Origin of the sequence: Maribacter litoralis (assembly GCF_003075045.1) — a bacterium.
Classification (GTDB): Bacteria; Bacteroidota; Bacteroidia; order Flavobacteriales; family Flavobacteriaceae; genus Maribacter; species Maribacter litoralis.
In genome coordinates this window covers 115,344-173,014 of record NZ_QCZD01000005.1, presented here as the reverse complement: position 1 = coordinate 173,014, position 57,671 = coordinate 115,344, and the positions used below count along the sequence as shown (strand labels likewise).

At 35.2% G+C, this 57,671-nt stretch carries 32 protein-coding genes and 1 tRNA gene (2 of these 33 cut by a window edge); 17 read left to right on the top strand and 16 right to left on the bottom strand.

All coding sequences use genetic code 11. The features are described from left to right. The 3 genes in view from DCS95_RS17565 to DCS95_RS17555 are tightly spaced (at most 49 nt apart) and all read left to right on the top strand, a layout consistent with a single transcriptional unit that may run on beyond the window. Positions 1–2,125, top strand: partial view of a polyketide synthase gene (locus tag DCS95_RS17565; protein ID WP_116772101.1) — the 3' end only. The gene continues 4,535 nt to the left of window position 1, outside the view; only the last 2,125 of its 6,660 coding nucleotides appear in the window; its start codon lies beyond the left edge, outside the window; it ends in the stop codon at positions 2,123–2,125. A 49-nt stretch (positions 2,126–2,174) separates the two neighbouring features. Then, complete coding sequence (locus DCS95_RS17560) at positions 2,175–9,458, top strand: non-ribosomal peptide synthetase (RefSeq protein WP_116772100.1); 7,284 nt, start codon at positions 2,175–2,177, stop codon at positions 9,456–9,458. Continuing rightward, entirely contained in the window at positions 9,451–10,194 is a 744-nt protein-coding gene (locus DCS95_RS17555; RefSeq protein WP_116772099.1) for a 4'-phosphopantetheinyl transferase family protein, read from the top strand. Before DCS95_RS17560 ends, DCS95_RS17555 begins: the two co-directional genes overlap by 8 nt. A gap of 123 nt (positions 10,195–10,317) precedes the next feature. Here the strand turns inward: DCS95_RS17555 and DCS95_RS17550 are convergent, their stop codons facing one another. Beyond that, a complete protein-coding gene (locus tag DCS95_RS17550; protein WP_116772098.1) occupies positions 10,318–11,109 on the bottom strand; it encodes a glycosyltransferase family 32 protein in 792 nt (263 codons plus the stop codon). 585 nt (positions 11,110–11,694) lie between these two features. Then, on the bottom strand, positions 11,695–17,418 hold the full coding sequence (locus DCS95_RS17545) for a PKD domain-containing protein (protein WP_116772097.1): 5,724 nt from the start codon (positions 17,416–17,418) through the stop codon (positions 11,695–11,697). Between the two features lie 212 nt (positions 17,419–17,630). Between DCS95_RS17545 and DCS95_RS20320 the strand changes: the two genes are divergently transcribed. From DCS95_RS20320 to DCS95_RS17530, 4 genes are all read left to right on the top strand, one after another. Further along, positions 17,631–17,720: transfer RNA gene (locus tag DCS95_RS20320), tRNA-His, on the top strand. 166 nt (positions 17,721–17,886) lie between these two features. Continuing rightward, positions 17,887–19,428: an FAD/NAD(P)-binding protein gene (locus DCS95_RS17540; protein WP_116772096.1), complete on the top strand. Its 1,542-nt coding sequence runs from the start codon at positions 17,887–17,889 to the stop codon at positions 19,426–19,428. Positions 19,429–19,524: 96 nt separating this feature from the next. Continuing rightward, positions 19,525–22,998, top strand: coding sequence for a PQQ-dependent sugar dehydrogenase (locus DCS95_RS17535; protein ID WP_116772095.1), 3,474 nt, complete (start codon positions 19,525–19,527; stop codon positions 22,996–22,998). Continuing rightward, a complete protein-coding gene (locus DCS95_RS17530; protein WP_116772094.1) occupies positions 22,995–23,672 on the top strand; it encodes a fibronectin type III domain-containing protein in 678 nt (225 codons plus the stop codon). The genes DCS95_RS17535 and DCS95_RS17530 overlap by 4 nt, the downstream gene beginning before the upstream one ends. Positions 23,673–23,762: 90 nt before the next feature. Here the strand turns inward: DCS95_RS17530 and DCS95_RS17525 are convergent, their stop codons facing one another. The 9 genes from DCS95_RS17525 to DCS95_RS17485 all read right to left on the bottom strand — a co-directional run bounded on the left by DCS95_RS17525 (position 23,763) and on the right by DCS95_RS17485 (position 34,638). After that, positions 23,763–24,944, bottom strand: coding sequence for an OmpA family protein (locus tag DCS95_RS17525; protein WP_116772093.1), 1,182 nt, complete (start codon positions 24,942–24,944; stop codon positions 23,763–23,765). Positions 24,945–25,062: 118 nt separating this feature from the next. Next, a complete protein-coding gene (locus tag DCS95_RS17520) occupies positions 25,063–25,539 on the bottom strand; it encodes a hypothetical protein (protein WP_116772092.1) in 477 nt (158 codons plus the stop codon). Next, positions 25,502–26,641 (bottom strand): N-acetyl-alpha-D-glucosaminyl L-malate synthase BshA, encoded by a 1,140-nt coding sequence (gene bshA / locus DCS95_RS17515; protein WP_116772091.1) that lies wholly within the window; start codon positions 26,639–26,641, stop codon positions 25,502–25,504. Before bshA ends, DCS95_RS17520 begins: the two co-directional genes overlap by 38 nt. Before the next feature lie 19 nt (positions 26,642–26,660). After that, positions 26,661–29,570, bottom strand: a complete 2,910-nt coding sequence (locus tag DCS95_RS17510; protein WP_116772090.1) for a serine hydrolase domain-containing protein — start codon at positions 29,568–29,570, stop codon at positions 26,661–26,663. Positions 29,571–29,664: 94 nt separating this feature from the next. Further along, positions 29,665–30,147 (bottom strand): ABC transporter ATPase, encoded by a 483-nt coding sequence (locus DCS95_RS17505; protein WP_116772089.1) that lies wholly within the window; start codon positions 30,145–30,147, stop codon positions 29,665–29,667. A 17-nt stretch (positions 30,148–30,164) separates the two neighbouring features. Beyond that, the gene (locus tag DCS95_RS17500) at positions 30,165–30,956 is read right to left on the bottom strand and encodes a (Fe-S)-binding protein (protein WP_116772088.1); all 792 of its coding nucleotides are present in this window, start codon (positions 30,954–30,956) and stop codon (positions 30,165–30,167) included. An 8-nt stretch (positions 30,957–30,964) separates the two neighbouring features. Further along, complete coding sequence (locus DCS95_RS17495; RefSeq protein ID WP_116772087.1) at positions 30,965–32,290, bottom strand: 4Fe-4S dicluster domain-containing protein; 1,326 nt, start codon at positions 32,288–32,290, stop codon at positions 30,965–30,967. 15 nt (positions 32,291–32,305) lie between these two features. After that, positions 32,306–33,271: an MlaD family protein gene (locus tag DCS95_RS17490; protein ID WP_116772086.1), complete on the bottom strand. Its 966-nt coding sequence runs from the start codon at positions 33,269–33,271 to the stop codon at positions 32,306–32,308. Between the two features lie 47 nt (positions 33,272–33,318). Continuing rightward, complete coding sequence (locus DCS95_RS17485; RefSeq protein ID WP_116772085.1) at positions 33,319–34,638, bottom strand: N-acetylmuramoyl-L-alanine amidase family protein; 1,320 nt, start codon at positions 34,636–34,638, stop codon at positions 33,319–33,321. A gap of 179 nt (positions 34,639–34,817) precedes the next feature. On the opposite strand from DCS95_RS17485, the gene DCS95_RS17475 reads away from it, so the two are divergent. Continuing rightward, the gene (locus DCS95_RS17475; protein WP_116772083.1) at positions 34,818–37,508 is read left to right on the top strand and encodes a putative LPS assembly protein LptD; all 2,691 of its coding nucleotides are present in this window, start codon (positions 34,818–34,820) and stop codon (positions 37,506–37,508) included. A gap of 19 nt (positions 37,509–37,527) precedes the next feature. Next, entirely contained in the window at positions 37,528–37,908 is a 381-nt protein-coding gene (locus tag DCS95_RS17470; protein WP_116772082.1) for a RidA family protein, read from the top strand. A gap of 4 nt (positions 37,909–37,912) precedes the next feature. Here the strand turns inward: DCS95_RS17470 and DCS95_RS17465 are convergent, their stop codons facing one another. The 4 genes from DCS95_RS17465 to DCS95_RS17450 form a co-directional block, all read right to left on the bottom strand. Then, the gene (locus DCS95_RS17465; RefSeq protein WP_058103289.1) at positions 37,913–38,764 is read right to left on the bottom strand and encodes an N-acetylglucosamine kinase; all 852 of its coding nucleotides are present in this window, start codon (positions 38,762–38,764) and stop codon (positions 37,913–37,915) included. An 88-nt stretch (positions 38,765–38,852) separates the two neighbouring features. Further along, positions 38,853–39,854: a type I glyceraldehyde-3-phosphate dehydrogenase gene (gap, locus tag DCS95_RS17460; protein ID WP_116772081.1), complete on the bottom strand. Its 1,002-nt coding sequence runs from the start codon at positions 39,852–39,854 to the stop codon at positions 38,853–38,855. A gap of 24 nt (positions 39,855–39,878) precedes the next feature. Beyond that, on the bottom strand, positions 39,879–40,865 hold the full coding sequence (pfkA, locus tag DCS95_RS17455) for a 6-phosphofructokinase (protein ID WP_116772080.1): 987 nt from the start codon (positions 40,863–40,865) through the stop codon (positions 39,879–39,881). 158 nt (positions 40,866–41,023) lie between these two features. Further along, positions 41,024–45,475 carry a translocation/assembly module TamB domain-containing protein gene (locus DCS95_RS17450; RefSeq protein ID WP_244178487.1) on the bottom strand — a complete coding sequence of 1,484 codons (4,452 nt, stop codon included), beginning with the start codon at positions 45,473–45,475 and terminating at the stop codon, positions 41,024–41,026. Positions 45,476–45,540: 65 nt separating this feature from the next. On the opposite strand from DCS95_RS17450, the gene tsaD reads away from it, so the two are divergent. Both tsaD and DCS95_RS17440 read left to right on the top strand, forming a co-directional pair. After that, positions 45,541–46,569, top strand: a complete 1,029-nt coding sequence (gene tsaD, locus DCS95_RS17445; RefSeq protein WP_116772078.1) for a tRNA (adenosine(37)-N6)-threonylcarbamoyltransferase complex transferase subunit TsaD — start codon at positions 45,541–45,543, stop codon at positions 46,567–46,569. Between the two features lie 17 nt (positions 46,570–46,586). Beyond that, entirely contained in the window at positions 46,587–47,294 is a 708-nt protein-coding gene (locus tag DCS95_RS17440; protein WP_116772077.1) for a 16S rRNA (uracil(1498)-N(3))-methyltransferase, read from the top strand. A gap of 2 nt (positions 47,295–47,296) precedes the next feature. Here the strand turns inward: DCS95_RS17440 and DCS95_RS17435 are convergent, their stop codons facing one another. Then, positions 47,297–48,088, bottom strand: a complete 792-nt coding sequence (locus tag DCS95_RS17435; RefSeq protein ID WP_116772076.1) for a DUF1223 domain-containing protein — start codon at positions 48,086–48,088, stop codon at positions 47,297–47,299. A 34-nt stretch (positions 48,089–48,122) separates the two neighbouring features. On the opposite strand from DCS95_RS17435, the gene DCS95_RS17430 reads away from it, so the two are divergent. From DCS95_RS17430 to DCS95_RS17405, 6 genes are all read left to right on the top strand, one after another. Then, entirely contained in the window at positions 48,123–48,773 is a 651-nt protein-coding gene (locus DCS95_RS17430; protein ID WP_116772075.1) for a DUF4159 domain-containing protein, read from the top strand. A gap of 3 nt (positions 48,774–48,776) precedes the next feature. Next, positions 48,777–49,874, top strand: a complete 1,098-nt coding sequence (locus DCS95_RS17425) for an AI-2E family transporter (RefSeq protein WP_116772074.1) — start codon at positions 48,777–48,779, stop codon at positions 49,872–49,874. A 6-nt stretch (positions 49,875–49,880) separates the two neighbouring features. Then, entirely contained in the window at positions 49,881–51,068 is a 1,188-nt protein-coding gene (locus DCS95_RS17420) for a THUMP-like domain-containing protein (protein WP_116772073.1), read from the top strand. Positions 51,069–51,459: 391 nt separating this feature from the next. Beyond that, positions 51,460–54,672: a SusC/RagA family TonB-linked outer membrane protein gene (locus DCS95_RS17415; RefSeq protein ID WP_244178486.1), complete on the top strand. Its 3,213-nt coding sequence runs from the start codon at positions 51,460–51,462 to the stop codon at positions 54,670–54,672. Positions 54,673–54,676: 4 nt separating this feature from the next. Continuing rightward, positions 54,677–56,419 carry a RagB/SusD family nutrient uptake outer membrane protein gene (locus DCS95_RS17410; protein ID WP_116772072.1) on the top strand — a complete coding sequence of 581 codons (1,743 nt, stop codon included), beginning with the start codon at positions 54,677–54,679 and terminating at the stop codon, positions 56,417–56,419. A 158-nt stretch (positions 56,420–56,577) separates the two neighbouring features. Further along, positions 56,578–57,671, top strand: the 5' portion of a protein-coding gene (locus DCS95_RS17405) for a VCBS repeat-containing protein (RefSeq protein ID WP_116772071.1). Its footprint extends 2,239 nt past the window's final position; 1,094 of the gene's 3,333 nt are visible here — the first part of the coding sequence; the start codon lies at positions 56,578–56,580; its stop codon lies off the right edge, out of view.

The following is a 57,671-nucleotide window of genomic DNA, read 5'->3' as shown; positions in this document are numbered from 1 at the left end:
TATGAGAAAGCCCGTAATTCTAAAGAAAATATCAGAAATCGTAGAAAATAATTCTGGAATTGAAATTGAACCTAGTGAATTTAAATTAAGCTTTTTAGAACTTGGACTAGACTCTCTCGTCTTAACCCAAATGGCTATAAATTTAAAAAACGAATTTAATACCCCTATTACTTTCAGACAATTAAATGATGATCTTGAATCACCAGATTTGTTAGCTGAACATTTAGATAAAACTTTACCTAAAGAGCTTCTGGCACCAGCACCACTAGCAGAACCAACAACTGAGCATGTACAAGCTACCGCCAACCACACAACATCGTTTAATGCTGCTCCTCAGAATTTGAATACGATAGCAGCACCAAATCAAAATACTGCATTAGGTCTTATTGCGCAGCAAATACAACTTTTAGGTCAACAAATACAGTTAATTCAGACTAGTGGCAATGCTGGTAACCAAGTTACAGCAGATCAAGCAAATACCGCTACAGAAAAAAATACTCCCCCCACATCCCCCACCCCGCGCTCTACCGCTGATGATACGCTATCTGATGATGAAAAAAAAGAACACCAAAAACCATTTGGAGCTACACCCAGAATAGAAAAACAATCAGACAACCTTAGTAGTTCCCAAAAAGATTTTTTGGAAAACTTAATTATCAGCTATAACAAAAAAACGGAGAGCAGCAAAGCCTATTCCCAAAAGCATCGCCACCACATGTCTGATCCTAGAGTGGTTTCGGGTTTTAAACCACTCACCAAAGAATTGGTCTACCCTATTGTTGTAAATAAGTCTCTTGGCAGCCGTCTTTGGGATATTGATGGCAACGAATACCTTGATGTATTAAATAGTTTTGGTGCATGCCTTTTTGGTCATCAACCCAATTTTATAAAAGAAGCAATCCATAAGCAAGTTGAACTAGGGTTTGAAGTTGGACCTCAACATCCTTTAGCCGGGGAAGTTTGTGAATTGCTTTGTGAATTTACCGGGCAAGATCGTGCCGCTCTTTGTAACACGGGTTCTGAAGCCGTATTAGGGGCTATGCGAATTGCGAGAACCGTGACAGGGCGTTCATTAATAGTCGCATTTACCACCTCTTACCATGGTATTAATGATGAAGTTATTGTTAGAGGTTCTAAAAAATTAAAATCTTTTCCTGCCGCATCTGGTATTTTACCAGAAGCAGTACAAAATATGTTGATATTGGATTATGGAACAGATGAAAGTTTGGCCATTATTAAAGAACGTGCACATGAGATTGCTGCAGTTCTGGTGGAGCCGGTACAAAGCCGTAGACCAGACTTTAGACCTATAGAGTTCTTGAAAGAAGTAAGAAAAATTACTACGGCATCTGAGTCCGTTTTAATTTTCGATGAAATTATTACAGGTTTTAGAACGCATCCTGGTGGTGCTCAGTCACTTTTTGGAATTAAGGCAGATATAGGCACATACGGAAAAGTAATTGGGGGAGGTATTTCTATTGGGGCAATAATAGGAAACAAAAGATGTATGGATGCGCTTGATGGAGGCCATTGGCAGTATGGTGATGACTCATTCCCAGAAGCAGGAGTCACCTATTTTGCAGGCACATTTGTACGCCATCCACTTGCTTTAGCTACATGCAAAGCTTCATTATTACATATGAAAGAAAAAGGGGAAGCCCTACAAGATGAATTGGCAAGAAAGACCGAACATTTTGCCCATGAAATCAATTCATATTTTGAATTGAAAAATCTTCCCATGAAAATAATGTTCTATCGTTCTTTATGGAAATTAAAATTAGAAGAAGAAATACCATATGCGGAATTGTTCTTTGTATTGATGCGTGAAAAAGGCATCCACATTTGGGATGGTTTTCCATGTTATATGACTGAAGCGTACAAAGAAGAAGATTTGCTGCATTTAATAAAAACCAGTAAAGAATGTATCAATGAACTTATATCCGCAGGATTTTTAAAATCTGAACCAAGCCATCGTTCTAATGAAAAAAATCAAAAATCGCTTACAAAAGAATTGAATCAACCACCAGTGCCAGGTGCTCGGTTAGGTATGGATGAATCAGGCAATCCTGCTTGGTTTATTGAAGATAAAGATAAGATCGGGCAATATGTTCAAATTGATTTGTAAAATATATTACAGCATCCATTTTTAAGGAAAATCTTATAAGATTAATGAAATGATCAAGAGCATAACTAAACAAAACCGAGCAGTGACTTATAATCCATTTTCAGGACCAACTATTGAAAAAGTCATACATACTACCGCTTCGCAGGCAGAAATATGGATTGGTTGTACTTTAGGCGGAGCAGATGCAAATAGAGGGTATAACGAATCTGTTTCGCTTATTTTAAAAGGTATATTAAATAAAAATGCCTTAGAACAAGCTATTCAACACTTAATTAAAAGGCACGAAGCACTTCGATCAACTTTTAGTACGGATGGTCTGTTTATGATTATCTTCAATAAGATTCAAATAGTACCGGTTTATGAAGATTTTTCTAGCTTTTCAACTATAACAAAGAAAAATAAGGTTTCTAATTATTTATCGGCAGATGCAAATCACATATTTAACCTAGCAGAAGGTCCCTTAATTAAAGTTGGTATACTAAAGTTATCTGAATTAGAACATCAGCTTATCATTACCGCACATCATATTATTTGTGATGGCTGGTCTATGGGTATTATTCTTCAAGATATTGGAGGTTTTTATTCTGCGACCATTACCAACACCCCCCATACGCTCCCAACAGCAAATGATTTTAGTTCGTATGCCGATCAGCAACAAGAATTTATTGATAGTGAAGATTTTATAACGACCCAAAAATATTGGCTAGACCACTATAAAAGTTCAGTTCCAAAAGTTACTTTACCTACTGATTTTCCACGACCAAAGATCAGAACTTTCAAAAGTAATCGTTTAGATTTTCCAATAAATTATGACTTAGTCAATGATTTAAAAAAAGTTGGAATACAATCTAGAGCAAGTTTTGTGGCTACACTTATGACCGCCTTTGAGGTTTTTCTGTATTATCAGACAGGTCAAAACGATTTGGTTATAGGTTTATCTGCCGCCGGGCAATCTTTAAGTGGCAAAAATCAGTTGGTAGGCCATTGTGTTAGCTTACTTCCATTACGTAGTAAAATAACACCAGAAACTCCGTTTAACACGTATTTAAAGCAAAGAAAAGATGAAATATTTGATGCGTATGAACATCAACAATTTAGCTTTGGTCAATTACTTGAAAAACTAAATGTTCAACGAGATCTCTCACGAGTACCACTGGTACCCGTTACTTTCAATATTGATATGGGTATGGCCAATGATGTAATCTTTGAGGGATTAACGTATAGGCTAAAAAGCAACCCAAGAGCCTTTGAAACATTTGAACTTTTTTTAAATGCTACCGGAACAGAAGAAGAACTCATCTTAGAATGGTCTTATAATGCTTCTCTTTTTAAACCTAAAACAATAGAGCAAATGATGCTCTTGTTTAAAGAGATACTTCATAGTATAATAGAAAACCCAGCTAAGGAGATTGGCGCTATTTTAAACCTTGATAAAACAAATTTTATACAGCAGAACGGTATAGACCTATCTTCTGCAAAGGAAACGGTTGAAAAAACGAACGCTTCGACAAGTACAAGTTTTACTGATTCAACAGAAAATGAAACCGTTGTAGAGGCATTCTTAGCACAGGTAAAACAATCACCTAACGATACGGCAATAGTATTTGGATCTAAAAAAATTACATACCAAGAATTAGATACGTTATCTAACCAGTTTTCAAATTACATTGTCAACACCCATAATGTCATGGTCAATGATATCGTTGGCATTATGCTAGAGCAAAGCGAATGGGTAATTGTATGTGTTTTAGGTATATTAAAATCTGGAGCGGCATACGTACCTATAGCCCCCAATTATCCTGAAAAAAGGAAAAATTATATCATCAGTGATAGTCAATGTAAAATTACAATTAACGCTGATTTTTTAACCAATTTTATAAAAGTAATAGATCATATTACGCCTAATTTAAACCCTTCTATTAAGATTCTTCCACAGAGTCTATGTTATGTGATATATACCTCTGGCACCACAGGTAATCCCAAAGGTGTAATGAATGAACATAGAAGTTTGTTCAACTATTTAATAAGCAGCTTAAATTATATTGATAAAAACTCAAATACATCTGGGTGTTTTGCACATCTATCCTTATCGTTTGATGCTAGCATAACAGAAATTTTTCTACCGTTAATAAGCGGTAAACGTTTGGTTATCACTACTGGTAATGGATTAGATGTTTTTGAAGATAGTAATCTTTTTAAATATGCTCCCTATGATTTTATTAAGTTGACACCTTCACATATCTCCATATTTACTGCTGTATTAAAGAATATTTCCGATAAGAATATAGCTACTAAATATATTATAGGAGGTGAAGCTCTTTACGATCATCATATCAATAATTTTAAAACCTTGGGTATAGATGCTTTAATTGTCAATGAATATGGCCCTACAGAAGCTACAGTGGGTTGTTGTATTAAAGAAATTCATACTTCATATTCCTCAGACTCAAATGAAAGTATCTCTATAGGTTTACCGATATCCAATACTCAAATGTATATATTGGATGAAAACCTAGAGGAATTGCCCATAGGCGATATTGGTGAACTCTATATTGCCGGGAAAGGTCTTGCTAGAGGGTATTTAAATCGTCCAGAATTAACAAAAGAACGATTTGTTACCGATGTGTTCAACAAAGTTGAGCGTATGTATCGTTCAGGAGATCGTGCAAAATGGCTCCCAAATGGAGAAATTGCCTTTATTGGGCGCGTTGACGACCAAGTAAAGGTCAGAGGATATCGAATTGAACTAAGCGAAATTGAAAGTGTATTAAATTCTTTACCAGGCATAAAACAATCCGTGGTAGTGACCAGTAAACACCTTGCCGGTGATATAAGTTTAGTTGCTTATTTACTACCAACCAAAGATAAATTTGACTCAAATACGGTAAGAAATCAGCTTAAGAAAATAATGCCAGAGTTTCAAATTCCCTCAACCATGATGTGGGTAGAGCAATTTTCTTTAACCACTAATGGAAAAATAGACAAAACAAACCTACCGCGTCCAGAATATGTGCGTTCAGATGCTAGTACAGCCTTTAAAACCCCACAAACAACACTTGAAAAAAATATAGCCAATGTTTGGAGTGAAATGCTTCAAGTACCTGATATTGCTATTAACGATAATTTTTTTGAAATGGGGGGATCCTCATTAATGGCTCAAAGAGTAATAGGTTTATTGAGAAAAAAAATAAACAAAGAAATACCATTAATTAAAATATTTCAACATCCTACAATTGCTCAGCTTGCTGAATTTCTAGGTGATGATACAAAGGTAGATCATGAAAATGAAACCATTTCTAAACTAGAAAAATCAACTGTTACAGCGGCCATACGAAATTTTAACGATCAAGAGCCACGCACTACTGATAATCTAAATAAGACCACAAAATTAGAAATCCAAACCACAAAAGCACAATCTGAAATATTGACCGACAGTTTTTTTGGAGGTGATGATGCAAAAAAAGCGTATAATATTTCGCTCTCTTTTAAATTTGTTGGCACATTGAAGTATGATGCTGTAGAGCAGGCCATAGTATCTTTAATCGAACGCCACGAATCATTAAGATCATCATTTAGTGAAGACCTTAATTTGATGCATATTTATACAGATATACATGTAGATATTTTATTTTATGACATTACAGATCAGTCAGAAACCGAGCAGCAAAAGACTAGGTTATCTTTAATTAACAAGGATGTTAATTATCTTTTCGATTTGGTCAATGGTCCTTTATTAAAATTTAGTTTAATTAAAATAAATGAACATGAACATGAATTGATACTTTTAGTAAATCATGCTGTTTGCGATGGTTTAAGTATTAACATTATACTAGAAGAACTAAGTGAGCTCTATACTGCTTTTGCTCAAGGTAAAGAATTAAATTTAAACGAACCCGACGCTTTCAGTGTATTCGCTACTAAAGAAAATGAATATGCAGAAAGCGACGCTTATAATCGTTCGGTAAATTTTTGGTTAAATATGTATAAGGATTCTATTCCAAAACTTGAATTACCCATAGATTTTCCAAGACCAGAATTACGAACCTATAACAATCACCATTTAGATTTTCAATTAGATAATAGCATTTTAAATGCATTAAAACTAATTGGCAATAGTAGTGACTCTAGTATGTTCACTAGTGTAGTTACTACATTAATAGCCGCATTTGAAGTCTTTTTATACCAACAAACAGGTCAAAATGATTTGGTTTTAGGTCTTACAAGTTCTAGGCGGGCCAATTACGATATGATGCAAATGATTGGTCATTCTGTCAATTTATTACCGCTTCGTAGTAAACTTGACCCAAAAATAAATTTCAAAACGTATTTAAAACAGCGAAATACGCAGTTATTTGATGCATACGAAAACCAATCAATTAGTTTTGGTCATCTTCTAAGAAAACTCTCTGTACCAAGAGATGCCACAAGGGTTCCTTTGGTTCCTGTAATTATAAATATTCAGTTAGATGATGATTTGGAAAGTAAACATTCATTTTACGATTTAAAAACGGATATAATTTATAATGAAAATACGTATAGGACCTTTGAAATTGAATTACAGGTTTTTATGTCTAACGAAAGGCCATGTTTTCGTTGGAGGTACAATACAACACTCTTTAAACCAGAAACTATAGAACGGATGATGACTTCTTTTAAAGAAGTTTTAAATGCTATAATTGCTAATCCAAATTTAGAAATAGGGAGTATTATACAAATAGATACTGCTGCTTATTTAGAACTAAACGATACCGCTGCAATTTATCCGCAATTACCGTTACATGAGTTAATTGCACAACAATGTAAAATAGTCCCTTCAAAAAAAGCGATTAAATTTGGAGAATCTGACATTTCGTACGGGGATCTTGAAAAACAAATTCACCAAATAGCTCATTTTTTAAAACAACAAGGTGTACAACCTGGAGATTTTGTAGCGGTATCTTTACCACGCTCTATTGAATTGATTACAATTCTACTTGCCATAATGGAAAGTGGAGCAGCGTATCTTCCATTAGACCCTAACTATCCTAGTAAAAGACTGGAGTTTATGTTAGAAGATTCTGGATCTAAATACTTGATTACAACAGATACCTCTTCTTTACCTATAAATGCTAACATAACACGTTTATTGGTCTCCTCTATTTTTTCAGATTTGTCAACATATTCGTGTACACCAGTAAATACTAAAATTAGTATTAACCAAATAGCGTATATTTTATACACCTCTGGTTCAACAGGTAAACCAAAAGGGGTTACAGTTACACATAAAAATTTGGTAAATCTATTATACAGTATTTTAGAAAAACCTGGTGTTCAAAATACGGATAAAGTAATTTCAATAACCTCTATATCTTTTGATATTGCCGGTTTTGAACTTTATGCTTCCTTACTCAAAGGAGCACAATTGATTTTAACAGACGAAGAAACATCTAAGGACCCCAGATTATTACTAGAAGTACTAGAAACTGAAGAAATCACCTTGATGGAGGCAACACCTGCAACTTGGCAAATGTTAATAGACGTAGGTTGGAAAAATCATTTACCGCTAAAAGCTTTTTGTACAGGTGAAGCTTTACCTATGGCTTTAGCAAAAAACATTTTGAGTAAGGTCAATGAGTTATGGAATCTTTATGGACCTACAGAAACAACCATTTGGTCTTCCATAAAAAAGATCAATAACACAGATGATGTGGTAACTATTGGAAAGCCCATAGCCAACACACAATTGTACATAATGAACCAGCAGGAGCTATTGGTAGCACCTGGGAGAATAGGAGAATTATGTATTGCAGGAGATGGCGTTGCCCAAGGATATTGGAAACGACAAGAACTCACGAATGAAAAATTCATAAAAAACCCTTTTGAAACGGAAATAGGTCCTGTGCTATACCGTACAGGAGATTTGGCTAAATTACTGCCATCTGGTGAAGTACAATGTCTTGGTCGTATAGATCACCAGATAAAAATAAGAGGACAACGGGTAGAACTAGGTGAAATAGAAGAATCATTAGATGCTTTAGACGGTGTTCAATCTTCCGTGGTTTTACTACATGAAGATCGACTGATCGCCTACCTAATGGTACCAGCTCCGCTAATTGATCATAACAACAAAATTAATGAATGGAAAGAAACGCTACGAGAGCAACTTCCACCACATATGGTACCCCATTTATTTCATATCGTTAAAGATTTCCCCATTACCCTTAATGGTAAAATAGATCGAAAAAGCTTACTAAAACTTTTACCCAGGGAAACCGCATCTAAACCATTTACTACACCTACTACACCATCTGAGAAAGTTATAGTTGCCATTTGGCAAAAATGTCTGGGATTAGAGAAAATAGACATCAATAGCGATTTTTTTGAACTTGGCGGACATTCCGTTATTGCTGTTAGGGTAATGAAACTCTTAGAAGATGAGACAGGTTATAGGTTACCCCTTGTTGCTTTACTAAAACATCCAACAATTAGAAAGCTAGCTACTTATATGGATAATGAGTTTGTGACCTGGAACTCATTAGTACCACTACAACCAAATGGAAATAAACCTCCATTGTACATTGTTCATGGAGCACATCATAATGTACTTATATTTAATGAACTAGCCAAAAACATGGATAAAGAACAGCCTGTTTATGGATTACAGGCCAGAGGTTTGGATGGTATTTCTGAACCGCATGAATCTATGCACGATATGGCAAGAGATTATATAAAAGAAATTCTAATTACCAATCCAGATGGTCCGTTCTGTTTAGCAGGATTTTCCCTAGGTGGTACTATTGCTTTTGAAATGGCCAGGCAACTCAGAGCACAAAATAAAAAAGTGAAGGTTGTTGCGGAGTTTGATACCTATGTTTTTCCTGATTATTATTTTAAAAATCCCCTAAAAAAGAAAATTGTAGGTATAGGTTACGACCTTACGAAAGTAGGCTTTGTATTACTGAATATGTTTACTAGTAAAAAGAATTTTAAGCGTAGAACTGGCTTATTCAAGCTTCGTATTAAGGGTATATTTTTACGTTTAAAATATGGCAAAGAAAAGCAACATGAAATGCAGTTTCATAGAAATATAAAAATGGAACAAAACCATTTAAAGGCTACGGGAAATTATCATATTCAACCTCAAGATATTGTTATTGATTTATTTAAGGCAGAGGAAGAAATTAACTTAGTACATGATAGAAAATATTTAGGATGGAAGAAAATCGCCACAAAAGGAATAAGAAGACATATGGTTCCAGGCAATCACATTGATATGTTTGACAAAGGTAATGTTGAAGTATTTGCCGCAAAATTGCAATACGTATTAGATAATCATAACTTAGAAGGTGAATAGCAAACTATTTTGTGGATCTGTAAAAATTACGTGTGTACATACCAAATCATATATTCACGAGCATTCTGCCGTGAAAATTTATAAAATACACCTGCCATCTAACTATACTAATATTTCAATTTTAAAAAAACACCTTACTATTGCTGAGCTTAAAAGAAGCGAACGTTATCATTTTCAACAAGATAGAGACAGGTTTATAATCTGTAGAGCATTCCTAAAGTTGTTATTATCAGATCATTTAGATTTAGATTCAAATAAAATAGTTATAGCCACGGATGAAAACAAAAAGCCGTTTTTACCATCACATCCAAAAGTATTTTTTAATGTTTCCCATACCTTAGAATATGGTTTAATAGCTATTTCCCAATATCCTGTTGGTATTGACGTTGAATATATAGATAGAAAAATGAACCATTTAGAGACTGCATCCCTTCTTTTTAAAACTAATGATCTAAATATATTAGATAGTTCAAACGATAAAATACGCTTATTTTTTACTTATTGGACTCGTAAAGAGTCTATTGTAAAAGCCACTGGGAGAGGTATTGATGATAATCTTATAAATATTCCTGTTAGGGACGGCAAGCATTTAATAAATGCTAACTTAATAAAAAATGGTACTGCTCTATCAGTGTATAGTTTTGAGGTAGATGATCATCATATTGGCTCTATTGCAATGAAATTTACAGAAGAGGCTATTCAACAATTATTTTTCTTACCACTTCCTTCAGTCTGAAATTAATATTTCAAATAAAGTTCCAATAACCGTTTAACTTCATTAGTTTATATCACAAACTTTAAAATAGAAATAGAAATAGAAATAGAAATAGAACATATAAATTATATTCTAAATTGCCTATTACTTATTATCCAATTTAGCTTCTATTTTTTTTAAATATCCTAAAAAACTACTTACAACTTTAATTTTAAGTAAGTTATTGATGGTGTTTACGCCAAGCATCAATTTTACTTTTCTACGAACTATAGAAAAAGCGGGCAACCAAGAGCCACTAAAATGATGAATGGTGTAGGTATTCTCAGTCTTATGAATTTGACCGGATTCCACATCTTTTGGACTAAAGTAGTCAAATGGAAATAAGAAAAACTTACTCTCATCCTTAATTAAATTCTCCACTTCATTTACTTGTGAAGAACTCATTAACACTATCTCTCTTACCGTATTCAATTGTAACTTTAGAATTGTGGGTAAAATTTTAAGGTCATAACTGCCATCTTCTTTTATAAAAGATTTGTTGTCATAATATTTTAAACAAGTTGCAATCCAACCTGAATTTTTCTCAACCCCAATAATTGCCGATTCCATAATTCCAGTATGTTCTAAACCTGCAAAATATGGTAAATGTAATAAATCATCGAATTTTTTAAGAATCTGAACATCTGTATCTAAATAAATACCCCCATAAGTATACATGGCATACAACCTAGCGACATCTGAAGTAAAAGCATATTTTTTCTTTTCAAAAGCCTCCTTTGCAAAAGGCCATTCTTCTAAATTAAAACTACTATTATCCCAAAGCATAAATTCATAATCAGGAAGCATAGTTTTCCACGAAGCAATATTTCTTTTTAATTCTTTTGGTAGACCTTTACCGTTACTAAACCAACAATAATGAATAATTTTAGGTATCATAAAACATTGCTATTACTTAAAAAATTACTAATTACGAACTTAACATAAAACAATTTAACTTTTCAATTTAATCGATAAAATTATATTTAATATAGATAATTTAATTACTCTATTTTAATAATATCGAAGATCATCTTTTTTAATTAACCCGATATAATTAAGAATCTCCTTAAAAGTAGAATAGCTAAAAAATTACCTGTAATTGGTCTCAAAAAATCGGTTGATATATTATTCAATAATACATAGAAATTATAATAAAAATAAAAGCTAAATAGCATACAATTAATAACTTAAAAAGTTAGCCAAATAAATTATTTTGCTATTAACATCAACTTTATTAGAGGAAATAAATGACTGAATTCACAAAAGTATTTAAGAAGGAATAAAAACGCATAATCCAATCAATTAAAGAATATTATAATTGAACCTTTAATAGCCTTTACACTTACTTATTTAATTCGACTCAACTAATTATAAAATATTTATATAAAAACAAAAAGCTAAACAATATTGCTATTGTTCAGCTCAAATGTTAAAAAAAACTATTTAATAATCTATGTCAAAATTAATTAACTGATTATAGTACTACTGAATTATTAAACGTTTAGAAACCGGTTCATTATTGTTGAACATTAACGTAATAACATAAACTTCATTTCTATAAGAATTAGTAGGTATTCTTAGTTTACCATCTTGTAAGACCTCTGTTACCATGAATTGCCTAATTAACCTACCTGCACTATCATGCATCATAACCCCTATGATTTCATCCACATTAAAATTCTCCTTCATAATAACCTCAACGTAATCAATTGAAGGATTGGGAGCTAATATAAAATCAAAAGAAGGCTGTTCCAAAACAATATTTTCTTCTGTAACAGTAATAGTTATGGTCGTCGAGTTCGTAAGACCATCGGTATCCGTTACCGTTAATTCCACTTCATAGGTTCCAACACTGTCAAAGGTATGGACAGGATTCGCATCGGAGGATACTGTTCCATCCTTGAAATCCCACAAGTAATCCACGATACCGACATCATCGGTAGACTGGTCTCCCGTAAAGCTTACTTCTAAAGGAACTTCACCTTCCGCAATATCCGAGGTCGCTACCGCTACAGGTGCTCCGTTTACCGGGCTAACAGTAATAGTTATGGTCGTCGAGTTCGTAAGACCATCGGCATCCGTTACCGTTAATTCCACTTCATAGGTTCCAACACTGTCAAAGGTATGGACAGGATTCGCATCGGAGGATACTGTTCCATCCTTGAAATCCCACAAGTAATCCACGATACCGACATCATCGGTAGACTGGTCTCCCGTAAAGCTTACTTCTAAAGGAACTTCACCTTCCGCAATATCCGAGGTCGCTACCGCTACAGGTGCTCCGTTTACCGGGCTAACAGTAATAGTTATGGTCGTCGAGTTCGTAAGACCATCGGCATCCGTTACCGTTAATTCCACTTCATAGGTTCCAACACTGTCAAAGGTATGGACAGGATTCGCATCGGAGGATACTGTTCCATCCTTGAAATCCCACAAGTAATCCACGATACCGACATCATCGGTAGACTGGTCTCCCGTAAAGCTTACTTCTAAAGGAACTTCACCTTCCGTAATATCCGAGGTCGCTACCGCTACAGGTGCTCCGTTTACGATAATCTCTATTTCCTCACTTCTATCTTGAAAACCATCTCCATCAGTTACTGTTAAACTAACATTATAAACACCCCCCACTAGAAATTCATAATTTGGATTGACATCAGTAGTTGTATCGCCATTGCCAAAATCCCAAAGGTATGCTACAATATCATTTTTGTCATCTGTAGATGTATTACCTGTAAACTGAATTTCTAAAGGTGCATTTCCTGAATTAATATCAGCAGAAGCAATAGCTTCTGGTGGAAAACCAGTAGGCAAAAATTGCCATTTAAAGAAATCTGTATCTCCATTTATATCGGCAATCAGATTTCCATCAGGTTCAACTGTCAAATAATTAGACGTTGAAAGAGCACTAATTATAGAATATGAACCATCACCTAAAGAAGCAATTTCAAAATGTTGAGCTATGTTTGTATTACCATTATTCGCAATATATGACCATATATTTGTACCTGGATCAGTACTTCCATATTGATTATCTAAATATAAATCTCGCCCCATAGCATCTTGTTGTGTAAGTCTTATACTATAAAGTCCATTTCCTTCAGCTATCAATTCAAAATGTTGATACTCTGAAGCATCATAAGTATCGGTTAGCATATTTACTTGCCAAGATATATCTCCTGCATCTGGCATAATATTTTTTTGATTACCCACATTACGTATCTGATAAATTCCTGGTAAAGGAGCACTATTGGCGCCTTCATCATTATCATAATTAAGACCAGACACGCTATCCCCTAAGCCTGAACTATATAAAGGGTCATTAAAAGGTGCAGCCACTACAGCCTCTATGGTAAAATCTTGAATACCATCAATAGCGTCATCATTTTCTCCTGTTACGGTAACAATTTGTGGAACATTCCACGTTGCATCCGTAAAAACAAGTTGGTTTTTATCTAAACTTACTTCACCAACTCCCTCTATAATTTGTAAATCAATAGTAACAGTAGCCGTAGGTTGTGTTTTTAGCTCAACCGTAAAGGTATCAGATAAACCATCTTCACTTGTAATTATAAGATCTTGACTAACTGCAATACCCGTATTACCTAATGCAGTAATATCTTCAAAACGCCATTTATATTTATCGCTGCCATTATCCACATCTACCAACATGTTTCCGGTATCATCAATACCCAAATAATACCCGGCCAATTCACTTACAATGTGATAGGTATTTTCACCCGCATCCTCAATCGCCCACAGTTGAGGCGTAGAGCCGTCAAAAGTAAATTGCCAAACATTAGTACCTGGATTGGCAATACCTAACTCTACGTCCATAACTTTACCACTATGAACCGCTTCAATTGAATAAAGGCCATTTTCCCTATATACCAATTCAAATTGTTGGTATTCATCGCCTTGATAGAGACCTTGAGCTATGTTCACCCGATTATCTGTACCGGCATCAACGACCTGTGCTGATAAGTTACTATTTACATTTATTATTCTATAAATACCTGGTGCAGGAGGAGCTCCGATACCACCATCATTATCTTCATTATAGCCCATTAAATTTTCAATAAAGCCAGCATAAGCAGTATCACTTCGTGTATTATCTATTGCTATTTCTATATTATAAAACTGAACTCCATCAACGTCATCATCATTTAAACCTGTTACCGTTACCATTTGTGGTGTTTGCCAATTAGTTGTAGTAAAGGTAAATTCTGTTTCTGAAAGAGAAACTTCATTTACAGCATCTACTTCAATAAGTACTACCACATCAGCAGCAGGTGCAGATTTTAAAGCTATGCTAAAATCATCGGTTGTACCATCTTCTGAAGTTATCATTTGGTCCCCTTGCACGTCTATCCCTATTTCAAATGGTGCATAGGTGGGTAAAAATTTCCATTTATACTTATCGCTACCATCATCCGTACCTACAATCACATTACCGTTTGGCTCAACACTTAAAAAGTTACCGTTAAATCTTGATATTATAAAAAAGGTATTATCACCTGCATCGACTATTTCCCATTGTTGAGGCGCAGAGCCATTATCTGACCATTGCCATACGTTTACCCCCAAACCTTCACCAAAACCAGCAACATCCATGTATCTGTTACTGCTTACAGCTTTAAATCTGTAGTAACCTGCTTCACCTGCATCCTCGAACGCCCAATGTTGGTAATCCAAGCCTTCATAGCCGCCTTCTTGTACATTTACTCCTGTATCATTACTATTCTCGGCCAATTGTAATGTGGCATTTGTTTCATAATTTACTAATCTATAAGTATCCAAACCAGGAGTGGGTGCTATGGGGTCCATCCCATTTATCCATTGCTGTAACATTGCAACACCCTCTTCATCTATTTGATTTTTCGCCAATGGAGGCATCATAATTCCTGCCGTAGTATTATTTACTCTAGCATAAATATGTGATTTAGCAGCATCACCTGGCAATAAAATCTTTTGATCATCACCTAAAGAAGGAATAGTTTGGTTAACTCCTGCTGTTAATAACCCCGTTTGAGCCAAGGAATTAAACAACCTAAGATCAAAATTTGCACGATTTCCTGTTGCAGGCTGATGACAATACGCACAATTGTTATCTAAATAGGTTCGAGCCTTTTCTTCCAGTGTACCGTTTGGATCATTTAATGCAACATGTTTCAAATATCCAGGGGTATCTGTATCAGAAATCACCTCATCTAAAATACCTAGCGCACTAAGGGTAACCAATTGATTACCGACAGTCCCTCCTTTTTCGCCATAATCGAAATCCTTATTCAATGAGCGTGTTCTAGGTCCCAATGTCCCTCCTAATGCTGGGTCATGACAAGTAATACATTCTGTATTGGAAGGATAATGCCAAACGACATCACGTGTTCCATTTCCTGTATCTACCTCAATGGTTTCGTCATCTCCTAATTCCATATTAACTAAATCAGCATCAGTTTGATCTTCTCTCCATTTATATGTTAAATAGTAGAACTGACCATCAGTCCCTTTGATTGAAAAACGCGTTTCTACTTTACGGGTTATTGAAGGGTCTGTATCATCAACAGGGTAGTCAAAGTGTTTTATTATAACTGTACCTATGGGAAATTGCCAATCACCATTCTCCGACCACTGAATTTTTTCTTCTGGCAAATCATGAGAACCATCGTTTGGAATGGCCATCCAGCGCTTTTTCGATGCTCCATCTGACCAAAAAGGATCTATCATTTCATAAGGCAAATAACCACTAGATACTGTAAGGTTTGACAAATCTGTAAAAGCACCTGTTTGAGATAGTGTTAGCGGTGCACCACCTTGATTAAGAGATGTTGTAAGCTTATAAAGTTTAACACCGGCACCATAACTTAAAATATAAAGTTCACCTTGCTGATCTTGACCAAAAGAAACTGGAGGAGCAGGTGTAAATTCACCTAAAAGCTGTTTACTTCCATTATTAATATCAACCTGCCAAATTTCATTTCCTGGTCCATAATCAGCACAAATATATTTACCTTGTAGACTTGGAATATCAGTTCCTCTATATACATAACCTCCTATAATAGAACTAGCTTCAGAACGTTGAAATTCTACTAAAGGTAGCTCGTGAGGCATATCATTATATAATTCTGTCACGCAAGAGGTGTTTGGTCCCATTGTTGCCTCATATACCGGCCAACCATAATTTTTCCCTGCAGAAAGAACATTTATTTCCTCATGAGTAACTTCACCAACTTCTCCAATATAAAAAACCCCTGTATCCCTGTCTTTTGTCATACGGTGCGGATTACGGTGCCCCATAGAATAATACTCCTCAAAAGTATCACCAAATTGACTAGGAAAAGGATTGTCATTCGGTATAAAATATTCAATTCCTGAAAACTCATCAGAATCACCGGCTCCTGGTGATGCAAGGGTCCTAATGGGCGCATGACTTGTAATTGGATTTTTATCCACATCAATTCTTAAAACTCCGCCATCTAAATTTTCGGCAATATCTTGTGCATTTACATAAGCTGCTTGATCACCTGTAGAAAGATATAAATACCCATCGTCACCAAATTCCATACCTCCACCTCGGTGAGTAGTATTGTACATACGCCTTTTAATCATGGGCACCCTAGAACCAGTAACAAAAGTGAGATTACTAGGTTCAACCTCAAACCTTTCTAACAACAAATAATTATCATGAAAAGTTTCGACACCACAAGAAAAACCATCAGGATCATTCAAGGTGTTATCTCCTGATTCTGAAACACTTGTATAATAGATAAAAAAATAATCTTTACCTACTCCTGTTCCAAATTGCGGATGAATAGAAAGTCCTAAAAAACCGCCATCCCAAACAACACCTACTTCATTAGAAAGGTCAATCACAAGATTCTTATCTGTTGTATTATCAACATTATCAAACCAAAAAACTTTACCATCCCTTTGTCCAATAACAATTTTATTTTGACCCGGAACAATATTAAAATTGAGAGGAGTATCAAAATCTAAATTTGGAAAAGCCACTTCATATGGGTCAGTTGCCGTTCCATCTTGAGAGAAATTTGAATCAACAAGCAAGTTAAAAGGTTCCGGGTTAGTTAGACCCGGTCCTAAAAACATAGGTCCAAAGCTCATAACCAACACAGCTGAACCTACTACACTTATTGTTATAAATAACTTTTTAATTGAATTTATCTTTGTTAAGTAATTTTTCTTCATCTGTCGCAGATTAGTATTTAGTGGTATGCAATATTCCCTACAAAAAAAAACGAAAATGCGTAAGCAAAATATTAATATCGTTCAAATTCATATATATACGTTTAATAAACTTGTTTTAAAGCACACAAAACGTTAGTTAAAATTAAAAACGCACACGAAAAAATTGATTTAATACAATATAACTATTTGAATTGCGTTTTTAGTCTTGAAAAGGAGGAATGGCAGAGTGGTCTAATGCAAATAACAATGAATTTTGTTATTAAGGTTAACGCCTTCGAGGGTTCGAATCCCTTCTTCCTCCGCTAAAAAAGCCCGTTAAACGGGCTTTTTTTTATCTTTACATCTTCATGAAGCAACACAAAATAAAAGGCAAATGAACGAACAAATAAATGAGTTCAACTAATTTAAAACGTTCACTGCCCTTTTTAATATTAATTTTATCAACCTTACTTTAAAAGTATTACTAAAATGTCAATCAAAATAGCGTTTATTGGTGCTGGTATAGCAACAAGTTATACATTAATTCCGTTTTTGGATAATTTTGAAAAAGAAGAAAACGGTGCTACCATTAAGCTTACCATAATAGACAAAAGCACTGATTTTTTTAAAGGTATGCCTTATGGAGATCGTTCAGGTAAATCTGTATTGCTTATACAAGATTTAAAGAATTTCATTACAGAACCCCATAGAACTCATTTTAAAAATTGGTTAGACAATAATATCACTGAATTGGCAAAACAATTCAGTGAAAGTGGAGGAGATTATGCCACTAAATGGGTAGAAATCAACAAACCCCTCTATAGTGAAGGGCATTGGGATGATTTATATATACCAAGATTCTTTTTTGGAAAATATATAAAGCAAGAAGTACAGTCCCGTATTAAAAAGCTAAGTAACATAAATAGGCTACACGTAACTTATATACAAAAAGAAGTACTTAGCGTTAGTAAAAAAAGTTCTGAATTTACAATTGCCTTTGAAGACAATTCTGAAATCATTTCTGAAAAAGTTATTCTTGCAATTGGTTCCCTACCCTATAAAAAACTACACAAGCCAAACTTAGAAGACAACCACGCTTCTCTCTACATTAAAGAGCCTTATGGTTTAGGTATGGAGCAAAACATGGAAAAGATCGCTAGTTTCTTACATGCTAGAAAAGAACTAGGTTTACCTACAAAAATCGCCGTATTAGGGGCAAATGCCAGCGGCCTAGAGATGATTTATAAAATCTGCGATAAATTCCCGCTTACCGAATACGATACCACATTTAAGACATTGTCTTCTCACGGCATTATGCCCGACGGCTTTTTTGATGAGGAAAAAGCAAAAAAATTCAATGCTGTCCACCTACAGGCTTTGGAAAATGAACCATTATTAATGGCTAATCAAATTGCCGAGGCAGCTCATAAAGATATTGATGAAGCGGAAAAATTAGATATAGGTGCCGCTACCACGGTACGTATTATTTCTAAGGGTTTTGGCAGTTTACTACCTAAGTTAAGTCATGATGAGCTTTTAAACTTTGCTTGTTTTCACGGCAATCAAATAGGCAGAAGGCAACGCTGTGCCGGTCAACATTACCTGTCAGTTGTTGATGAACTTTCAAGTCTAAAGAGATTTAACCATATTAAGGGTAGATTTAAGGATCTTACTAATGATGATAACGGTTTATCTCTCCTTTACACCGGCAATAATTCAACTGAAACTGAAGAATATTCCGAAAGTTTTAATATTGTAATTAATTGCCTTGGAAGCGTTGACTTATCATCTGAAGATTTATCTCCGTTTTTGAAAAGTCTTATCAGTAATGGTTTATGTGAGCCAAACCCTTCTAAAATTGGTTTTAAAATAGATGAAAATATGCAAGCTTCTGAAAACCTATACCTTGCAGGACCACTATTAGCAGGCAATCAGATCAATGATAAAATATTCTGGCATTTAGAACATTGTGCTAGAATAATCTGGTCAAGTTCCGTTTTATCCCAAAAATTATTAAAAAATATGAATTAATGTTGGAAAATATTTATTTTTAGACTCCTTTTTATTTTTTTCAAATTAAAAAAAATTATAAAGTAAGCTTATATTTGACGCTGTAAATACAGCTTCATGTTTCCCACCAAACCGATTAAATTTTTTTTATTCTTAACGCTACAGTTAACATTCTTATCTATATTTTGTCAGACTTCTTATGAAGAAGCTTTCCCTAATCTATCATTTAATTTCCCGGTAGAAATACAAAATAGCGCTGACAACAGTGATAGGATTTTTGTGGTTGAGCAACCTGGCTTAATTAAAGTGTTTCCAAACATAGAAAATGTAACCATTGAAGAACAAAGTATATTCTTAGATATTTCTTCCACAGTGGCATATAGTGCTGGGCAAGAAATAGGGCTTTTAGGTTTAGCTTTTCATCCAAATTACGAGTCTAACGGGTTTATATTCATTTACTATATAGACCAACCTAGTACTTATAGAATAAATATTGCTCGTTACAAAGTGGACACTTCTAACCCTAATTTGATTGACACTTCTTCAAAAACCCTCATTGCCCAATTCTCAAAAAACCAATCTGACTCAAACCATAACGGCGGTAAAATTGCATTTGGTCCAGATGGTTATCTGTACATCTCAGTGGGTGATGGAGGTGGTGGTGGCGACCCACAAGGTAATGGTCAAAATTTAAATACTGTTTTTGGAAGTTTACTTAGAATTGATGTTGATATAGATGGTAACAATCCCCTTGAAACAAATCCTGAATTACCAAATGGCAAATATGAAATACCTTCTGACAACCCTAGGGTAGGCCAAACTGGGTTAGATGAACTTTATGCCTGGGGTATACGTAATACTTGGAAATTCTCTTTTGATTCCACAGGCAAACTTTGGGGATCAGACGTAGGACAAAATTCATATGAAGAGATCAATATAATCACCAAAGGCGGTAACTATGGCTGGAACAAATTTGAAGCAAAAACAGAACCTAGTTACGGCAACGGTACATCACTTTCTACTACACCCAATATTGAGCCGATATTCTTTTACGACCACAGCGCCTCAGATGTATCCATAACAGGAGGTTACACGTATAATGGTTCAATAACCAGCAGTAATATAAAAAATAAGTATATCTATGGTGATTATGTTTCTGGTCGAGTATGGGCTTTAGAATACGATGCTTCAACTGGCAGAACATCAAACGAGTTGCTCTTTAAAACAAATGGAGAGTTTATTTCTACCTTTGGAGAAGATGAAGATGGTGAACTCTATTTCTCCGATTATGGATCTAATGCCAAATTATATAAATTAACTGAAACCATATCCGGTCCAGAAGCCGCCCCCGAAGATGGTATTGGAGCATGGAAATCACTATCATCTGGAACCAACGGGATTGTTGAAGCTATTGCTACTTCTACTAGCGGTCTAAGTTATATCGCAGGTACGTTTTCTACAGCAGGCGGTATTAGTGCATCAGCTTTAGCCACATTAAGCATCACTGAGGAATGGGGTTCATTGGGGAATGACATTGAAGGCACCATTTTAACTACTGCTCTTGCTCCTGACGGAACTCTTTACATTGGCGGTGAATTTACTGCAATTGCTGGTATAGGCGCTAATAATATCGCCAAATGGAATGGTAGTTCATGGTCTGCTCTAAGCTCTGGCACTAACGGTCCGATCACAACAATGCAGATAGATGAGAATGGCGCATTATTCATAGGAGGAATATTTACAACAGCAGGTGAATTGAACGCAAATAATATAGCTAAATGGGAAAATGAAACATGGAACCTACTTACAGATAGTGCCTCCAATATTTCTGGAACGAACAATGAAGTACGTTGCATACACATAGATAATGATAAGGTCTATGTAGGTGGGAATTTTGATGCAGCAGGGGGAATCCCCGCCTCAAGAATAGCCCGTTGGGACGGTGCTAATTGGTCGGCATTAGTCACAGGAACTAGCGGCTATGTACAAGCTATAAATTCGGCTGGAGAATATATATACGTTGGAGGGAATTTTTCTATTGCCGGCGACAAAACCGTAAATAGAGTTTCTAGATATCATAAAAGTAACGGCACCTGGGAATCATTAGGAAATGGCCTAAGTGGAAATGTAAATGCAATTACTTGTGATGATACCTTTGTATACGTTGGTGGCACATTTGATACCGCTAGTGATGACGGGTTAACGAACAAAATAGTAAACAATATCGCTAGATGGAACTCAGAAACCGGTTGGCAAGCTTTAGGAAACGAAACTGATGTTGGAGTTAACATTAGAGTAAATACTTTAAAATTCATAAAGAACAATACAGAACTTCTAGTAGGTGGCAATTTTAGTTCAGCTGGAGATACAAGCTCTAATAACATTGCTATTTGGAAAGAGGTTTCCTGTACGAATGAAACTATTACAGTGGCATACTTAATTGCGGAAAATTGGGTAAGTGGTGGTGATAGCTTAACGATAACGGAAGGGAATAAAATTACCTTGAGTATACTGCCAAATGACAATTCATTTACCATCACGCTTCCAGATGGCGAGATAGTGAACAATGATTATACAATAGAAAGCATCAATTCAACGGATGCGGGAACTTATATTTTCACTTCTTCGGAAGGTTGTACGAAAAATTTCTCACTTATAGTTGAACCTATAAATTATGATGACGATAACGATGGAGTTACAAATAGTAATGATCAGTGCACAAATACACCTGTAGGGGAAGGTGTAAACACCGATGGTTGTTCTAGCTCCCAATTAAATAATGATGAGGATGGAGATGGAATATTAGATACAATTGATTCTTGCCCAAATACACCTAGTGGCACCATCGTCGATACCAATGGATGTACTATTTCTTCATACCCCTCAAATCAATTTAAAATTACTGCTAAAGGCACATCTTGTATCGATATAGATAATGGTTCAGTTACCATTGAATCTATCACAAATGAAACATTCAGCGGTAGCATTATTGGTGAAAACGAAAATAGAACATTTACTTTTAGCGAATTCATCAATATAGAAGATTTGAAAAGTGGAGTTTATAATGTTTGTATCTCTTCCCTAGAATCCACAAATTACCAAAACTGTTCTAAAGTTGTTATTACTGAACCATTACCATTAGATGTGCTCATAAACTTTGATGATTCAACAAATAACATAAGTCTGAATTTAAGCGGAGCAGACGAATATTACATTGATATTAACGGCAAAAGTTTATTAACTACAAAAAATTTAATAAGTTTAACTCTTTCTGAGGAAATCAATAAAATAAGCGTAAGCACAAATAAACCATGTCAAGGTCAATTTGAAGAAACAGTTTATTTGCAACAATCTCCCTATTTATACCCAAATCCTTTCAGCAATAAACTTTCAATAGATTTAAAATCTCTTGCTATAGATAACGTTGAAATAGCTATTTTTACTGAAGCTGGTGCTTTAGTACATTCTAGCACCTATAAAGTTGAACAATCAATAATCGATATTAATACAACCTTTTTTAACTCTGGTATTTATATTTTAAGATTAAAGAATGGCAACTTCAGTAAATCCTTCAAACTTTTAAGACAGTGAAGAACCCCAATTTATTTATTTTCTTAATCCTAATTATACAATCTTGCGGTGTAGATTCAGAAGTTTTGAAATATGCTCCAGACCAATTTAATATTTCTCTTATTTTCCCAGAAAATGACTCAGAATGTACCGAAGGAATTATTGTTTCGGACACTCAAAGTGAACTCATTTTTGAATGGTCAGATACAAATGATAATAGTCCTTATCAAGTTCACTTAACAAATCTTACAAATTCAGAAACAGGGGTATTTGATAGTGATAATAAAAGTATCGCCATTATTCTTGAACGAACTGTAGCATACTCATGGTATGTAACCGGACAAAATAATAATAGCAGCGAAGTTTGGACTTTTTACAATGAAGGACCCGGTTTAGAATCAACTATTCCCTACCCTGCAACTGCCATATCTCCTGTATCCGGTGCCTCAATTTCACAAACAAGTACTACGGTAAATCTAATTTGGAAAGCCGAAGATGAAGATAATGACATTATAGGATATGACCTCTACTTTGGTGAAACCGAAGAACCAGCTTTACTAGTCAGTGATATCACAACTTCAAGATATAATGACATTCCTGTTGAAGCTGGTAAAACCTATTATTGGAAAATTGTCACAAAAGATAGTGTTGGCAATGAATCTACCTCTGAAGTATTCAATTTTAGTGTTGGTTAAATATTTCATTTAAGCTAAACTAAAACTGTACATAATAAGAAAGCCGATAAATGTATTATTTATCGGCTTTCTTATTAATATGTTTCTTTATTAAAATTCGAGAATTACGAATTCTGAACGTCTGTTTACAGCATGTTTATCTTCTGGGCAATATTTATTGTCATCACATTCATTTAATAACATAGTTTCACCATAGGCCTCTGTTACCAATTTATCATCGGCTATACCTTTAGATAACAAATATGCTTTGGTTCTATCAACTCTTCGTTGAGATAACCAATCATTATACTTGGAAGTACCTCTAGAATCAGTATGGGATGTAATTTTTAGTTTTAAAGTTGGTATATCTTCTAAAACCTGAACCAACGAGTCCAATACCTTTTTAGATTTTGTGTTTACAAACGAAGAATTTAATCCAAAATACACGTTACCCAAACTCTCTATCCTAGATTTAATTTCCGCTTTTTTCTTATTTAAAGCATCTTCTTTTGCTTTCTCGGCAGCAGCCAAAGCATCTGCCTCTTGTTGCTTTTTAAGTCTCTCCGCTAATAAAGCTTCTTCTTTTAAACGATTTACCTCATTTATAGAATCTCTTTGACGTTCTTTTTCTTTTTCAATTGCAGCCAATAATTCGAGCTTTTCTTCACCTCGTTTAGAAAGACCTTTTTCTATTCCGAATTGATAAACCACCCCAGCTGCATGTTGAATATGGTTTGTAGCGCCATCACCTTGGCTCATAGCCCACTTTCCTGTTGAATTAAAATCTAATCCCCATCGATCTGAAAGCCATGTTCTAAAACCAACTACGGCATTATAGGTTCCCCTCCCTTTGTTATTGGCATCAGTATATCCTGCACCAATACCTACGTAAGGATCAAACCAACCCGTTTCACCAATAATTTTATTGATATCGTAGGTAATTCTACCATCAATGCCAAAATAGCTAATATTTTCATTTATAACCTGAGCATCGATAATATTTCCTTCTTTGTATTCATTGTAAGTACCGATAGCTTCTAATCCTAAACCGTTTTTAAAATACCTACCAATACTAACTCTTGAAGGAAATGGAACAATATTCCATTCTTTACCGACATTAAAAAGACCATCGAAAACATTACCTGAATCATCAACTGCGTTGAAGCCAACGCCAACAATCCATGAGCTCTGTACAATACTGTCTTTTGCCGTAATTTGAAGCTCTTCTTGAGCAAAAAAGACAGACGGTAGCACCAGAAAAATTAGTAAACCAAAAGTTTTAGCCGTTTTCATAATTATAAATTTGGGTTTAAAATGTAAAATTAACTTTACACAAGCTGACTTGCAAATTATTACTATATATAGCATTAAAAATCGATTGATAGTTGAATGTAGAATTATAATCGACTAATTACTGTTTGATTTTTATGCTTTTTGAACTGAGCGGTAATTTGTATACACTAAAAGGACTAACTATTAATGAGTTTTCTTCTTTAGCGACTTTAGATCTTTTATTTTGAATTTCTAACAATGTATCCTTCTCCCTTACTACCAATTGAGCATATTCGGAAGCGGAATAATCCCCACACCAAACTAGAATCATTTCACTATCAAAGTCTACTTTTGGAGGTGTCAATCCTGGCTTTCTAGTTCTGTTGATTTTACCGTAAAAAGCATTAAGATCTTTCTGGTTCTTAATAAGAATATAATTCTCTTGTTCAAATCCGCTATAGTTTTCATTTAAAATAAGCTCCATTTCTATGCTATTTGAATCTTGAAGATTACTTGGCACTACACTTTTACAAGAATATACTTGTGTAGTCAACAATAGAAAGAGATAAAGAAAATTCTTAAACATCCTTAAATCTGCTATTGTAGGCTCTTTCATAAACCTCCTCATATAGAGGCACCACTTTCTGTATATCAAACCTTTGTGCTTCCTTAAGAGCGTTAAGTTTAAATCTTTCTAATACACTATCATTCTTTAAAATGGTAATTGCTTTAGATGCCATATCATTAATATCACCAACATCACTTAAAAACCCACTAACACCTTCAGTATTCACCTCAGGTATACCACCGGCGTTACTAGATATAACCGGCACTTTATTAATCATAGCCTCAAGTGCTGCAAGACCAAAACTCTCCGATTGTGATGGCAAAAGAAATAAATCTGAAAAACATAGAATTTTATCAATTTCATTACTATTTCCTAAAAATATCACCTTATCGGCAATACCAAGCTCATCGCATAGGCGTTCCGCACCTGCCTTTTCTGGGCCTTCCCCTACCATGATCAGTTTGGCCGGAATTTCTAATTGAATTTTACTGAAAATCTTAATTACATCCGGTATTCGCTTTACCTTTCTAAAATTACTGATATGTGTTACAATACGTTCTTCTTCTGTAGCCATATTAGACCTTTGGCAATCGGTAAAAGAAGTACTATATTTTTTGGCATCAATAAAATTTGGAATAACCTCAATATCTCCATGGATATCAAAAGTATCTAAAGTTCCTTGCTTTAAACTCTCGGATACCGATGTAACTACATCAGATTGATTTATACTAAATGTTACCGCTGGTTTATAAAATGGATGTTTACCTACCAAGGTAATATCCGTACCATGTAGTGTCGTTATCATAGGCACATAAATACCTTCCTCCTCAAGCATTTTTTTAGCCATATAGCCCGCATATGCATGCGGAATGGCATAATGTACATGAAGAAGATCAATTTTATGAAGCTTTATGGTATCTACCAATTTACTTGACAATGCAAGCTCATAGGGTTGGTAATGAAACAATGGATACTCGGGAACATGAACTTCATGAAAGAAAATCTTATTGCTCAACAACTCTAAACGAACAGGTTGCTTATACGTTATAAAATGAATTTCATGACCCCTATTGGCCAATGCTATCCCTAATTCTGTTGCCACTACACCACTACCTCCAAAGGTAGGGTAACATACTATTGCTATTTTCATTGCAACAAAATTACCTTTTTTAATTCAGAATTGAATTGTAAATGACTTGTTGAATTCTAGTTCTTAACCCAGATTTAACTAAAAGGGTATTGGAAGCAGATGGATATGTTCTGTTAGATAAAAATACATACACAATTTCTTCTTCTGGATCAGCCCAAGTATAGGTGCCGGTGAATCCACTATGCCCAAAGCTCTTTCGTGATACACAACCACAAGTAGGACCACTATGTTGTAACTGGGGCTTATCAAATCCTACCCCTCTACGTACATTGTTATCACAGAAATAACAAGTATTAAATTTCTTCACCGTTCTGGAATCAAAAAACTTGGTTCCACCATAATAACCATCTTGCAAATACATCTGCATTATTTTTGCAACATCGTTGGCATTACTAAAAAGTCCGGCATGCCCTCCTACTCCTGCTTGCATAGCTGCGCCCATATCATGAACATAACCTTGCACGGTACCGTATCTATAATAATCATCTTCCTCTGAAGGCACGATCATTTTTTTATCAAACTTTTCCAGCGGATTGTATGTGGTATGATTCGCGCCGATTCTTCGATATAAAAAATTACTGGTCAAATAGTCCAATCGTTGTTCATAACTGTCCTCTATTACCTTTTTCATTACGTAATAAGGAACGTCACTATAACGATATCTGTTCGATTTTAAATCTTGCCTGCCTATTCTGTTATAAATGGAGTCTTGATAAGCATCCGTCAGATACAGATTATCATACACCTTAGTTGAAAAACCTGGTAAAGGGGAATTCCTATAAAATTCGCTTGAAGGTTTTTTATTTTCATCTAATGTTCTAATGTAAAATGGTATCCAAGCCGGTAATCTACCATAATGGGAAAGTGCTTTTAAAACCGTTACATTCTTAATTTCGGTATCGGAATAATTAGGAACCAATTCTTCGAAAGTATTGTTAAGTCCTATTCTACCTTCTTCCTCCATTTTCATTACCATTGGTAGGGTCGCCAATATTTTTGTCAGCGAAGCAAGATCATAGATATACTCATTGGTGATATTTTCTTGAGAATCATACGTTGGTTTTCCAAAACCTTTTTGATAAATCACTTTTCCTTTTCTAGCTACTAGAACTTGAGCCCCGGGAAACATTAAACTATCGAGACCGTTGTGCATTAGTTTATCGATCTCTTTCAATCCTTTTGAGCTCATACCTACACGTTCTGGAATACTATAGCCTAATCTTCTCAATGATTTAACCTCTACACCTGTATTAACAGAAAACTCTTTATGCGCGGTAACCGGTAATTTCCCAGAGGCACTAACGGCACCAAATAAAATTTCAGCCGTTTTCTCTTGTGCTATAATACTGTTTTGATAGGCCATTACTACAGCATCAATACTGCTAAAGGTTTCGATTTCTGATAAGGCATAAGGTTTAGCAAATACACAAAGTATTAAATTTGAAGTTCGTTCTTTAGCGATTTCTTGCAACCATGCCAATTCACTTTTAGAAAATTTATATGCTTTCCAGGGGCTATCATTACTCATATGATGCCCTATTATAATTAAATTGAAATCTTTTAATCTAGTTTTTAAGGTAGTGATATCATTAGCCTCAACAACGGTTACATTGGCATAATTTTTTAGACCTTTAACAAATGCTTCATTATTGGCATTACCCATTTTTACATAGGCTATTTTTTTATTGTCCAAGTTTTTGATCGACAAAAGATCCAATTTGTTCTTGACTACCGTTATGGCATTCTCAATCGCTTGCTCATAAACAATATCATCTTCAAGACTATTAAGGTCATTGTATAAATTCGCTAAATCAATAGGCTTGTATTTATTTAACCCTGCCTTATATTTTGCCATTAAAATTTTCTTGACCGAGTAAGCCAAACGTTCTTCTGTCAATTTACCTTTTTCATAGGCCTTAGTCAATTTTTCCTTTGCACTGACAATATTTTCGGGCATTAAAAGCATATCATTACCTGCCATAAAAGCGGCGAGTTCTACACTACCGTCTTTACCAGTCGTTGAAACACCTTTCATATTAAGGGCATCAGTAAAAATTAAACCTTTATACCCTAGTTCTTCTTTCAGTATTCCAGAAATGATCTGTTCTGATATCGAAGAAGGTAATTCCTTTTTCATTTCTAGCGCAGGAACCTCTAAATGCGCAACCATTATACTACTTAAACCAGAGGCAATCAGTTTTTTGAACGGATACAGTTCTAAACTATCTAACCTTTTCTTAGAAAAAGGGATAATAGGTAAATTGTGATGAGAATCTACTTCGGTATCACCATGGCCCGGAAAATGCTTTCCATTTGCCAATACACCAGCACGTTCCATTCCTTTTACAAAAGCAATTCCTTTTTGTACCACATTTTCTCTGTTCTCACCAAAGGATCGATTACCGATAATAGGATTTTTAGGATTGGTATTAATATCTAAATCGGGAGCAAAGTTTATATGCACCCCAAGTCTTTTTGCATGTTTGCCAATCTGGTAACCTACTCTTTCAACTATTGAACTATCTTGAATTGCCCCTAAGGTCATGTTCCAAGGAAAAGCGTAAGTAGAATCCAATCTCATAGAAAGTCCCCACTCGGCATCCATACCGATCAACAAAGGTATTTTAGAAACCGCTTGATAATTATTTGTAAGTTTAGCTTGGCGCACTGGTCCGCCTTTAGAAAAAATTACGCCGCCAAGGTTTTCTTGTACAATTAGATCCTTAATCTTATCGGTAACTTGTTTGCTTTGATTAGAAGCAACACTTACCATAAATAATTGCCCCAGTTTTTGATCTAAGCTCAATTGAGCGTATTGACTGTCTACCCAACTTTGTTGTGCTAAACTGTCGCTGGTTACCAACGGATTTTGAGCTAAAATATTGGTACAGCACAATAACCCACAAATAAAAATAAAAATATGGCGCATAAAATAATATGTACAGTGATAACTAATAGGGATGAAAATTATTGCATTTCATCGATAAAACCCAATAAATTCTAATACTTAAGAAGAAATTATGTTAAAGAAAACGTGCATGCCAACTCTCTGAAGCGGGTACTTCCCAATGCTCTAAATACTCTCCTTTATTGGCAACCAGATTGTTGAATACAATAGTCTTCTTTGATATGGCCTTTTGTTTAGCCATAGTCTTAAAATCCAACAAGCTTTTATATGCTATAAATTCACCTTGTTTATAAGATACATTCATTTTATCCAATAGCATAACATCGTACTTTTTTTCCAATTCTTGAATAAAATGTACAGATGCATCTATAGAACAACCTGTTGCTCCTTGTGAGGTTTGATCAAGGGCTATAACAATAAAGCGTTTATACTTTATCTCGTACCCAGCGTTTAAATCATTACCGTGTGCAGTCCAAGATGTAAGAAAAGCATCTAAATCTGACCTGATTTCTAACATTTCAGCATCAGAGAATGAGCGATTACATTGATAAATCCACACTCTGGCAGTTTCCGGTAATGTTTTAAAGTCTACTAGCAATTTTTATATATTTAATATTATAAATCTTCTGCAGTTGCAATTAATTCAGCAATATCCATTACCGCAACAGCATCTTCCTTTTCCTTATTTTTAACTCCGTCTGTCATCATGGTGTTACAAAACGGACAACCTGCAGCAATAATTTCGGGTTTGGTTTCCAAAGCTTGTTCTGTACGTTCAATGTTGACATCCTTATTTCCATTCTCTGGTTCCTTGAACATTTGCGCACCTCCGGCACCGCAACATAAACCTCTTTGCTTACAGCTTTTCATCTCAATAAGCTCAGCATCCAATTTTCTAATAAGGTCTCTTGGTGCTTCGTAAACCCCATTGGCCCTTCCTAAATAACATGGGTCATGAAATGTTATACGCTTACCTTTAAACGAACCACCTTCCATAGAAATTCTTCCATCATTAAGCAAATCCTTAAGAAATTGGGTATGGTGTACTACTTCGTAATTACCTCCTAAACCAGGATACTCATTTTTAATCGTATTAAAGCAGTGTGGACAAGCCGTAACTATTTTCTTAATTTCATAGGCATTCAGTACCTCAATATTCGTAACGGCCTGCATCTGAAATAAAAATTCATTACCAGCACGTTTAGCAGGATCACCAGTACAACTTTCTTCTGTCCCAAGTACAGCAAAAGATACATTTGCCTTATTTAAAATCTTAACGAAGGCCTTCGTTATTTTCTTTGCTCTATCATCAAAACTACCGGCACAACCTACCCAAAATAAAACTTCGGGTACTGTTCCAGACGCAAAAAACTCTGCCATTGTAGGCACTTTCAATTCACTTGCCATAACTTTCTTTAAGATTCTTTACTCCAATTTAAACGGTCCATTTGGTTAAATGGCCAAGGTGCTCCATTATTCTCAATATTACCCATCATGTTATTCAAATCTGTAGGAGCTGCAGATTGTTCCATTACCAGGTACTGTCTCATATCCATAATAATAGATAAAGGATCAATACTTATTGGACAAGCCTGTACACAGGCATTACATGAAGTACATGCCCATAATTCTTCCGGTGTAATATAGTCGTTCAGTAATTGTTTGCCATCATCTTTAAATTCACCCTTATTTTCATCGATATTCTTACCGACTTCTTCAAGACGATCACGAGTATCCATCATAATTTTACGGGGCGATAATTTTTTCCCGGTCTGATTGGCAGGACATTCACTAGTACAACGACCACACTCCGTACATGTATAAGCATTTAATAGTTGCACCCAGCTTAAATCTTGCACATCTGATGCTCCAAACTTATCTGGAACAGCTGCATCTTCTGCAGGTTCTGCGTACGGGTCAGCATCTGGATCCATCATCATACGAACTTCATCAGTTACAGATTGTAAGTTCTTAAACTGACCTTTAGGCGTTAGTTTGCCATAATACGTATTCGGGAAGGCCAGAAGAATATGTAAATGCTTTGAATAGTATAAATAATTCAAGAAAAACAATATACCGGCAATATGCAACCACCAAGCAGTACGTTCTATTATAACCAAAGTGGGTATGGTCATATTCTCAAATAATGGCGCTAGAAAACTACTTATAGGAAAAGAACCTGCAGCGGCATAGTGATCAGCACCCATTTGCTGCAATTGATAATCTGCCCCATTCATGGTCAAAAACAAGACCATAAGTACCAATTCTATATAAAGAATCAAGTTACCATCATTCTTTGGCCAACCCTCCATTTCTGGTTTAAAAAATCGTTTTAGTTTTATAATATTTCTTCTGATCCAAAATACTACTACCGCTACTATTACCAACAGCGCCAAAACTTCAAAAGAACCTATTAAAAAATCATATACAGGACCTAAAACGGCAAACATTCTATGCGTACCAAAAATACCATCCAAGATAATCTCGAGAACTTCAATGTTAATAATCACAAAACCAACATAAACAATGATGTGTAAAATACCGGCAATTGGCCTTACAACCATTTTAGTTTGCCCCAAGGCAATCTTTGCCATGTTTTTCCATCGTTGCGGTTTATTATCGGTTAAAGAAGCATCTTTACCTAGAAAAATATTTCTTTTTAACTTGGAAATATTCTTTACAAAAAAACCGACACCTACAACAAGTAGGATTACAAAAATTACATTAGGGAGATATTGCATATAATTTAATATTCTTTAATTCTCAATAGAATTTGCAGCTGGATCATCTTCTGGCAGTTCATATTCTTTTTGTTTTTTACCAAAAACAGATACGTTTACATACCTTTTTGGATTCAAACGAAAATCTTGTAATAACAGATCTAACTCTCTAGAAGCGTTATTTAAATTTGTATAAAGCTCCTTATCATTCATAAGTAAGCCTAAAGATCCGTCACCATTTTCAATTTTAGAAGTCACCTGATCCAAACTTGCCATTGTAGATTCTAAACTTTCCAAAGTACGACCAAGTCCGGCTGCATTTAATGAATCTGAAAGTTTTGCGAAGTTTGCCGTTAGTTTTTCAAAATTTTCGAATGAAGTATTCAACTTTTCCTCATTACCCGCCAAAACGGTATTAAGTGTTGCGGCACTGCCGTTTAAACTATTGATCAACGTATTTAAACCACCAATAACTTCTTTCAATTCTTTTTTGGTGTTCTCATCTAAAACAGAATTTACGTTAACCAGAACAGAATCTGCTCCAGATATAGCAGACTCCACTTTACGTACCAAAGGATTAAGTTTTTGCTGTGCCAAGTCTGTAATACCAGGCCTTGTTTCTGTTTTCAATGTATCACCAGATTGAGCAGGTGCCCCATCGAAAATAGGTTTTATCTGTAAACCTTTTCCACCTATAATACCTGTATCATACAACTCTACGGTACTATTTTTAGAAAATTTAAAATCATTACCTACCGTAAAAGTCACCAATAAATTTCCTTTTTCATCTAAAAATCGAATATCATTGACCTTACCAACACTGAAACCGTTTATCGAAACAGTAGTACCAGATTGTAAGCCCCCAACATTAGGGTAAACGGCAAAAAATGTTTTGCTATTATCAAAAATTGGGGTGGACTTTAAATAGCTGAATCCCATGATGAACAGCAAGATGCCACCAATAACAATAATTCCTGTTTTTAATTCTCTAGATAGTTTCAAGCAGTTGAATTTTTATTACACTCAAAATTATGAATAATATTTACACTTTATGGATTAAATTGAGAAACCTCGTCAATGGCTTCTTGAATAGGAATTCTTTCGCCTAGTTTATAAGCAACAATATATGCGGAACCATACCCTTTATTTTGCGCTTGACTTTGCATCATTTTAGCTTCCCTATATGATCTTGTTTCTCCATACATATATCTATACAAGTTTTTATATGGTTCTTGTGAAAGATTTGAAAGACCTTTAAAATTACTAGGACTTAGAGGTACATTTTTACTACTTGCCATTAACTGAATTTTAAAGACAATAGATTTTGCCACCTCATTGGCATTGATTGCTTCCTTTACGGCTGCAGTTGTTTCTTCCGTTTCTTTTTTTACTTCCACAGATGGCACATTTACCGAATTAGGCTTTTTAGCATCTGCAACTTTTTCAGCGACTGGATCTTTTACTGCAACTTCCTTTTCATTAATTTTCTGAACTGCAAGTTCTTTTTCCTCTTCTGCTTTGGCAACCACATCCTCTTTAATTGGTGGAGCCTTAGGTTGTGACACAGTAGCCTCTACATTCTTTACGGTTGGTTGAACACCTTCCTTATAATTTAAAATTGCCTTTGCAATGGCATCTCCCATTTCATTCTGCCCTTTGGATGAGTTCAAATAAGCCCCTTCTTCTTTATTGGTTAGAAATCCGGTTTCAACCAGTACACTTGGCATGAAAGTTTGGTGCAAAACAATAAAACCAGCTTGCTTCACCTTTCTATCCGTTCTTTTAAGTTGTTTAGAAAACTTTTCTTGAATCATAGTAGCCAAGGCTACACTCTGATCTAGAAATTCCTCTTGCATTATTGTAAGCCCAATAACCGATTCTGGTGAATTAATATCATAGTCGGCATATCTATTCTCATAATTATCCTCTAAATAAATCACCGAGTTTTCTTTCTTTGCAATCTCAAAATTTTGTTTGTTGGCATGAAGCCCCAGTACAAAGGTACCCGCTCCATGTGCATCAGATGTATGGGAATCACAATGAACAGACACGAACAAATCTGCATTGGCTTTATTCGCAACTTCTCCCCTAACATACAAATCAATGAAAGTATCATCTTTACGGGTGTAAATTACTTTGATGTCTTTATTCTTTTCAAGAATTTCTCCTACTTTCAAAACAATATTTAAAGCAATCTTTTTCTCTAGATACCCATTACCAAGATTTCCAGGATCATGACCGCCATGACCGGCATCTAAAACAACAATAAACGGGTCATCTGACTTAACCTCTTGTTTTACAACAGAAAAAGACAATAAAAAAAAGGCTGTTACTAAAACCAGTGTAATGCTAAAGAATTTTATTTTCATACGTATTAGGGATTATATCGCCCTTATTATGGTTAAATTTATGGTAAGACCCTACATATGGATTAAAAAATATATGTAAGTTTGACATCTTAAATAACGGCTCATTGGACCGCCAAACCTTTACAAAAATAGGATATATAGCCTTGCAATCAAACAAACAATACTTACTTTTCCTATTCATGGTTGTTGTCTGTGGTTTTTTTGCCATTGGTCAAGAAGGTAAAATTACTCCGCTGAATATCAAAGCAGATAGAGATTCAATAATCGCGCCGTTATTTCCACCATCCGCAATTAGAGACTCTATAGCAAATGATTCTTTAGCAGCAGATTCACTAAACCAAAAGCCTCCACTACTACTAGATAAAATTACCTATAAGGCTAAAGATTATGTGAAATTGAGCCAAAAAGAGAACAAAATCTATCTTTATAATGAAGCGGAAATCTATTATCAAGATACCGAATTAAAAGCTGGTATCATTATAATGGATTACATTAAAAATGAGGTCTATGCCGGTAGAATGGTAGATTCTTTAGGCAATTATACGCAGCTACCCTATTTTAAGCAAGGCTCTAACATTGTTATACCAGATTCCATCCGATTTAATTTTGATACGCAGAAAGCTCTTATTTGGAATTCTAGAACAGAACAACAAGCTGCAGCTGGTGCACTAGGTAGCGATGCCATGAAAGTGTATGCCGAAATCACCAAAAAGGAAAATGATTCGGTTTACTTTTTAAGTGAAGCTAAACTAACGACATCAACAGACACTATTAACCCAGATTACTATATAAGAGTAAGAAAGGCAAAATTTGTACCTAAGAAAAAAGTAATTGCCGGGTTCAGTAATTTATACATTGCAGATGTGCCAACACCGATTGCAATGCCATTTGCCTATTTTCCATTAAGTGTTGGTAGATCTGCAGGGGTGCTTATGCCCGCTTTTGGTAACGATCCAGATGCCGGATACTTTTTACAGGATATGGGTTATTACGTACCATTGGGCGACTATGCCGATATTACCCTTACAGGAGATTTTTATACAAACGGAAGTTACGCCTTTAGAACTGCATCTATTTACACCAAAAGATATAAATATAGAGGGAATGTAAACCTAAGATTCGAAAATATAGTTAACAGTCAAAAGGGGTTTAGTGACTACAGCCTTTCAAGAAACTACAATATTCAATTTTCACATACGCAAGACACCAAGGCGAGTCCGAACTCCAGATTCTCCGCATCCGTAAACTTAGGTAGTAGTGATTATTATCAAAATTCATTACAACAACGAAATTTACCGAACACACAAAACAATACCTTATCATCATCGATATCATACTCTAAAACATTTCCAAATTATCCTTCTGTGAACATGAGTATGACCGCTACCCATTCACAACTAACATCAGTTGCAACAGATGATGATGATGACGACGATAATATCAATATGACCTTACCTACATTTCAAGCAAGTGTAGAGCGTATTTATCCGTTTGTAAAGCGCGATGGCATAAAAAAGGGTATAATCGACAATATTAACTTTCAATACAGCGTCAATGCTCAGAATCGATTGACCACCAACGATGAAGATTTTTTTACTTCGAAAATGTTCGACAATGCCCGTGTAGGTGCCAGCCATAGTATACCAGTTGCAACCAACTTTAAAGTAGCCAAGTTTTTCAGTGTCAGCGTGGGCGGTAACTACGAAGATGTATGGACACTAGAAACGTACAACCAAAGTTATGATGAAGATCTTGACGAGGTCGTAAGGGACACCATAAGTGGGTTTGACCGCTATAACACCTATAATTTTAGCGCTAGTATTGGAACGACACTTTATGGAACTTTCAATTTTGGTGAAGACAAAAAAATACAAGCCATAAGACACACCATGAGACCATCACTTAGCTATGGTTATGCTCCTTCTTTTGAACAGTTTTATGACGAATATCTTGGTGAAGATGGCGTAGAAGTGCAGTATAGCCGATTTACGGGCACACTTAATGGAGCACCGTCTTTAGGTAAATCAAACAGCTTAAGTTTCTCTTTGGCTAACACTTTAGAAGCAAAAGTAAAAGACAAAGATTCCACCAAGTTAGAGCCTAAAAAGGTATCGCTTCTAAGCAATTTCAATATATCAACAGGTTATAATTTTGTATCGGATTCCCTCCGCTTAAACCCCTTAAGCATTAACGGAGGAACAAGTATTCTTGACAATAAGATGTCGATTAACTTTTCTGCAGGTTTAGACCCATACGCAATTGACAATAACGGCACTAGAATTGACACATGGAATATTGACAATGGCGGAAGCCTTTTTAGACTGACAAGGGCAAACGCCAACGTATCTTACTCAATTAGCAGTGATATGTTCGGTAAGAAAGACGATAAAGGCAGAAAAGAAGATGAAGAAGAATTAGATCCATTTGACTATGTTGCTCAAAGTGGCGGTAGAGACGATGATCTATTTGGTAGGGCCGATGATTTCAATTCAAACCCCATTAAAAAAGACGACAAAAATGCCGATGTAGAAAACCCCGTTTACGGCACCAAGATTCCTTGGAATTTTAGATTAGCTTATTCGGCAAATTATAGCAATACCGCTAGGCAAAATGAATTTAGCAGCCACTCTTTAATGTTTTCTGGAGATATTGAACTAGCCCCAAGGTGGTCTGTAGGAGGTTCTTCGGGTTACGATTTTAAAAATCAAGGTTTTACTTTAACGCAATTACGTTTTCAACGAGATCTAAAGAGTTTTACCATGCGTTTTAACTGGACGCCTTTTGGCACATATAAAAGATGGTATTTCTTTATTGGTATAGATTCATCAATTCTGAAAGATCTTAAGTGGGAAAACAGAAGCCAGAACTAATGTTTAAATACTAGCTACTATGAAAAAGATTATAAATACCGAGAATGCCCCAGCACCGATAGGACCATATAACCAAGCTATTTTAAGTAATGGCACCTTATATATTTCCGGTCAAATTCCAATCGACCCAAAAAGTGGAGAGCTAGTTTCTGGAGATATTAAATTGGAAACAAAACAGTCTATGGAAAATTTAAAGGCCATTTTAACCGAAGCTGAAATGACCTTTGAAAATGTTGTGAAGTCCTCTATTTTTCTTAGTGACATGAATCAGTTCACCGAAGTTAACGAGGTTTATGCTACCTATTTTAATGCCGACACAGCACCTGCGAGAGAAACGGTTGAAGTAGCAAATTTACCTAAGTTTGTAAATGTTGAAATTTCAATGATTGCAGTAAAATAAATTTCTACATATTAGATCTGTGAAACTCAACAAGTCCCTCAATAGGTCTTTGTCTAATAACACCAACTATCAAATCATTTCTAAGTAAAACAGATGTTAATTCATCTCTTAGATAATGGGCAATACTACCCACAAAATTGATTGGCACCTTGGTAGCCAATTCAAACTGCATTACATAGTTATTTATAAACTGCTGAAAACCTTTATCAATTACCCCTTTTGAGTACGGGTGATCTTTATTTTCAATTAAAAACCGAGCAAAAGTAGCTAAATACGTATTTGGGTTTGGCTGCTTGTACAAGTTCTCCTTAATCACATCGGCATCTAAATCATGTGATGCCGCAAACTTATGTGCTAGATCAGATGGCATTTTATGAAAGTAGTAGTCACGTATCAACTTACGGCCAAAGAAATTTCCACTACCATCATCCATAGGAATATAGCCCAATGAGGTTACTTTTTGAAATAATTGGTTACCATCATAATAACTACAATTAGACCCTGTCCCCAAAATACAAACGATACCTTGATGACCAACTTTGGTAGTAGCAAAAATTGCCGCATACGTGTCTTCTTTTACATCTGCTTTTGCATTAGGAAAGAAGTCTTTAAATATCCCTTTCAAAAAGACCTTCATACGATCGGTACCACAGCCGGCACCATAAAAGTACAGATGACTAACTTTCTCCCTGTTCTTAGAAAGTTCAAAATTATTCGCTAAGCGATCTTCTATGACATCTTTTGTCAACACCTCTGGACTTAAACCCAATGTTTGCGTTAAAAAAAGCTGTTCGCCATTTTCATCTAAAGCAATCCAATCTGACTTGGTTGCGCCACTATCTACTATTAAAATCATATACCGAATGTCTTTAAAAAAATAAACCTGAAAACAAGACGCAAAAGCCTCATTTTCAGGATATATTATTGTTATACTAAAATGATGCTTACAACGTGTTAACGTGCTGAATAAGGTCTACCATTTTATTGGAGAAACCAGCTTCGTTATCATACCAGCAGATTAACTTGAAGAATTTAGAATTCAACTCAATACCTGCACCTGCATCAAAAACACTTGTGTGAGACTCACCAACAAAATCTTGAGAAACGACAGATTCTTCAGTATATCCTAAAACACCTTTCAACTCACCTTCAGAGGCAGATTTAAATGCTTTTTTAATTTCTTCGTAAGAAGTTTCTTTTTCAAGACGTACTGTTAAATCAACTACAGATACATCGGCAGTAGGAACTCTAAATGCCATACCTGTAAGTTTACCTTCTAATGCAGGTATTACCTTGGTTACCGCTTTTGCAGCACCTGTAGAAGCAGGTATTATGTTCAACATTGCACTTCTACCACCTCTCCAGTCTTTCTTTGAAGGACCATCAACGGTCATTTGAGTAGCAGTAGTTGCGTGTACCGTAGTCATCAACGCTTCTTCAATACCAAAGCTATCATTCAATACTTTAGCCATTGGCGCTAAACAGTTTGTAGTACAAGATGCATTAGATACAATTGTATTATCAGCTGTAACCTCAGTATGGTTTACACCCATTACAAACATTGGAGCATCTTTAGATGGAGCAGAAATAACCACTTTTTTAGCTCCACCATCAATATGATATTGAGCAGTTTCTAAAGTTGTGAAAATACCAGTACACTCCGCAACGGTAGTAGCACCAACCTCGTCCCACTTACAGTTTTTTGGATCTCTTTCTGCAGTAATACGCACAGTTTTACCGTTTACGATCAAATCACCATCTTTTACATCAACCGTACCATCGAATTTACCGTGAACAGAATCGTACTTTAACAAGTAAGCCAAGTGCTCAACATCTAATAAATCATTGATAGCAACCACATCAACATCACCACGTTTTACCGTTGTTCTGAAGACCAATCTACCTATTCTACCGAATCCGTTTATTCCTATTTTCAAATTTGACATTTTCTCTCTTTTTATTATTTAAAATTATGTAGTCATTATTTCTGAAACTCGTATAAGTTCCTTATCAATTTTCGTATGTCCTTTTATCGCCTTGTTAATTGGCGTTAGTGTAAGTTGGTTATCCTGTATACCCACCATAAGGTTTGTTTTGCCTTCTAATAATGCCTCAACTGCCTTAACTCCCATTCTACTGGCAAGTACACGATCAAAACAAGATGGCGCACCACCTCTTTGCATATGCCCTAATACCGATACACGTACATCATATATAGGTAAATGCTCTTCAACATACTCTTTAAGTTCGAATACGTTTTTACCAGATTTATCTCCTTCGGCAACTATTACAATACTTGAAGACTTACCAGACTCTTTACTTCTCTTTAGAGATTCAAGCAATCTATCTAACCCTAAATTTTCTTCGGGAATCAAGATTTCTTCTGCACCAGCGCCAACACCTGCATTCAATGCAATGTGCCCAACATCTCTTCCCATAACTTCAACGAAAAACAATCTGTTATGAGAACTTGCCGTATCGCGAATTTTATCAATACATTCTACCACAGTATTCAAAGCTGTGTCGAAGCCTAGTGTAAAGGTAGTACCAAAAATATCGTTATCAATGGTACCGGGAATACCTATTACAGGAAAATTATACTCCCTGTTAAATATCATGGCCCCTGTAAAACTACCATCACCACCTATAACTACAAAAGCATCTATACCGGCTTTCAATAGTTGATCATGAGCTATTTTTCTTCCTTCCGGTGTTCTAAAATCGTTACATCTAGCAGATTTTAGAATAGTACCACCTTTATTGATAATATTGTTTACGCTACGGGCATCCATTGGTTTAAAATCCCCTTCTATCATACCCTGATACCCTCTGTAGACTGCAACACAATCTACCTTCATATAGGCACATGTACGAACAACCGATCTAATTGCTGCATTCATGCCAGGAGAATCACCCCCTGAAGTCAGCACTGCTATTTTTTTAATTTGTGATATCATTGAAAAATTTAAGCCAACGAAATTAATGAATCTTAGTCAAAAACGGAATATTCTGCCATCGCATTTTAAGAAAAAATCAACGAAAAGGATTTCGTTGTAACATATTGATGGTTAATTTCTTAAAAAGCTTAAATACTTAACAATTAGATTGCATTTAGTTATCGATTTAATGATTTTGACTTATCGTAAAAACGAATAAGACTATCATTGCCCATAACTGAAGAAGGGCTTTCAATTTCTCTAACAGGCTCTTCTTTTTCCTTAGGCTTTGTTGCCAGTATTTTCTGAAAAAGCTCCCTAAAATTATTAAAATCAACCTCGTATGAGATACCTGCGCCTTGAGTGGACCCTTGAAGATCCGATAAATATGCCTGAATTTCACTTTGTCTACTAAAGAAATTTGCACTCAAAGTACCCTCTTCGTTTAATAAAACTTGTATTTCAAAATCGCCGGCCACCAAAGTTTCACTTGACGCACCTACCGGAACCCCAACTTTACCATTGAATAAAATTCTATCTGATATTTGGGTAGAAACCGTAACACCAATACGATCATCTGTCTCTATATCGGCAGAACGATCCAATATACCTTGCTCGTAAGATAAACCAAGATTAAACTTATCATTACCACCACTTAAAATGGAATTCAAAATACTTGATGCACTTTGCACTAAATTACCGGTAATCGCTTGTTGATTGATTCCACTCTGGGAATTCACAAAGGTACCTTGCGCCAATAAGAATATAGCATTCTTTTCTTCTACGGTAGGATCCTGCAAACGATATTCCAATTCTGATTTAACAACGGAATTGGTTCCAGGAAAATCGATACCGAAATCAATATCTGGCTTTTGCAACTGCCCCGTTAAGCTTATAATAACATCTGTAGGTATTCTACGGGTAAAACCTGCATCATCCAATAGCGGTGCCGGGTTAGCATTCAATGAATATACAGCCTCCATATTCAGTATGGCTTCCAATGGTTTTTGGTCCCAATTAATAGTTCCACCAGGTTCAACAGAAAATTTCTTATCTATAATACCCCCAAACTTATAATTGAATTCACCGGTTACTACAACGTAATCACCATACATTTCAAATTTACCGTTTGTATTGATCTGTATTAAAATAATACCGACCCCGGTTCCTTTTAGTGAACTTCCCGTTTTTGTATCCGTAACAATTTCAACTTCGGCATCTGGCGTTACATCTAAATTGAATTCAAGCTCCAAACCTTGATAGTCTTTTAACTGGCGTTGACTTTCAATTCTCTTTCTATCATTCTTTTCAATAAAATTTATAAAGGAATAATCACCTACACTAGCTACATCACTCAGCGGAATTTTTAAAGAAGTTCCTTTTGCTGTAGTACCGTCAACCGTAATATTCAAAGCGGTAGTTGGTCCATAAATACGCCCCGTACCATTTAAATAACCCGTACCATAATAAAGCTCACCTTCTTTAAATTCGGTATTTAATATTAAGAACCGTTCATTCTGTGTATCCACATTTAAATCTAACACCCAATCTTTAAAGAAACTATGGGTAATGGTACCATCTAAATTAGCGGTGGTACCTTTGGCTACATCTTTTAAGGCTATATTTTCAAAATCGAATGTTTGATTACTTAAAACGACTCGAGAGCGTGGTGCAAATTCATAATCTACATTTAAATAAGGTACGGCTATACCAGCATTGTCCAAAGTTAGGAGTCCGTTAAAAATAGGATTATCCACATTTCCCTTAATACTGACCCTACCATCGACCTCTCCCCTAATATGATCAATAACCCCTTCACCCAAAGGACTAAAGGGCTCTAAATTAAAGTTATTAAGATTGGCAATTAAATTCGCCCTAGGAACATCTCCCCTATTCTCTATACTACCAACGACACTAAATTTTTCCAAACCATTATCAGACAACTGAGAATTTACCTGAAATTCGGTCAAATCTCTATTACCAATAATACTTATAGCCAAGTCGCCTAACGGAATGTCGTTAATGCCAAATTTATCGATATTTAGATTTGAGGAAGGCAAATAAATACCATCTTTCTGTAATACATTTAGTGTTCCATTTACTTCCCCTTGTAATTTTAAACTATCAATAACAGGCGTAATCTTATCTAATGAAACAATTTTAAATTGCAGCTGCAGGTCTTTATAGGTAGAATCAGCCAATTGCCCTTTTAACCTAATTTGCTCCTTTTCCTCATTGTTCATTACAATTTCTTGTATTGTAATACTGTCTAGAGCCCTATTTAAAATTACTTTATTCTTTGTATTGCCTTCTTTATTTAATACCCACTTATTACCTTTAAAATTGACATCTGAGGTTTTAAGACCAATAACAGATTTATTATCCTTATTGAACGTATGATAAAAATTGAGGTTATAAGAATCATTGAACTCACTACCTCCCTTAAACTCAGATCTAAAGAACAAGGTATCCTTTAAGGTGGTGTTGATCAAGTTGAAATCTTTAAAATTGTAATAAGGCGTATCTAATTCCCCGACCGACACATAGGTATTGAACAGCGGGTTTTTGTTATCGATACGAACTTCAATTTTATCTGCCGCTGTACCAAAGGCCTCTATACTTGGCGACTCAAAATTCAATTTAAAATCGCCTTCATCCGCTACTATATTACCTTTAATAAAAGTATTTGGATCAAAGCGAACTTCTGGAAAAAACACATCAACAATTTTATTGTAGATCTTAAAATTGAAAGAAAGGTTTTGACCATCTGATATTTGAAAAGGCCTATAATTTGTATAAATACTACCCAATGAGTTCTGCACAAGTTTACCCAACTCCCTCACCTTAAAATTACCTTTCATGAAACCGGTAATTATATCTGGAGAATTAATATTGATTGTACGTTCCCTTTCTTGATCAAAACTTGATGTCACCGCAAAATCTTCAAAATAATAGGTGTCGTTTTTATTTTGATAACTTGTTTGGGTAAAATTAATATCACCAACAATATTATCTAATGTTGTACCGGTGATATCCATACTAACATTTCCTTTAAATACAGATACGCTATCGTTAATAATATTCAGTTTTTTTAAATCTGCATAATCTACCGAGGCGATGAAGTTGAAGTTGTTTCTGGTTTCGGCAACATTGGCAAGACCTTTAAAATCGAATTTAAAATTCTCATCGTTACTCACCAACGAACCATCGAACAGCTGATCTTTTATGATACCGGAAACACGAATATCTTGATAATTGTATTTATTAAACTCAATAGAATAAATTTGACCAATTACCTCGGTATTCAGTTTTTCCTTTACAAAACCTTTTCCTTCTACATTAAAATCTAAAGTAGTTTTACCTAAGTTTTTATTCTCGGCAAAATCACCCAAATCAAAATCTATTAAAGAAATAAAACCTTTATAGGTGGCATTGTCAATATTATTGAAGTCACTCAGTACAATATCTGCATAACTACTGCCCACCGCAGTATTTAAATTCACCTTGGCATCTATGGACGAATTGGTAATAAATGCATTACCACGAATGGTAAATTGCCCTAATTTACTAAATGATGAAGGCAGAGAGTTACCAATTAAATTAGGCAATAAAGCATTTAATTGATAATAGCTACTTGTAACATTTCTCATTTCAGCATCTAAACTGAACGGTTTCTGCTTGTTAAAAAGGTTCTTAAAATTAAAGTTACCTCGTATACCGGTATCATCTGAAAACAAGAAGAGGTCATCTGTATTTAAATCGTTCAATACTCCGTTTACATTGGCATTGAATGTAACCTCTTTGCCTTTTCCAAATTCATCATAAAGTAAATTAACTTCATCAAATGCCACTTTAGATTCCTTAAACTCGGCAACTACATTCACCTTATTTAAAAAATCGGCAAAGTCTTCTCTGTTATAATTAAAAACCAAATTGCCATCCAATTCAGATAAAGGAGTTTTAATCTGTAAAGAATCAAAACGCATTTGTTGCTTGGTATATTTAAAGTTAGTTGCCATACGATCTACTTTTAAGCCCCTTTTACTATAGAAAGCCATTTCTTGAATATCGGCTGAAACTTCTGGTCCCAGAATCAAAAAATCACCGGCACTAATATTTAAACTATCAAAATTTAAAACTGTAGTATTTTGTAAATTTTCGTCTATATATTTAAACCTGCTCTTGGCGATATCGACTTTAGAAGAAGATAATTTAAAAGGAGGCGTTCCCTCTGCCCTTGGTTTACCATCATCCAATTTATTTACAAATACCTCTAGGTTTGTATTTCTTTCTCCAAAATAAGTTTTGAGCTTAAAATTTAGTTCATCAACAGAAATATCTCCAAACTCCAGATTACCTTGAGCCAAGTTTCCCAAACTTAAAATCGATGTCTTAAGCTCATTTACATAAAACAGCGTGTCTTGTTGATAGTCTTCTATGTATACTCCTTGCAAACCTGTATTCCAAGAAATCAACGACACTTTTAACCTATCAATATTGATATGGGTACCGTACTGATCGTTAATTTTTTTCGTAGCGAACTGTGCCAATAAGGTCTGAACCACTGGCAACGAAAAAATGATGGTACCTAAAACACATATCAGCAATAGCACTAATAATGTTCTAACCAATATTTTTCTCAGTTTTTTGATAGGTCTTTATGTTTTACCTTTGTTATTCAAAATTTATTCCAAATATGCTGGAGCACAAAACAATTTATATACTTGCTATTGAATCTTCTTGTGACGACACTTCTGCGGCAGTTTTAATGAACGATAAAGTGCTCAGTAATGTTGTGGCTACCCAAGCAATTCACAAAGAATATGGAGGGGTTGTACCAGAACTTGCTTCAAGAGCCCATCAACAAAATATTGTACCTGTAGTGCACCAAGCATTAGCCAAAGCAAATATCGATAAAAAACAATTATCAGCCATAGCATTTACACGCGGACCTGGACTAATGGGTTCTTTATTGGTAGGCACCTCTTTTGCCAAATCCTTATCACTTGGTTTACAGATTCCTTTGATCGAAGTCAACCATATGAAAGCCCACATTTTGGCTCATTTTATTAAAGAGGAAACCATGAAAGCACCTTCATTTCCTTTTTTAGCCTTGACAATAAGTGGCGGACATACCCAAATTGTACAAGTAAATGATTTTTTCGACATGAAAATCATTGGGCAAACCCTTGACGATGCCGTAGGAGAAGCTTTCGACAAAAGTGCCAAAATATTAGGATTGCCCTACCCTGGCGGACCTCTAATAGACAAGTATGCAGCAACAGGTAATCCTCATAAATTTGATTTCCCAATACCCAATGTAAAGGACCTGGATTTTAGTTTTAGCGGATTGAAAACAAACATTCTTTATTTTATACAAAGACAGACCAAAGCAGATCCTGATTTTATAAAAAATAATTTAGAGGATATATGCGCATCTATTCAATATACCATCATTACTATTCTGATGAAAAAATTGAAAAAAGCAGTTAAGCAAACGGGCATAAAAGAAATTGCTATAGGTGGCGGAGTTTCTGCAAACTCAGGAATACGCAATGTCTTGACCGAAGCACAAACAAAATACGGATGGAAAACATACATACCTAAATTTGAGTTCTGCACAGATAATGCAGCAATGATTGGTATAGTAGGATACCTTAAATATAAAAATGAAATATTCTCGCATCAAGATGTAACGGCTAAAGCCAGATATGTTATCTCCTAACATTAAACATAAACCAAATGCAACTTTTCTACACACCCGATCTAGAACCTACCGCTAATTCTTTCACCTTTGACAGTAATGAAAGCAAGCATATTATTAAGGTGCTCAGAAAAAGAATTGGCGACCAGTTATGGATCACCAATGGTAGCGGATATTTATTTGAAGCTAACATTATTGGCGATACTATTAAAAAATGCGAGGTAGAAATCATTTCATCTAAAAAAACACATGCAAAATCCCACAAATTGCATATGGTCGTAGCCCCTACAAAAATGAATGACCGGTATGAGTGGTTTTTAGAAAAAGCTACAGAAATTGGTGTCGATGAAATAACCCCAATTATTTGCGACCGTTCTGAACGTAAAGTTTTAAAATTGGAGCGCATGAATAGAGTGTTAGAATCAGCAATGAAACAATCTTTACAAACTTATTTGCCCGTACTTAACGACCCCATACCATTAAGCGAGTTTTTAGATAAGCCTGTAACAGGCTTACAGTTTATAGCACACTGTGAAGAAACGGAAAGACACGAACTTAAAAGGAGGGTGACCGCCGATAAGGATATCACAATTTTAATTGGTCCGGAAGGTGATTTTTCACTTCAAGAAATTGCACGTGCATTACAAAAAGGTTACGCACCGGTAGCTATGGGTAAAACCAGATTAAGAACCGAGACCGCGGCAATAGTAGCCTGCACTATAGTCGCCTCTATCAATAATGGATAGTATTACAAGTGCGCTTTGGCAGCACCTGTAATATCTGCCTCTTGGTTTTCTACAAATAACATTAGGGTAATATTTTCACCTTCTTTAACGATACTTGGTATCTCTATGACACCTACACCACTTGTTTTTTTAAGGAGCATATATTCTTCAGCAACAACAATATTGCTGTTTTTTAAGGTTCTATGACGATTTTCGCCATTTTTGACTTTTGTAGTTCGCTCGTTAAGTAACAGAACAGCCCTGATCTCCTTATTTAAAACATCACCATCTACCTTATATTCAAAAGACACCTTTTCTTTACTTCTACGTACACTAGAAATACCAAGCATATTCTGAAATTCTATAGTACTATATTTATCAATGGCCTCAATTACATTAGTTTTATTAGAACCCACCATATGCTCTGTTCCATTTACAATTAATTCTGGTGTATAATTTCCTCTGTATTTAAACTTGGTATTATACCTACTCTGTTTTACGGTATAATTCTTATCGCTAAAAGGGTCTTCCCAACCTATATAATTCCAATAATCTACATGATAGCTCAAAACAAAAACATTATCCGGATAGGTATTTTTTATTGTCTCCAATAATGCATCTGCTGGCGGACAACTAGAACATCCTTGCGAGGTAAACAATTCAAGTACTACTATACCGTTCGATAATTTTTCTGATTGATCAGAAAACAAAGCAGCATCAACTTTATTATCTTTACTCGATTGAGACCAAATAATAGTTGTTAGCAATAGACCGACTACAGAAAATACGGAAACATAAAATTTTTTATCAAACATAATAGCATTATTATATTCTATTATTCGAAATAAAATGAAGAAACTTACTATCTACCTTGCTCTTATCATGTCTTTCACATGTTACACCTTATACGCTCAAGAAATAGCCATATTAAAATATCAAGGTGGTGGCGATTGGTATGCCAACCCCACCGCTTTACCCAACCTTATAAAATTTTGCAACGACAATATAGGTACCACGTTAAAAAACAAACCTGAAACGGTAGAGGTTGGCAGCAGCTCTATTTTTCAATATCCATATTTACATATGACAGGACATGGTAATGTTGTATTTTCAAATGAGGAGATAGAAAATTTGCGTAACTACCTCCTCTCTGGCGGGTTTTTACATATTGATGACAACTATGGCATGAAGCCTTACATTACCAGAGAACTAAAAAAACTCTTCCCAAACAAAGAACTGGAGGAATTAGGAGCCGACCACCCAATTTTTAGCAACACTTACTCTTTTCCAAAAGGATTACCCAAAATACATGAGCACGACGGACAACGACCACAAGCTTTTGCTATTTCAGAAAATAACCGAATAGTACTGCTGTTTACATCAGAATCTGATTTAGGTGACGGCTGGGAAGATCCAACTGTACACAATGACCCTGCAGAGGTTAGAAAAAAAGCGCTTGAAATGGGTGCCAATATTATTACTTACGCCTTTAAAAATTAAAATATGACATCAAAGACAATTTCACAGGGCATTTTAAGAGCTGTAGGCGTTTTGGTAGGCATTGTATTTCTACTCTACTTTTTGTACACCATTCAATCGGTTTTGGCATATTTGGCTATTGCTGCAGTGGTTGCACTTATTGGCAGTCCACTAGTTCGTTTTTTTAGAAGATTAAAACTACCGAACATATTAGCGGTAATTATAACAATGCTATTAATGGTAGGGATTTTAGCTGGCATAATAGCCTTGTTCATTCCGTTATTATCCGAGCAAGGTAAAAATTTATCTTTATTAGATATTGATGAACTTCAAGTTAGTTTAAACACGTTGTACCATCAAATAACCAACCACTTAGGTCTCTCTTCACATATAGTTGAAGATGTTTTTGAAGATCCCGGTTTCGAAAGAAACATTTTACAAGGATTAGATATAGGGTTTATACCCAACTTTTTAAATTCATTTTTAAATGTACTGAGCTCAGCGAGTATCGGTTTATTTTCAGTACTTTTTATTTCTTTTTTCTTTTTAAAGGACAGCAAACTATTTGAGCACGGATTATTAATTTTCGTTCCAGTAGATAAAAAGAAGGGCACAACAAATTCCATTGGAAAAATAAATGGCTTGCTTTCTAGATATTTCGTTGGTCTATTACTTCAAATTTTCATTCTCTTTGTCATCTACACCATTGTTTTGCTAATAGTAGGTATAGAAAACGCGGTGGTTATCGCATTCTTATGCGCTTTATTCAACATTATACCCTACATAGGTCCTATTATTGGCGGTGTAATTATGTTAACCTTAACAATGACCAGTAATTTAGGGTCAAATTTTAGTGAAGTTATTTTACCAAAAACGGGGTATGTATTTTTAGGATTGCTCTTTGGGCAGCTAGTTGATAATTTTTTCTCGCAACCCTTTATATTTTCCAACAGCGTAAAATCTCATCCGTTAGAAATTTTCTTGGTAATCATCATTGCGGGCCTGTTGTTTGGAGTAGTAGGTATGATAGTTGCAGTACCGGGTTATACAGCCATCAAAGTTATTTTAAAGGAATTTTTGTCCGACAACCCCATAGTAAAATCACTTACCCATAACCTATAGGCATACGTGAACAAAGAAATACTACAACCTGAAGTTCAAAAATTCATTGACGACAACCTTAAAACCGATGTCCACCGCATACTTTTATCAAAACCTAAATTCAATAATGTTTCTCAAAAAGAACTGGTAGAACAAATAGAATCGAAATCAAAGGCGAAAACAAAACTACCCACTTGGTTTGAGGCTACAACTATATATTACCCAAATAAACTCAACCTATCTCAAACATCATCAGAAATAACCGCCAACTATAAAGCATGTTTATTGAGTGGTAAAACCATAGCTGATGTAACAGGAGGTTTTGGAGTAGATTCATTCGCTTTTGCCCAAAAGTTTGAACACGTTACCCATATAGAAAAGAATAACGACCTTTCTTTAATAGCTCAACATAATTTTGATCAATTGGGAGCAGACAATATAAGCTGTATCGCTGATGACGGACTAGAATTTTTAAAAAACACTGCTAGTAATTTTGATTGGTTGTACATAGACCCATCTAGACGGGATAGAAACAACAAAAAAGTTTATTATTTATCTGATTGTGAACCAAACATATCTACTGAAACATCTTTTCTTTTCACTAAAGCTAACAACCTACTGATTAAAACCGGTCCGCTTCTAGATTTAAAAATTGGATTAACAGAATTGAGCAACGTAAAAGAAATACATATTGTAGCTGTAAACAATGATGTAAAAGAAATTCTATGGTTGATGACAAAAAATTACGAACAAGAACCAAATATAAAAACGATCAATTTTAAAAATAGCCTAAAACAAGAATTCAATTTTAAACTAAGTGACGAAGTAAATGCAATGCCCACCTTCTCCATACCGCAAACATATTTATATGAACCAAATGCAGCCATCTTAAAATCAGGCTCTTTTCAATTTGTTGGAGAATACTTCAAACTAAAAAAATTACATCCAAATTCACATCTCTATACCTCTAAAGAATTAATTACGTTTCCAGGTAGAGTATTCAAGATTGAAAACATATATGAATACTCTAAAAAATCATTTAAAAAATCGGGTGTCGATAAAACCAATATCACCACTAGAAATTTTCCAGATTCAGTGGTAGAAATCAGAAAAAAACTAGGGCTAAAAGAGGGTGGAAAAAATTACCTGTTCTGTACAACAGATTTACACGAAAAACTGATTTTAATTTTATGTTTTCGCTACCAAAATCTATAAAACTTTCAACCAAAAATTCTCTTTTTTACATCACCACACAAAGTAAGAAATTTCACAAACTACAACGTTGTATATTATCATTTAACGTAATTTTTTACTACATAATCAAAGAAAGATGTTAAAAATTTAACTTAATAATTTCAAAATTTTCATAGTGCTAAATTATTGATATCCTAATGATTACGCCTATTAATACAGATTATTACAATAACAATAGCTAAATATGGTTTTATGTCTTCGGTAATTTAACATTAATGAATTAACCATAATTAAAGGAAAAGTGCTATTATTATACCGGATTTCAATTTTTTTAACATTAATTAAACACAATGATCAGTTAAAAAAGTGAAAAATTCAGTCAATTAATTTAAACTAACAAACAACATCAATTATGAGTCAAAAACGTGATTACACGTTGATAGGCTCCAGTAAAAGGTCTTCCTTTATTAAATCTGGGGTTTTATCAATGCTCGTATGCTTGGGTACACAACTTGTACAAGCAAATGAAAACACAAGTACTTCAAACAACGTTGAAGTAAAGACACTTCAATCTACAATTACTGGAACAGTTCTAGACGAATCTGGTCAACCCTTGCCTGGAGCCAATGTTGTAGAAAAAGGTACTACTAATGGTACACAAACAGATTTCGATGGCAACTATATTCTAAACGTAGCCGATGGTGCTACTTTGGTATTTAGCTATATCGGTTTTAAAACCATTGAAATTGCTGTAAACGGCCAAACCAGTGTTGATGCAACATTACCAGAAGATGCTGCTGCATTAGATGAGGTAATCGTTACAGGTTATTCTACACAGACCAGAGGTGATTTAACAGGTTCCGTAGGTAGTGTAGATGTATCAGAGGCTACAAAAGCCCCTATTGTTAATGCTGCAGAAGCATTACAAGGTAGAGTTTCGGGTGTAACCATTACTAATAACGGTTCTCCAGGAGCAACACCTGTAGTAAGAGTTAGAGGTTACGGTACCGGTAACAGTAACGACCCTTTATATATTATTGATGGTGTTCAAACAGATGATCCAAGTATTTTGAATTCGATCAACCCAGCGGATATCGACCAGATGAACGTACTTAAAGATGGTGCCGCCGCTATTTATGGGGCAAGAGCCTCTAATGGTGTTGTCATTATAACTACCAAAAGTGGTGGCTATAATATGGATAGCGCTAGAGTATCTGTAGATATGTACACTGGTTTTTCTAAAGCTACCAATGTTCCTGAGTTATTGAATACAGAACAGCATGGTGAAATGATTTTTCAAAGTTTAAGAAATGATGGCGTTACCCCTTCACACCCTCAGTATGGAGACGGACCTAACCCAGTAACACCAACTACTATTCAAAGAGCACCCGTTAGCGCTACGGTTAAACCTGGCGGCGGAACAGATTGGTTAGATGAAATATATAGAACTGCCGTTACACAAAATGCTTCTATAACTTTAGAAAATGGTAACGAACAATCTAAATTCCTTTTTTCTGCCAGTTATTTAAACAGACAAGGTATTCAAATTGCTACTGGCTTTAAAAGAGGTTCTGTTCGTTTAAACTCAGAGTTTAAAATTGGAGATAGAATTAGAATAGGTGAACACACAAACATTTCGTTCGACAGAAGAAGTGGTGGGCAGTCATGGTTTAATTTTGCAACCAGAATGTCTCCTTTAGTGCCGGTTTTTGATGACGAAGGCAATTATGCAGGTAACTATAGTAATGACACCGGGCTTTCAAATCCTAACAACCCAGTAGCAGAAGCAAATAGACAAGCTGATGATTTCAATAAATCCTTGAGAATTTTTGGAGATGTATATGCTACTTTAGACATAATAGACGGGTTACAATTTAAAACCTCTATAGGTGGATCGATAAGAGCTTACAACGATAGACGCTTCAGAGCTCTAATTCCAGAATCTTCTGAACCAATAGCAACTAATACCTTAAGAGAAGCAGATCAAGACTCATATGAATGGGTATGGTCGAACACTTTAAGTTATAACAAAAGTTTTGGTGACCATGGCATCAATGCTTTAATTGGTATTGAAGCAGTTAACGTTACAGGTAAAGGCAAGGAAATTTCAAGAACAGATTACTTTTTTGAAACTCCAGAATATTATCTTCTTAGCAATGGATTAGGTGCTGCAAACGTTGCTTATGCCTACGACAATGCCTCTTCTTTGTTCTCTCTTTTCGGTACGGCAAACTATAACTACGCAGGTAAATATTTATTAACTGCCACGGTAAGAAAAGATGAATCATCTAGGTTTCTAGGTGACAATAAGAGTGATGTATTCCCTTCTTTTAGTGCAGGTTGGGTAGTAAGTAATGAAGATTTCTGGCCTACAGACGGCACTGTTAGTCGTTTTAAATTAAAAGGATCTTGGGGTCAGTTAGGTAATCAAACTTTACCGGTTAACAACCCTACCACTAATATATCGGTAGTGAGCGAGCAATATGGTAACTATGTATTTAACGGCAGTGGAGGCGCTACCCCTGGAGCATTGTTAAATGCAGTTGGAAATCCAGATTTAAGATGGGAAACAAGTGAAACTACCAACTTTGGGGTTGAATTAGGTTTCTTTGACAACAAACTTAATTTAGGTGCTGAATATTTTATCATAAAAACCAAGGATTTAATTAATCAAGATGGTAGCCAATACAGTTCTACTTCAATCGATGCTGCCCCACCTTACGTTAACTTAGGATCAATAGAGAATAAAGGTGTAGACGCTACGATAAGTTATGCCGATGTTACTGATTCTGGTTTCAGCTATGGTATTGACATGAATTTCTCTAGTTACAAAAATGAAGTTACAGAATTGATCAGTGCATTTCAAACTGGTTTTGGAGGGTTCAGAACAACTGGTACTGTAACAAGAACTCAAGAAGGACAACCAATTTCATCTTTTTACGGTAGAGTAGTTGAAGGAATCTTTGCTACACCAGAAGAAGTTGCTGCTGCAGCAGATCAAGGATTTGCTACCCCAGAGGACGGAGTTGGTAGATTTCAGTATAGAGATATAACAGGAGATGGTGTTATCAATGATGATGATAGAACTTTTATTGGAAATCCTCACCCAGATTTTACATATGGAGTTAACCTTACTATGGGTTATAAAGGATTTGATATGTCTGCATTCTTCCAAGGTTCTCAAGGAAATGAAATCTTCAATAATGATAAAGTATATACAGATCTTCCAACTTTCTTTGATGCAAACAGAAGTGTACGTGTCCTAGATTCTTGGACACCAGATAATTTAGATGCTTCTTTACCAGCATTGAGTTCTAGTATTACTAATAATGAAGGTACCGCCAATTCATTCTTCGTTGAAGATGGATCATACATGAGATTAAAGAACCTTCAAATAGGGTATACTTTTAACGAAAAAGTCTCTAAAATGATGGGGATGGACAGTGTTAGATTTTACCTTCAAGGCACCAATTTATTCACTATCACAGGGTATGATGGTGTTGACCCGGAATTACAGCCAAGATTCTTAGATAGTGGCGCTATTGACAACCTAACTATAGGTGTTTCTGATAACAACTATCCTTTAGCTTCAATTTACTCCTTAGGTGTTAATTTAAAATTTTAAAAAAATGAAAAAGAAATTAATTTATTCAATAACGCTCACATGCATGATGCTAGGTGCATGTAGTGACGATTTTACCGAAATAGCTCCAACAGGAGCACTTTCTGATGAAGCATTATTAAATGTAACCGGAGTTGATTTAAAACTAACAGCGGCGTATTCTGTTCTTGATGGCGAACGAGTTAATCGTCAAGGAGAAGGTGTTGCTGCCGGTGGAGATAACTGGTGGACAGATGTAATTGCAGATGATGCACATAGAGGTAGTGAAGATGGTGACAACACAGCTTTATTTCAACTTGAAACTCTAGATTGGCAAACTGGTAACAACTGGTTTTTAGGTAGATGGAGCGCAATTTTTGGTGGTGTAAATAGATGTAATGCAGTTTTAGATCTTATTGACCAAATACCAGATGAGGATTTATCTTCTCAAAGAGGTGAAGCATTGTTTTTAAGAGGTTATTACAACTTTGAATTACAAAAGTTCTTTGGTAATGTACCATTTCTTTCTGTTGAGAATTTAAGAAATGAAGAATTTAACCAACCTAACCCTGGTCCTATATGGGCTGAAATAGAAGCTGATTTCCAAGAAGCATCTAGTTTGTTAGGTACGGGTGTTATTAATGGTAGAGCTAATTTTTGGATAGCCCAAGCTTTCTTGGCTAAGGCATATATATACCAAGAGAAGTGGGACGAAGCTTTACCTTTATTGGAAAATGTAATTACTGAAGGTCCATATAGCTTAAATGCTGAATATGTAAGTAACTTCAACTATGCAGGTGAAAACGCTGCTGAATCAATGTTCGCTATTCAGTTTTCATCGGATGATGGACGTTCTTTTAATGGTAACGGAGCCGGAACATTAAATTTTCCAGGAGGCGGACCTTTAGGTACTTGTTGTGGTTTTTACCAACCAACGCAAGATTTAGTAAACGCATTTCAAACAGATGAATCGGGCTTACCTTTGTTTGACACTTTCGCAGATACCGATGTTACTAGTGATTATGGTATCCCATCATATGAAGAAGATGGTGAAACTCCAACAGACTTTACACCTTTCGAAGGCCCATTAGACCCAAGACTAGATTATACTGTATCTAGAAGAGGTATAGATTATAATGGTTTTGGACCTAACCCTGGCAAAGAATGGATTAGAGCTTCATTCAGCGATATTTCTGGACCATACCTTCCAAAGAAAAATGTTTATCAGGCCGATGAGGTAGACGCAAACCGCGGAACTGGTGGTTGGGGATCAGATTGGTCTGGAATTAACTATAACGTTATGCGTTTTGCAGATGTTCTTTTAATGGCAGCCGAGGCAGCTGTTGAAAAATCAACACCTGATTTAGCATTGGCCTTATCTTATGTTAATCAAGTAAGAAATAGAGCTAAAAATATGACATACGTTAAAGGCTTTGATGAAGATGGCAAGCAAGATGACAACATTGATGCAGCAAATTATCAGATAGAACTTTATACTTCTTTTCCTTCTCAAGATTATGCTCGCGACGCTGTTCGTTTTGAGCGTCGTTTAGAATTTGGAATGGAAGGTCACCGTTTATTTGATTTAAGACGTTGGGGTATTGCCGAAGAAACTATTAACACCTATATTGATAATGAAGGTGATGATATTGATCAAGCCGACTATAATTCTAAATTTGGGACTTATACGGAAAAGCACAACCTATTCCCTATTCCAATTAATGCTATTGACCAAAGTGGAGGTGTATTAACACAGAACCCAGGTTGGTAATTAAGCACAAATTATTTCATAATTAGAGAAAGAGGCTGTTTAACAAAACAGCCTCTTTTTATTATCTTTAAGCCTATCAAACACAACTAGCTTACTAATTATCGGTCTAAAATTTTTCTTAAACGATATTATCAACAACACTTATCTTTTCAAACAGTATGAAAACTTTTTCTGCAATAATTTTACTGATTTTAATACCCCTTTCTTCCTGTAAAAAGACGGACAGTAAACTATTTTCTAAAATAGAATCGGACCATTCTGGTATAACATTCAATAATAAAATCATTGAAACTGACAGTTTTAATATATTAACAAGTGAATACATTTTCAATGGTGGAGGTGTTGCTATTGGAGACTTTAATAATGATAATAAACCCGATGTATTCTTTACAGGTAACCAAGTCAGCAACAAGCTATACCTAAATCAAGGTAATTTAAAATTTAATGATGTCACGGAGATTAGTGGAACTTCTGCCACAAAAAAATGGAAAACAGGTGTAGCAACAGTTGACATTAATAATGACGGATTTTTAGATATCTACATCTGTGCGGCTATGTACCCTTCCAAGCAAGAGAAAGCCAATATGTTATTTGTAAATCAAGGATTGAATGATGATGGAATACCTGAATTCAAAGAAATGGCAAATGAATATGGTATTGCAGATTCGGGCAATAGTATGAACGCAACATTTTTTGATTACAATAATGATGGTCTATTAGATTTATATGTATTAAACAATGTTGATGTGCATGTACTACCATCAAATTACAGAAAAAAAATTACCGATGGTTCCGCTCTTAGCAATGATCGGCTTTATCGCAATAATGGAGACAATACCTTTACAGATGTAACTATTGAAGCAGGTATAACCATAGAAGGTTATGGTTTAGGTATCGCAATTTCAGACCTTAATAATGACGGGTGGTCAGATATTTACATCAGTAATGATTACCTTACTAATGACATCTTATATACGAACAATCAAAACGGAACTTTTTCAAATAATATTGATGATCTCATTAAGCATCAAAGTAAATTTTCAATGGGTAATGATATTTCCGACTTTAATAATGACGGTTATTTAGACATTATCACCTTAGATATGCTAGGTGAAACCAATCACCGATTAAAAACTACTATACGTGATACAAAGTATAACGACTATGTAATGAACAAAAGATATGGCTACAGCCACCAATACATGCGTAATATGCTACAAGTAGGGCAAGGTCCAAACCTCCCCTATAGCGA

Bases quoted from the DNA above. Each gene is read 5' to 3' on its own strand.
- pfkA (WP_116772080.1), bottom strand. From the start codon at position 40,865: ATGATATCACAAATTAAAAAAATAGCAGTGCTGACTTCAGGGGGTGAT.
- DCS95_RS17440 (WP_116772077.1), top strand. From the start codon at position 46,587: ATGCAACTTTTCTACACACCCGATCTAGAACCTACCGCTAATTCTTTC.
- DCS95_RS17535 (WP_116772095.1), top strand. From the start codon at position 19,525: ATGTTTCCCACCAAACCGATTAAATTTTTTTTATTCTTAACGCTACAG.
- DCS95_RS17425 (WP_116772074.1), top strand. From the start codon at position 48,777: ATGACATCAAAGACAATTTCACAGGGCATTTTAAGAGCTGTAGGCGTT.
- DCS95_RS17465 (WP_058103289.1), bottom strand. From the start codon at position 38,764: ATGATTTTAATAGTAGATAGTGGCGCAACCAAGTCAGATTGGATTGCT.
- gap (WP_116772081.1), bottom strand. From the start codon at position 39,854: ATGTCAAATTTGAAAATAGGAATAAACGGATTCGGTAGAATAGGTAGA.
- DCS95_RS17435 (WP_116772076.1), bottom strand. From the start codon at position 48,088: ATGTTTGATAAAAAATTTTATGTTTCCGTATTTTCTGTAGTCGGTCTA.
- DCS95_RS17560 (WP_116772100.1), top strand. From the start codon at position 2,175: ATGATCAAGAGCATAACTAAACAAAACCGAGCAGTGACTTATAATCCA.
- bshA (WP_116772091.1), bottom strand. From the start codon at position 26,641: ATGAAAATAGCAATAGTATGTTACCCTACCTTTGGAGGTAGTGGTGTA.
- DCS95_RS17470 (WP_116772082.1), top strand. From the start codon at position 37,528: ATGAAAAAGATTATAAATACCGAGAATGCCCCAGCACCGATAGGACCA.
- DCS95_RS17485 (WP_116772085.1), bottom strand. From the start codon at position 34,638: ATGAAAATAAAATTCTTTAGCATTACACTGGTTTTAGTAACAGCCTTT.
- DCS95_RS17510 (WP_116772090.1), bottom strand. From the start codon at position 29,570: ATGCGCCATATTTTTATTTTTATTTGTGGGTTATTGTGCTGTACCAAT.
- DCS95_RS17540 (WP_116772096.1), top strand. From the start codon at position 17,887: ATGTCAATCAAAATAGCGTTTATTGGTGCTGGTATAGCAACAAGTTAT.
- DCS95_RS17520 (WP_116772092.1), bottom strand. From the start codon at position 25,539: ATGAAAGAGCCTACAATAGCAGATTTAAGGATGTTTAAGAATTTTCTT.
- DCS95_RS17500 (WP_116772088.1), bottom strand. From the start codon at position 30,956: ATGGCAAGTGAATTGAAAGTGCCTACAATGGCAGAGTTTTTTGCGTCT.
- DCS95_RS17410 (WP_116772072.1), top strand. From the start codon at position 54,677: ATGAAAAAGAAATTAATTTATTCAATAACGCTCACATGCATGATGCTA.
- DCS95_RS17525 (WP_116772093.1), bottom strand. From the start codon at position 24,944: ATGAAAACGGCTAAAACTTTTGGTTTACTAATTTTTCTGGTGCTACCG.
- DCS95_RS17495 (WP_116772087.1), bottom strand. From the start codon at position 32,290: ATGCAATATCTCCCTAATGTAATTTTTGTAATCCTACTTGTTGTAGGT.
- DCS95_RS17545 (WP_116772097.1), bottom strand. From the start codon at position 17,418: ATGAAGAAAAATTACTTAACAAAGATAAATTCAATTAAAAAGTTATTT.
- DCS95_RS17415 (WP_244178486.1), top strand. From the start codon at position 51,460: ATGAGTCAAAAACGTGATTACACGTTGATAGGCTCCAGTAAAAGGTCT.
- DCS95_RS17430 (WP_116772075.1), top strand. From the start codon at position 48,123: ATGAAGAAACTTACTATCTACCTTGCTCTTATCATGTCTTTCACATGT.
- tsaD (WP_116772078.1), top strand. From the start codon at position 45,541: ATGCTGGAGCACAAAACAATTTATATACTTGCTATTGAATCTTCTTGT.
- DCS95_RS17550 (WP_116772098.1), bottom strand. From the start codon at position 11,109: ATGATACCTAAAATTATTCATTATTGTTGGTTTAGTAACGGTAAAGGT.
- DCS95_RS17475 (WP_116772083.1), top strand. From the start codon at position 34,818: ATGGTTGTTGTCTGTGGTTTTTTTGCCATTGGTCAAGAAGGTAAAATT.